At 69.5% G+C, this 56626-nt stretch carries 54 protein-coding genes and 1 pseudogene (2 of these 55 cut by a window edge); 31 read left to right on the forward strand and 24 right to left on the reverse strand.

Going from position 1 to position 56626, the window contains the following annotated elements:
• Both QNO09_RS17655 and QNO09_RS17660 read right to left on the reverse strand, forming a co-directional pair.
• Window positions 1-533: the start of a right-handed parallel beta-helix repeat-containing protein gene (locus tag QNO09_RS17655; RefSeq protein WP_283971144.1), read on the reverse strand. It extends 817 nt beyond the left edge of the window; only the first 533 of its 1350 coding nucleotides appear in the window; its start codon is at window positions 531-533; the stop codon falls past the left edge of the window.
• A gap of 4 nt (window positions 534-537) precedes the next feature.
• The gene (locus QNO09_RS17660) at window positions 538-2391 is read right to left on the reverse strand and encodes a rhamnogalacturonan lyase family protein (protein WP_283971145.1); all 1854 of its coding nucleotides are present in this window, start codon (window positions 2389-2391) and stop codon (window positions 538-540) included.
• Window positions 2392-3193: 802 nt separating this feature from the next.
• On the opposite strand from QNO09_RS17660, the gene QNO09_RS17670 reads away from it, so the two are divergent.
• The 3 genes and pseudogenes from QNO09_RS17670 to QNO09_RS17680 all read left to right on the forward strand — a co-directional run bounded on the left by QNO09_RS17670 (window position 3194) and on the right by QNO09_RS17680 (window position 6242).
• Window positions 3194-4087: a rhamnogalacturonan acetylesterase gene (locus QNO09_RS17670; protein ID WP_283971146.1), complete on the forward strand. Its 894-nt coding sequence runs from the start codon at window positions 3194-3196 to the stop codon at window positions 4085-4087.
• Between the two features lie 59 nt (window positions 4088-4146).
• Window positions 4147-4602 (forward strand): annotated as a pseudogene (locus tag QNO09_RS17675) (hypothetical protein); the annotation flags it as partial.
• Window positions 4603-4673: 71 nt separating this feature from the next.
• Window positions 4674-6242, forward strand: coding sequence for a CocE/NonD family hydrolase (locus QNO09_RS17680; RefSeq protein ID WP_283971147.1), 1569 nt, complete (start codon window positions 4674-4676; stop codon window positions 6240-6242).
• A 222-nt stretch (window positions 6243-6464) separates the two neighbouring features.
• Here the strand turns inward: QNO09_RS17680 and QNO09_RS17685 are convergent, their stop codons facing one another.
• Together QNO09_RS17685 and QNO09_RS17690 are read right to left on the reverse strand one after the other, a co-directional pair.
• Complete coding sequence (locus QNO09_RS17685) at window positions 6465-7208, reverse strand: amino acid ABC transporter ATP-binding protein (protein WP_283971148.1); 744 nt, start codon at window positions 7206-7208, stop codon at window positions 6465-6467.
• A gap of 140 nt (window positions 7209-7348) precedes the next feature.
• Window positions 7349-7756, reverse strand: coding sequence for a DUF6278 family protein (locus QNO09_RS17690; protein ID WP_283971149.1), 408 nt, complete (start codon window positions 7754-7756; stop codon window positions 7349-7351).
• Window positions 7757-7975: 219 nt separating this feature from the next.
• Between QNO09_RS17690 and QNO09_RS17695 the strand changes: the two genes are divergently transcribed.
• Window positions 7976-9742 carry an SGNH/GDSL hydrolase family protein gene (locus QNO09_RS17695; RefSeq protein ID WP_283971150.1) on the forward strand — a complete coding sequence of 589 codons (1767 nt, stop codon included), beginning with the start codon at window positions 7976-7978 and terminating at the stop codon, window positions 9740-9742.
• Here QNO09_RS17695 and QNO09_RS17700 read toward each other — a convergent pair.
• From QNO09_RS17700 to QNO09_RS17715, 4 genes are all read right to left on the reverse strand, one after another.
• Window positions 9739-10524 (reverse strand): exodeoxyribonuclease III, encoded by a 786-nt coding sequence (locus QNO09_RS17700; protein ID WP_283971151.1) that lies wholly within the window; start codon window positions 10522-10524, stop codon window positions 9739-9741. The two genes, QNO09_RS17695 and QNO09_RS17700, sit on opposite strands and share 4 nt — an antisense overlap.
• Before the next feature lie 51 nt (window positions 10525-10575).
• On the reverse strand, window positions 10576-11211 hold the full coding sequence (locus QNO09_RS17705; RefSeq protein WP_283971152.1) for an MBL fold metallo-hydrolase: 636 nt from the start codon (window positions 11209-11211) through the stop codon (window positions 10576-10578).
• A 34-nt stretch (window positions 11212-11245) separates the two neighbouring features.
• Window positions 11246-12553, reverse strand: a complete 1308-nt coding sequence (gene pcaDC / locus QNO09_RS17710) for a bifunctional 3-oxoadipate enol-lactonase/4-carboxymuconolactone decarboxylase PcaDC (protein ID WP_283971153.1) — start codon at window positions 12551-12553, stop codon at window positions 11246-11248.
• Window positions 12554-13010: 457 nt separating this feature from the next.
• Window positions 13011-14216, reverse strand: coding sequence for a site-specific integrase (locus QNO09_RS17715; protein WP_283971154.1), 1206 nt, complete (start codon window positions 14214-14216; stop codon window positions 13011-13013).
• 882 nt (window positions 14217-15098) lie between these two features.
• Here QNO09_RS17715 and cutA point away from each other — a divergent pair.
• On the forward strand, window positions 15099-15419 hold the full coding sequence (cutA, locus tag QNO09_RS17720; protein ID WP_283971155.1) for a divalent-cation tolerance protein CutA: 321 nt from the start codon (window positions 15099-15101) through the stop codon (window positions 15417-15419).
• A 69-nt stretch (window positions 15420-15488) separates the two neighbouring features.
• Here cutA and QNO09_RS17725 read toward each other — a convergent pair whose 3' ends face one another.
• Window positions 15489-16730 carry a helix-turn-helix transcriptional regulator gene (locus tag QNO09_RS17725; RefSeq protein WP_283971156.1) on the reverse strand — a complete coding sequence of 414 codons (1242 nt, stop codon included), beginning with the start codon at window positions 16728-16730 and terminating at the stop codon, window positions 15489-15491.
• A 131-nt stretch (window positions 16731-16861) separates the two neighbouring features.
• Between QNO09_RS17725 and QNO09_RS17730 the strand changes: the two genes are divergently transcribed.
• Window positions 16862-17371, forward strand: a complete 510-nt coding sequence (locus QNO09_RS17730) for an ATP-binding protein (protein WP_283971157.1) — start codon at window positions 16862-16864, stop codon at window positions 17369-17371.
• 62 nt (window positions 17372-17433) lie between these two features.
• Here QNO09_RS17730 and QNO09_RS17735 read toward each other — a convergent pair whose 3' ends face one another.
• Together QNO09_RS17735 and QNO09_RS17740 are read right to left on the reverse strand one after the other, a co-directional pair.
• Window positions 17434-17934 (reverse strand): SAM-dependent methyltransferase, encoded by a 501-nt coding sequence (locus tag QNO09_RS17735; protein WP_175435692.1) that lies wholly within the window; start codon window positions 17932-17934, stop codon window positions 17434-17436.
• A 72-nt stretch (window positions 17935-18006) separates the two neighbouring features.
• Window positions 18007-19395: an NsdA family TPR-like regulatory protein gene (locus tag QNO09_RS17740; RefSeq protein WP_283971158.1), complete on the reverse strand. Its 1389-nt coding sequence runs from the start codon at window positions 19393-19395 to the stop codon at window positions 18007-18009.
• A 291-nt stretch (window positions 19396-19686) separates the two neighbouring features.
• Here QNO09_RS17740 and QNO09_RS17745 point away from each other — a divergent pair, with 291 nt between their 5' ends.
• The 19 genes from QNO09_RS17745 (at window position 19687) to fxlM (QNO09_RS17830) (ending at window position 39493) form a co-directional block, all read left to right on the forward strand.
• Entirely contained in the window at window positions 19687-20082 is a 396-nt protein-coding gene (locus QNO09_RS17745) for a DUF6415 family natural product biosynthesis protein (RefSeq protein WP_283971159.1), read from the forward strand.
• A 232-nt stretch (window positions 20083-20314) separates the two neighbouring features.
• Complete coding sequence (locus tag QNO09_RS17750) at window positions 20315-22210, forward strand: glycoside hydrolase family 15 protein (protein ID WP_283971160.1); 1896 nt, start codon at window positions 20315-20317, stop codon at window positions 22208-22210.
• Window positions 22211-22237: 27 nt separating this feature from the next.
• On the forward strand, window positions 22238-23752 hold the full coding sequence (locus QNO09_RS17755) for a sensor histidine kinase (protein WP_283971161.1): 1515 nt from the start codon (window positions 22238-22240) through the stop codon (window positions 23750-23752).
• Window positions 23753-23819: 67 nt separating this feature from the next.
• Window positions 23820-24335, forward strand: a complete 516-nt coding sequence (locus tag QNO09_RS17760; RefSeq protein ID WP_283971162.1) for a roadblock/LC7 domain-containing protein — start codon at window positions 23820-23822, stop codon at window positions 24333-24335.
• A complete protein-coding gene (locus QNO09_RS17765; protein WP_283971163.1) occupies window positions 24332-24739 on the forward strand; it encodes a DUF742 domain-containing protein in 408 nt (135 codons plus the stop codon). The genes QNO09_RS17760 and QNO09_RS17765 overlap by 4 nt, the downstream gene beginning before the upstream one ends.
• A 55-nt stretch (window positions 24740-24794) precedes the next feature.
• The gene (locus QNO09_RS17770) at window positions 24795-25382 is read left to right on the forward strand and encodes a GTP-binding protein (RefSeq protein WP_283971208.1); all 588 of its coding nucleotides are present in this window, start codon (window positions 24795-24797) and stop codon (window positions 25380-25382) included.
• Window positions 25382-26023: a GAF domain-containing protein gene (locus QNO09_RS17775; protein ID WP_283971164.1), complete on the forward strand. Its 642-nt coding sequence runs from the start codon at window positions 25382-25384 to the stop codon at window positions 26021-26023. The genes QNO09_RS17770 and QNO09_RS17775 overlap by 1 nt, the downstream gene beginning before the upstream one ends.
• An 86-nt stretch (window positions 26024-26109) precedes the next feature.
• The gene (locus QNO09_RS17780) at window positions 26110-27363 is read left to right on the forward strand and encodes an acyl-CoA dehydrogenase family protein (protein WP_283971165.1); all 1254 of its coding nucleotides are present in this window, start codon (window positions 26110-26112) and stop codon (window positions 27361-27363) included.
• 128 nt (window positions 27364-27491) lie between these two features.
• Window positions 27492-27974 (forward strand): LuxR C-terminal-related transcriptional regulator, encoded by a 483-nt coding sequence (locus QNO09_RS17785; RefSeq protein ID WP_283971166.1) that lies wholly within the window; start codon window positions 27492-27494, stop codon window positions 27972-27974.
• A 59-nt stretch (window positions 27975-28033) separates the two neighbouring features.
• Complete coding sequence (locus tag QNO09_RS17790) at window positions 28034-28615, forward strand: hypothetical protein (RefSeq protein ID WP_283971167.1); 582 nt, start codon at window positions 28034-28036, stop codon at window positions 28613-28615.
• Window positions 28612-29187 (forward strand): DUF6624 domain-containing protein, encoded by a 576-nt coding sequence (locus tag QNO09_RS17795; RefSeq protein ID WP_283971168.1) that lies wholly within the window; start codon window positions 28612-28614, stop codon window positions 29185-29187. Before QNO09_RS17790 ends, QNO09_RS17795 begins: the two co-directional genes overlap by 4 nt.
• 74 nt (window positions 29188-29261) lie before the next feature.
• The gene (locus QNO09_RS17800) at window positions 29262-29729 is read left to right on the forward strand and encodes a DUF6082 family protein (protein ID WP_283971169.1); all 468 of its coding nucleotides are present in this window, start codon (window positions 29262-29264) and stop codon (window positions 29727-29729) included.
• A 164-nt stretch (window positions 29730-29893) separates the two neighbouring features.
• The gene (locus QNO09_RS39975) at window positions 29894-30103 is read left to right on the forward strand and encodes an FxLD family lanthipeptide (protein WP_502962311.1); all 210 of its coding nucleotides are present in this window, start codon (window positions 29894-29896) and stop codon (window positions 30101-30103) included.
• Window positions 30104-30209: 106 nt separating this feature from the next.
• A complete protein-coding gene (locus QNO09_RS17805; RefSeq protein ID WP_283971170.1) occupies window positions 30210-30341 on the forward strand; it encodes an FxLD family lanthipeptide in 132 nt (43 codons plus the stop codon).
• An 88-nt stretch (window positions 30342-30429) separates the two neighbouring features.
• On the forward strand, window positions 30430-33528 hold the full coding sequence (locus QNO09_RS17810) for a lantibiotic dehydratase (protein WP_283971171.1): 3099 nt from the start codon (window positions 30430-30432) through the stop codon (window positions 33526-33528).
• Entirely contained in the window at window positions 33515-34774 is a 1260-nt protein-coding gene (locus tag QNO09_RS17815; protein WP_283971172.1) for a lanthionine synthetase C family protein, read from the forward strand. The genes QNO09_RS17810 and QNO09_RS17815 overlap by 14 nt, the downstream gene beginning before the upstream one ends.
• Before the next feature lie 18 nt (window positions 34775-34792).
• Window positions 34793-36883 (forward strand): methyltransferase, FxLD system, encoded by a 2091-nt coding sequence (gene fxlM / locus QNO09_RS17820; protein WP_283971173.1) that lies wholly within the window; start codon window positions 34793-34795, stop codon window positions 36881-36883.
• 1 nt (window position 36884) lies between these two features.
• Window positions 36885-37985: a hypothetical protein gene (locus QNO09_RS17825; RefSeq protein WP_283971174.1), complete on the forward strand. Its 1101-nt coding sequence runs from the start codon at window positions 36885-36887 to the stop codon at window positions 37983-37985.
• A 281-nt stretch (window positions 37986-38266) separates the two neighbouring features.
• The gene (fxlM, locus tag QNO09_RS17830; RefSeq protein ID WP_283971175.1) at window positions 38267-39493 is read left to right on the forward strand and encodes a methyltransferase, FxLD system; all 1227 of its coding nucleotides are present in this window, start codon (window positions 38267-38269) and stop codon (window positions 39491-39493) included.
• Between the two features lie 1388 nt (window positions 39494-40881).
• On the opposite strand, the gene QNO09_RS17835 is transcribed toward fxlM (QNO09_RS17830), so the two are convergent.
• The 6 genes from QNO09_RS17835 to QNO09_RS17860 form a co-directional block, all read right to left on the reverse strand.
• Window positions 40882-41148: a GlsB/YeaQ/YmgE family stress response membrane protein gene (locus QNO09_RS17835; protein WP_283971176.1), complete on the reverse strand. Its 267-nt coding sequence runs from the start codon at window positions 41146-41148 to the stop codon at window positions 40882-40884.
• Window positions 41149-41242: 94 nt separating this feature from the next.
• Window positions 41243-41512 (reverse strand): Sec-independent protein translocase subunit TatA, encoded by a 270-nt coding sequence (gene tatA / locus QNO09_RS17840; protein ID WP_283971177.1) that lies wholly within the window; start codon window positions 41510-41512, stop codon window positions 41243-41245.
• A gap of 39 nt (window positions 41513-41551) precedes the next feature.
• Window positions 41552-42136 carry a TerD family protein gene (locus QNO09_RS17845; protein WP_283971178.1) on the reverse strand — a complete coding sequence of 195 codons (585 nt, stop codon included), beginning with the start codon at window positions 42134-42136 and terminating at the stop codon, window positions 41552-41554.
• Window positions 42137-42302: 166 nt separating this feature from the next.
• The gene (locus QNO09_RS17850) at window positions 42303-43013 is read right to left on the reverse strand and encodes a hypothetical protein (protein WP_283971179.1); all 711 of its coding nucleotides are present in this window, start codon (window positions 43011-43013) and stop codon (window positions 42303-42305) included.
• Window positions 43014-43162: 149 nt separating this feature from the next.
• Window positions 43163-43738 carry a TerD family protein gene (locus QNO09_RS17855; protein ID WP_283971180.1) on the reverse strand — a complete coding sequence of 192 codons (576 nt, stop codon included), beginning with the start codon at window positions 43736-43738 and terminating at the stop codon, window positions 43163-43165.
• Window positions 43739-43890: 152 nt separating this feature from the next.
• Window positions 43891-45294, reverse strand: coding sequence for an LCP family protein (locus tag QNO09_RS17860; protein ID WP_502962310.1), 1404 nt, complete (start codon window positions 45292-45294; stop codon window positions 43891-43893).
• Between the two features lie 200 nt (window positions 45295-45494).
• Between QNO09_RS17860 and QNO09_RS17865 the strand changes: the two genes are divergently transcribed.
• From QNO09_RS17865 to QNO09_RS17875, 3 genes are all read left to right on the forward strand, one after another.
• Window positions 45495-45902, forward strand: coding sequence for a BlaI/MecI/CopY family transcriptional regulator (locus QNO09_RS17865; RefSeq protein WP_283971181.1), 408 nt, complete (start codon window positions 45495-45497; stop codon window positions 45900-45902).
• 139 nt (window positions 45903-46041) lie between these two features.
• The gene (locus QNO09_RS17870) at window positions 46042-46446 is read left to right on the forward strand and encodes a BlaI/MecI/CopY family transcriptional regulator (protein WP_283971182.1); all 405 of its coding nucleotides are present in this window, start codon (window positions 46042-46044) and stop codon (window positions 46444-46446) included.
• A gap of 5 nt (window positions 46447-46451) precedes the next feature.
• A complete protein-coding gene (locus QNO09_RS17875; RefSeq protein ID WP_283971183.1) occupies window positions 46452-47381 on the forward strand; it encodes a M56 family metallopeptidase in 930 nt (309 codons plus the stop codon).
• Between the two features lie 74 nt (window positions 47382-47455).
• On the opposite strand, the gene QNO09_RS17880 is transcribed toward QNO09_RS17875, so the two are convergent.
• The 4 genes from QNO09_RS17880 to QNO09_RS17895 all read right to left on the reverse strand — a co-directional run bounded on the left by QNO09_RS17880 (window position 47456) and on the right by QNO09_RS17895 (window position 49710).
• Window positions 47456-47719, reverse strand: coding sequence for a GlsB/YeaQ/YmgE family stress response membrane protein (locus QNO09_RS17880; protein ID WP_283971184.1), 264 nt, complete (start codon window positions 47717-47719; stop codon window positions 47456-47458).
• Window positions 47720-47749: 30 nt separating this feature from the next.
• On the reverse strand, window positions 47750-48205 hold the full coding sequence (locus QNO09_RS17885) for a tellurite resistance TerB family protein (protein ID WP_283971185.1): 456 nt from the start codon (window positions 48203-48205) through the stop codon (window positions 47750-47752).
• Window positions 48206-48318: 113 nt separating this feature from the next.
• Window positions 48319-49392 (reverse strand): sporulation protein, encoded by a 1074-nt coding sequence (locus QNO09_RS17890; RefSeq protein WP_283971210.1) that lies wholly within the window; start codon window positions 49390-49392, stop codon window positions 48319-48321.
• Between the two features lie 96 nt (window positions 49393-49488).
• Window positions 49489-49710: a hypothetical protein gene (locus tag QNO09_RS17895; RefSeq protein WP_283971186.1), complete on the reverse strand. Its 222-nt coding sequence runs from the start codon at window positions 49708-49710 to the stop codon at window positions 49489-49491.
• Between the two features lie 453 nt (window positions 49711-50163).
• Here QNO09_RS17895 and QNO09_RS17900 point away from each other — a divergent pair, with 453 nt between their 5' ends.
• Both QNO09_RS17900 and QNO09_RS17905 read left to right on the forward strand, forming a co-directional pair.
• Entirely contained in the window at window positions 50164-51498 is a 1335-nt protein-coding gene (locus QNO09_RS17900; protein WP_283971187.1) for a hemolysin family protein, read from the forward strand.
• A complete protein-coding gene (locus QNO09_RS17905) occupies window positions 51495-52535 on the forward strand; it encodes a hemolysin family protein (RefSeq protein ID WP_283971188.1) in 1041 nt (346 codons plus the stop codon). Before QNO09_RS17900 ends, QNO09_RS17905 begins: the two co-directional genes overlap by 4 nt.
• Window positions 52536-52828: 293 nt before the next feature.
• Here QNO09_RS17905 and QNO09_RS17910 read toward each other — a convergent pair whose 3' ends face one another.
• Window positions 52829-54307 carry a SulP family inorganic anion transporter gene (locus QNO09_RS17910; protein WP_283971189.1) on the reverse strand — a complete coding sequence of 493 codons (1479 nt, stop codon included), beginning with the start codon at window positions 54305-54307 and terminating at the stop codon, window positions 52829-52831.
• 14 nt (window positions 54308-54321) lie between these two features.
• Complete coding sequence (locus QNO09_RS17915; protein ID WP_283971190.1) at window positions 54322-54903, reverse strand: carbonic anhydrase; 582 nt, start codon at window positions 54901-54903, stop codon at window positions 54322-54324.
• 704 nt (window positions 54904-55607) lie between these two features.
• On the opposite strand from QNO09_RS17915, the gene QNO09_RS17920 reads away from it, so the two are divergent.
• Window positions 55608-55736 (forward strand): hypothetical protein, encoded by a 129-nt coding sequence (locus QNO09_RS17920; protein ID WP_283971191.1) that lies wholly within the window; start codon window positions 55608-55610, stop codon window positions 55734-55736.
• A 128-nt stretch (window positions 55737-55864) separates the two neighbouring features.
• On the opposite strand, the gene QNO09_RS17925 is transcribed toward QNO09_RS17920, so the two are convergent.
• On the reverse strand, window positions 55865-56626 hold the 3' portion of the coding sequence (locus QNO09_RS17925; RefSeq protein WP_349636977.1) for a cation-translocating P-type ATPase. Its footprint extends 1857 nt past the window's final position; the window shows 762 of its 2619 coding nt (coding positions 1858-2619); its start codon lies off the right edge, out of view; the stop codon is at window positions 55865-55867.

Genomic DNA, 56626 nt, shown 5'->3' on the forward strand with positions numbered 1-56626 from the left:
TGCTCGAAGATGTTGTTGCTGCCGGAGATCCAGATGCCCCAGGACTCGGCGTTCCGGTTGTTGTTCTGCGGAACGCCCTTGACTTCCAGTCCTTTGAGGTGGATCCAGCTGCCGGTGACGTTGAAGCCCTTGATGCGGCAGTTGTCCGTCATCCGCGAGAAGTCGAAGACCGGCTTCTCGCCCGGCTGGGCCCAGTACCGGATCGGGTCGCCCGAGCTGCCGCTCTTGTTCAGGGTGATCGCGTCGACTCTGGCGGACTGGCCGGAGCAGGCGCTGTTCGCTCGGGTGTAGGCGTAGGTGCCGCCCCGGAGATAGACCGTGTCACCCGCCTTGGCGACGGACTGCGCACGGGCGATCGATGCCCACGGAGCGTTCTGCGTGCCCGCTGCGCCGTCGTTCCCGTTCGGGGCGAGGTAGTAGGTGTTTCCGGCCGCCTCGTCGCTCGCGGACGCCGAGCCGGGGGCCATCGTGAGGGAACTCGCCGTGACGACCGAGAGCAGGAGGACAGAAGTGACGAACTTCGCGGTTCTCACAGCGTCACCTCCCTGAGTAGGTGATGTTCGGCCGGGGCGGCCGGGTCATGCCGGCACCGAGGAAGTAGTCCACGTGGTGGGACTGCATGTATCCCTTGAGCGTCATGGCGTTGCGGTAGGCGGGGTTGTGGGCGAGCGTGTACAGCCGTGTGCTCGTCGGGTGGTCGGTGGTGAAGATGATCAGCTGGTTGTGGCTCGCGTTGGTGTACACGGCTTCCTCGCGCCAGTCGCCGAGGATGTCGCCGTAGAAGGTGGGCTGGACGTTCTGGCTGGCGTCGACCGCTCCGTAGCGCGAGGTGGTGAGCAGTCGTGCCAGGCTGTTGGTGGGCTTGGGGTTGTTCGGGTCCCACTTCTCGAACTTGCCGTCGTTGAGCAGTTCCATCGTGATGTCGCCGTCCCACCACAGACCCAGCTGCGGCCAGGGACGCAGCGAGGTGTTCGGTTCGGTGAGACGGTTGGCAGGTGCGTTGTAGAGGCCTGAGAAGGACCAGACCTCCATGCCGGGGAACCGCGGGTCGATGTCGCCGGCCATGCCGCGTCCCACGTCGGCGGTGCCGGACGCGGAGTGCCGCCAGATCATGGAGCCGTTGGTGGCGTCGTAGTAGTACTCGCGCAGACCGCTGGGGTTGTTCTGCTGGACGCCGTAGCCCTGCAGGCCCGGGCGGTCGGGGTCCATCTTGGCGATGTGGAAGCGGTCGCCGTGGACGACGCCCGCGGGGCCCAGGGAGTACCGCAGGGTGCCGTCGCCGTTGAGCACGAACCCGATCTCGGCGACCTCGTCGGTCCCGTCGCCGTTGACGTCGATGACGCGGGTGTTGTGCCCGTCGGGTGTGTTCTGGTTGCCGCGCAGCCACTTCCACTGCTGGGTCAGGGACCGGCCGGTGAACTGCCAGGCGCCCATCATGAGGTTGAACGCCCCGTTGCCCCTGCGGTTCTTCATGAACGCGACCAGACTGGGCCGGGAACCGTCGAGGTGGCCCACACCGAACCGGGCGTACATCGGGCCGTCCGCCAGATAGTCCGTCGGCACGGGAGCGGTCGCGCGGGGCGCCCCGGTCATGCCGTCGAGAATCGCGATGAACTGGCGGTTGTTGTCGCCGTGGGTGAAGGTGGTGCCGTTGCCGAAGCGGACACCGTTGGCGATCCGCACGGCGACCTCGGCGCGGCCGTCGCTGTCGAAGTCGTAGACGGTCACGCCGTCGTTGTGGCCGACGTCGATGGTGGACGATCCGCCTTCGATGTTGTTCTGGTTGGTGCTGTTCGGCCCCATGTCGACCGACCAGAGGAGCTGCCCGTCGCGCCGGTAGGCCTCGAGCGTCTGCGGCGATGTCTGGCGATCCAGGACGAAGTCGTACTCACCGTCGCCGTCGAGGTCGCCGACCCAGACGAACTTCACCGGGCCACCGGCGCGCAGCGGTACGCGGACGGCCGGCTCGACGGCGTGGTTGGCGGTCAGGGTGAAGGCGCCGCTCGGGGGCTGCTCGGCGCCGTTGATCACGGGCCGTACCCGGTAGCTGTTCGACCGGGTCAAGTCGGCCGTCGAGTCGGTGAAGTTGGTGCCTCCGGTCAGGACCGCGGAGTTGATCTTGACCTCCTGGCCCGAGGCGGTGGATCGGTACACGTTGAACCCGATGCCGTCCGGATCGAGTCCCAGCAGTCGCCAGGAGACGAGAACACTGGTGTTGCTCGACCGCACGGCCACGACGCCGCGACCGAGGTTCTCCATCGGCCTGGCGGCCGCCGCCGCGACGCCGTCCGTGGGCGTCGCGGCACCCGCGTCGACTGCGAGCGTCGTAGCCGCGACGGACAGGAGTACGGCTGTGGTTCCGGCTAACGAGACCTTGATGGAACGTTTCATGGATCCTCCCGTGCAGTGCGGTGCAGGGCAGGGCAGTTGACCACCATCGGCCGCGATTGCGCCGGTACGGCCGTCTGGCCCGTCGGAGCGGTGGGGGGAGCGACGGGAAGGTTCGGGCATCGGAGCCCTCCACCCAAGACGGTGTTGAAAACGTTTACTATCCTGATGGCATGATCGTGTCAAGACTCGCCGTCGTTCTCCGTTGTCAGCACTGGTATTGCTCGTGCTGCGACGCGGCCATAAGCTCCAGCCATCGGTGCAAACGCTTTAACCGATGCTCCCCGGTCGGCGGATTGCCGTCTCCCTGCACGGGGTGGCCCAGGCGCCCCGGGAAGCGGGGAAGGCTGGTGGTGGACGATGGCGCGACGGGCGAGTGAGCCCGGAGGCGGCCGACCGCGGCCCACGATCCGCGAGGTGGCGGACCGGGCCGGCGTGTCGTCGCCACCGTCTCCCGCATCCTGACCGGCGACCACCCGGCCTCACCCGCCACTCGCAGGCGCGTCATGCACGCCGTCGAGGAACTGGACTACGTGGCGAATGCCCACGCCCGCGCCCTCGCGGGCACATTCGCCAAGAGCACGGGCATCTCCCCGGTCAAGGATGGGAAGTGATTGAAGTGCGCATGACATTATGTCGCGGAGGGCATCGGGTCAGGCTGGCAGCCGCGGGTCTCCTGACCCTGGCGACGCTGGCCGGCACCGGTGCGGCGCATGCCGATGCGGCCACGCCGGCTCTGCCGGCCGGTTGTTCCGGCACTGCGCCGGTCAAGTGTCACTACGCGGTCTCACCCGGCAACTACGACGTGACGATCTCCATCGGTGGCGGCACCTCCGACGGGCAGACCGAGATGTGGGTGGAGGCCCGGCGGCTGATGCTTCCGGCTACGAGGACGGCGGCTGGAGCCGTCGCCTCCTACTCGTTCACGGTCAACGTACGGCAGCCGGAGGGGCAGCCGACCGGCCAGGGCGGCACCGGAAACCCTGGTCTGGACATCCGGTTCGCGGGGTCCAACCCCCAGGTGTCGGCCGTCTCGGTGAAGCCGGCGACCCAGCCGATGGTCGCCTACCTGGCCGGTGACTCAACCGTGTGCGACCAGCTGATCGCCCCGTACGCCGGCTGGGGCCAGATGATCACGCCTGCGGTGCGTCCCGGCGCGGCCGTCGCCAACTACGCCGACTCCGGAGAGAGTTCGGGCAGCTTCCGGAGCAACTCGGCGCTCTTCCCGGCCCTGCTGTCGAAGGTCAGGGCGAACGACGCGGTCTTCATCCAATTCGGCCACAACGATAAGCAGACCAGCGCGTCCGCCTTCCGGAGCAACCTCACGTCCATGATCACGCAGGTCCGTGCGAAGGGCGGCGTCCCGGTCCTGGTGACCCCGCCGGTCCGCCGGCACTTCAACGGCAACCGGCTCACGCCAACGGCGCTGCATGTCAACGGTGTGGGCGTGAACCTGCCCGCCGAGATGCGCTCGCTCGGCGCGGCGCACAACGTGCCGGTGGTCGACCTGACCACCAAGAGCAAGACGCTGGTGGAGTCCCTCGGCCCGTCCGCCTCCGCGCAGCTCTTCCTCCGCTCCTCCGTCGACGGCGTCACGGACAACACCCACTTCTCGCAGTACGGTGCTACCCAGTTCGGCGGGCTGGTGCTCCAGAGCATCCGGGAGCAACGCCTGCCCCTGGCCACGTACCTGCGCTGACTGACGCGCGGCGGCGCCCGTCTCCGGGAGAGACCCCATGCAGCAATTCCGGACCCTGATACATGTCGGCCATGCTGCCCGGAGTGCGTCACCATCGACGCCGAACCGGGGCCGGACCGGGGTGCGCGGACAGGCGACGAGCGCCACCGCATGGACCCCGGCATCACGGAGTACGTGCTGCCGGCCCGGCTCACCGCGGGTGACCGCCGCGACGCCCGCCCCGTGTTCCTCTTCTGCGGTCAGCGGGCCGTCACCAACCAGGCGGCCACCCGCTACCTCGCGCGCCGCCACGAGCGCCTGTCCCGCACGTACGGCAGGGGGGAGTTCGTGCGGCTGCTCAAGGTGATCAGCTCTCAGGCGTACGGCCCCGGACGTCGTCGAAACCGGTGGAGGACGTGACGCGAGCGGCGCGGACCCCGCCGCCCGTCGCGGCGACGACGGCTCCACGCAATACACACCGCGCCTCCCGACGTGCTCCACTGCTCAACAATCGTTACTGGCACGTAACTTACTGACGGGTTACCCCTGGTAAGCCACCGAGGTTACCGTTCGGTCACTTTGCACTGACACGAGTGAGGAGTGACCCGTGGGACCCCACCGCAAGGCCCTGCGCACCACCGCCGTAGGCGCCGTCTCGGCGACCCTGGTCGCCGGCACCGCCCTCGGATTCGCCCCCACCGCCCAGGCGGCACCGCACCCCGTCCGCTTCGTCGACATCGCCGGCGACGGCGGCACCGTCCTCAAGGCCAACGTCGTCACCCCCGCCGGCGCTCGTGACGGCAACCGCTACCCGCTGCTCGTGATGCCCACGAGCTGGGGACTGCCCCAGATCGAATACCTGGCCCAGGCCCAGAAGCTCGCCGACTCCGGGTACGTCGTGGTCACCTACAACGTGCGCGGCTTCTGGCAGTCGGGCGGCGAGATAGAAGTGGCCGGCCCACCCGACGTGGCCGACGCGTCGAAGGTGATCGACTGGGCGCTCGCCCACACCCCCGCGGACGCCGGGCACATCGGCATGGCGGGGGTGTCCTACGGCGCGGGCATCAGCCTGCTCACCGCCGCGCACGACCGGCGGGTCAGGGCGGTCGCCTCGCTCAGCGGCTGGGCCGACCTGATCGGGTCGATCTACGCCGGGCGCACCCAGCACGTCCAGGGCGCCGCCCTGCTGGACGGCGCGAGCGTGGTGACGGGCCGCCAGAGCGCCGAACTGCGGCAGACTTTCGACGACTTCTACAGCTCCAACCTGGCGAAGGAACCCGAGCTCATCGCCTGGGGGAAGAAACGTTCCGCTGCGACCTACGTCGACCGGATCAACCGGAACGGCGCGGCGATCATGCTCGCCAACGCCTGGGGCGACAGCGTCTTCCCACCCAACCAGTACGCCGACTTCTACGAGAAGCTGACCGGCCCGAAGCGGCTGGAGATGCGGCCCGGTGACCACGCCACCGCCGAGCTGACCGGTCTGTTCGGGCTGCCCAACGACGTGTGGAAGAACACCGAGCGCTGGTTCGACCACTACCTCCGGGGCGAGGACAACGGCATCGACCGTGAACAGCCCGTCCAGCTCAAGTCCCGCTCCACGGACGGCTACGAGGGCTACCCGGACTGGAAGTCGCCCGGCGCCGACCACCGAAAGATCGCCCTCGCGGGCACGACCACGATCCGGGCCAACGTGAACTCGGGTGCGGACGGCGGGGTCGTCTTCCTGTCCAGCATCCTCGACCAGGTGGCGAAGGTGCCGCCGATGGCCTCGATCCCGCTGATCCCCCGCCGCTGGGCGGCCGTCTGGCAGTCCGAGAGGTACACCTCGGCCCAACGGGTGCGCGGCACGGCCAGGTTGCACACGACCCTCACCCCGACCAAGGAGAGCGGCACCCTCGTCGCCTACCTGTACGACGTGGGGCCGCTCGGCCTCGGCAAGCTGGTCACCAACGCGCCGTACACCTTCCACGGGCGCACCCCCGGAAAGCCGTTCGGCGTCGACCTGGAGCTGTACTCCACGGCCTACGACGTCCCGGCCGGGCATCGCCTCGCCCTGGTCGTCGACACGGTCGACCCGCTCTACATCGAGCACAACCCGTCCGGCGCGCAGCTGACCTTCTCCTCACCGGCGAACGACCCGTCGTACGTGTCGGTTCCGCTGCGCGAGCAGTGATCTCCGGCTGCCGCCGGACGGGCCTGGCCTATGTGAACCGCCGCCCCCATGGCCTTCGGGCCGTGGGGGCCGCACCCGGTGGGAATGTCCCGCGGACCGGGCGGGCGGTCTGCTCACCCCTGGCGGGATCGGCGGCCTTCGGTGAAGTCCCCCTCTCCGACAGGGATGAAGGGCACATCGTAGTCGAGGTCCGATCCGATGAGCCGTCCGGTGCCCGCTCCTTCAGTGCTTGAGGATCTTGGAGAGGAAGTCCTTGGCGCGGTCGCTGCTGGGGTCGGTGAAGAACTCGTCGGGGGTGCGGTCCTCGACGATCCGGCCGTCGGCCATGAAGACGACGCGGTTGGCGGCCGAGCGGGCGAAGCCCATCTCGTGCGTGACGACGACCATGGTCATGCCGTCGCGGGCTAGTTGCTTCATGACCTCCAGCACCTCGTTGATCATCTCCGGGTCGAGGGCCGAGGTCGGCTCGTCGAAGAGCATCGCCTTGGGCTCCATGGCCAGGGCGCGGGCGATCGCCACGCGCTGCTGCTGGCCGCCGGAGAGCTGCGCCGGGTACTTGTCCGCCTGGTCGGCGACACCGACCCGCTCCAGGAGTTCCCGGGAGCGCTTGTCGGCCTCCTCCTTTTTGCGCCCGCGCACCTTGACCTGCCCCAGCGAGAGGTTCTCCAGGACCGTCTTGTGGGCGAAGAGGTTGAACGCCTGGAAGACCATGCCGACGTCGGCGCGCAGCCGGGCCAGGGGCTTGCCCTCCTCCGGCAGCGGTTGCCCGTCGAGGACGATCTCCCCGGACTCGATGGTCTCCAGACGGTTGATCGCCCTGCAGAGGGTCGACTTCCCCGAGCCGGACGGGCCGATGACCACGACCACCTCCCCTCGGCCGACGGTGAGGTTGATGTCTTGAAGGACATGCAGGTCCCCGAAGTGCTTGTTGACGTCACGCAGCTCGATCAGCGGCTCGACGGCCATGCTCAGCCCTACTCACTCTCAGCTGTGTGGTGGTTGCCGCAACGTATCCAGGCAAGATCGCGGTTGTCGGGCGACACGCACTTTTCGATCATTAGCCGTATTTACGTCGAACGTTGGGCCAACGGGTGCCGTCATGAGGCTCACGACTCCGCGACTTCGGCGTACAGCTGCGACAGCTCGGGGACCCCGTTGACGGCCCACTCGTGCCCGGAGTCCACCACGTCGAACTCCCGGCCGGAGGTCAGTCGTACGACCGGCTGCCCGTCGGACCGGATCTCCCAGGCGGCCCCCGGCACGGTGCGCACGATGACGGTGCCGAGGTAGAGCCCGGCGTCGTTGCCGAGCCAGTGCAGGGTCTCCTCGTCGTCCCGCCAGCGCGGCACGAGCTGGTCCAGCGCTTCGAGGGAGGCCGCCGAGTCGTCCAGCCGGACACCCTCCCGGTACGCCTGGGAGCGGAGCAGTTCGCACTCGGCGAGGAGTTCCGCGATGCCTGCGGGATCGGGGAATCCGATCTTCTGGCGCCGGTTGCCCAGGAAAGGGATGTTCATACGTCCAGCGTGTCATTCGTACGGCCGTATGCACCACAGGGCGCGCGGGCCCGCCGACCCGGGTCGTTCAGGCCGAGTTCACGCGGCGCGCGTTGACGCGCCCCTGGGGTCTCCCTGACTTCACCGTGCGTCTTGCGTCCCGGCCCTCGTTACCTCTGCGGTTTCGTCCCTGCGTTTCGTGTTGCCGCGTCGTGTGTCGCTGAGCGGGAGGAGTCGGCCGTGCGCCGATGTGTCCGAAGCATCTCGGTCGTCCTGGCCCTGTGCGGGTCGTCGGTCCCGGCGGTCTCCGCGCAGGCCGCCGAGGAGGGGCGGGCCGCACCGGCACCGCTGGAACGATTGTTCGACAACGTGGCCGTCAGCGACGACAGCCGTCCCGGTGAGGCCGACTTCGACGGGTCCGGCACCTCCCTGTCGGCGCGGGACCTCACGGCCGCGGGCTGGACGCCCGGTCGCGTCCTGACCGTGCAGGGTGCCCGGCTGACCTGGCCCGACCGGCGGCCCGGCCGGCCGGACAACGTCCGCGCCGCCGGGCAGGACGTCCGGATCACGGGGCGCGGGGACGCCCTCGCCTTCCTGGTGGCGGGCACCGCCGGTACGGAGGTGGGCGGCCGGGGCACGGTCACGTACGCGAACGGCTCCCGCTCCGGCTACCGGCTGACCGCACCCGACTGGCGCACCGGCCCGCTCGCGACCAAGGCGGTGGCCCTGCCGCACCTGAACACGCCGGCCGGCCAACTCACCCGGCAGGCCCGCCTGTACGCCGTGACGGTGCCGCTGGTCCCGGGGCGTCCGGTCGCCTCCGTCCGGCTGCCGAACGCGGCCGGGCTGCACGTCTTCGCGGTGTCGGTACGGACCGCCACCCGGGGCTGGACGGGCAGCTGGACGGCCGCCACGGGCGGTTACGCCACTGTGGGGCCCTGGACGGACCGGACGCTGCGGCTGGTCGTGCACACGTCGGCCGGCGGGTCCCGTGTGCGGGTGCGGTTCGACAACACCTTCGCGGCGGCCCCGGTACGGATCGGCAGCGCGACGGTGGCGGTCCGGGCGTCGGGCGCGGCCTCGCGCGGCACCCCGGCGGCGTTGGCCTTCGGCGGTGCGGCGGGCGTGACGATCCCGGCCGGGGGCCAGGCGTTCAGCGATCCGCTCGGCTTCTCCGTACCGGCGGACGCCGATCTGCTGGTGAGCTTCCATCTGCCCGGCACGGTGGCCGCGGCGCCCGTGCACGGGCTGGCCCAGCAGCGCTCCTACGTCAGCGAGCCCGGCGACCACGCGGCGGACGGCGCCCCCGGGGCGTACACCTCGGTGATCACCCGCTGGCCGCTGCTCGCCGGGGTCGACGTCGGCGGCGGGCCCGGATCCGTGGTCCTGCTCGGGGACTCGATCACCGACGGCGACAAGTCCACCGTGGACGCGAACCGGCGCTGGCCGAACGTCCTGGCCGGCCGGCTCCTCGGGCAGGACACCGTCCCGCGCTACGGCGTGCTGAACCTCGGCGTCTCGGGCAACCGCGTGGTCACCGACCGCTACCCCGGCGACGGGGTGTCCACGGACACGGCGGGGGTGAGCGCCCTGCACCGCTTCGACCGGGACGTCCTCGCCCGGCCGACGGCACGCACCGCCGTCGTCTTCGAGGGCGTCAACGACCTGCGGTGGGGCACCTCGGCGGAGCAGGTGATCGATGGGCTGCGCGACCTCGCGGCGCGCGGGCACGCCCGCGGGCTGCGGATGCTCGCGGCGACGATCCTGCCCTGCGAGGGCGAGGCGCGGTGCACGCCCGCCGTCGACACCGAGCGGGTCGCGGTGAACGAGTGGATCCGCACCAGCGGGGTCTTCGACGGGGTGCTCGACTTCGATGCGGTGGTGCGTGACCCGCGGCGGCCCTCCCGGATGCTGCCCGCCCACGACAGCGGGGACCATCTGCATCCGGGCGACGCGGGGCTGGCGGCCCTGGCGGACTCGGTCGACCTGCGGCTGCTGCGGCCCTAGACGTCCAGATCCAGGTCCACGACCACGGGCGCGTGGTCCGAGGCGCCCTTGCCCTTGCGCTCCTCGCGGTCCACGTACGCGTCGCTGACCGCCTTCGCGAAGGGTGCGTTGGCGTACACCAGGTCGATGCGCATGCCGCGGTTCTTCGGGAAGCAGAGCTGGCGGTAGTCCCAGTAGGTGAACGGGTGCTCGTACTTCAGGGGCCGCGGGACCACGTCCGACAGGCCGGCCTCGCGCAGGGAGGCCAGGGCGGCGCGCTCGGCGGGGGTGACGTGGGTGGAGCCCTCGAAGAAGGCGGGGTCGAAGACGTCGTCGTCCGTCGGCGCCACGTTGTAGTCGCCCATCACCGCGAAGGGACGGCTGCCCGCCGCGTCACCGGCGACGGCGGCCTTGAGGGCCTCGAACCACTGGAGCTTGTAGGCGTAGTGCGGGTGGTCCACCTCACGGCCGTTCGGCACGTAGACCGACCAGACGCGGAGCGGGCCGCAGGTCGCCGAGAGGGCGCGGGGCTCCACCGAGCCGTCGAACCCGGGGTCGCCGGGCAGGCCCTTGACGACGTCCTCGAGGCCGACGCGGGAGAGCACCGCCACGCCGTTCCACCGGCCGGTGGCGTGGACGGCCGACTCGTAGCCCAGCTCGCGCAGTTGCTCCGCCGGGAACTGCTCCTCGGCGACCTTGGCCTCCTGGAGGCACAGCACGTCCGTGCCGCTGCTCTCCAGCCAGGCCAGGAGCCTCGGCAGGCGGGCGGTGATCGAGTTCACGTTCCAGGTCGCGATGCGCATGTCCCACAACCTACCCGGAGGGTCCGACAACGCGGCCGGCCCCGTGACGGCCTAGACCTCCGCGGAGTCTCCGGGCGTCAGCCGCAGGTGCTCCGAACCGCCGAGCTGCCCGATCTGGCGGTCGTAGATCGGGCGGGCCAGGTCGGTGAGGAGGGCGTCGTGGACGTCGTAGGCGCGCTGCGGCCCCACCTCGCGCACGTAGTCGATGACCTCGGAGATCTTGCTCCAGGGGGCCATCACGGGGAGCATCAGCGTCTCGACCGGGTGATCGGGGACGGTGAGGGCGTCGCCGGGGTGGAAGACCCTGCCGCCGTCGACGAGGTAGCCGACGTTGGTGACGCGCGGGATGTCCGGGTGGATCACCGCGTGGAGTTCGCCGTGGACCTGGACGTCGAAGCCCGCGGCATCGAAGGTGTCGCCGTGGCCGACGGTGTGGACGCGGCCGGGGAAGGCGGAGGAGATCTTCTCCGCGACGGCCTTCAGGGTCCAGATCTCGGCGGCCGGATTGTTCTCCATCGCGGCCCGCAGCCGGAACTCGTCGAAGTGGTCGGGGTGCTCGTGGGTGACGAGGATCGCGTCGGCGCCGAGCGCGGCGTCCTCCTCGCTGAAGGCACCGGGGTCCAGGACGAGGGCCCGGCCGTCCTTCTCGAGGCGGACGCAGGCGTGCGACATCTTCGTGAGCTTCATGACTCCATCCTGCCTCCGTGCCCCGGCGCGGGGCTCACTCCTGGGGCGTGGTCTCCTCGCGGATGACCTGCTGGGCCACCTTGAAGGCGCTGTTCGCGGCCGGTACACCGCAGTAGACGGCCGCCTGGAGCAGCACTTCCTTGATCTCGCCGGGGGTGAGGCCGTTGCGCAGGGCGGCTCTGGTGTGGAAGGCCAGCTCGTCCAGGTGACCGCCGGCGACCAGGGCGGTGAGGGTGACACAGCTGCGGGTACGGCGGTCCAGTCCGGGACGGTCCCAGATCTCGCCCCAGGCGTAGCGGGTGATGAACTCCTGGAAGTCCCCGGAGAACTCGTCGGCCTGGGCCAGCGCCCGGTCCACGTGCGCGTCGCCCAGCACCTCGCGGCGGACCTTGATCCCCGCGTCGTACGGGTCGGGCCGGCCCTGGGCCTGCTGCGGTACGGCGACCGGGGCGATCTCGGCGACGGGCCCGGTCTGCGGGGGCTGCGGCGAGGCGGGAGACAGGACCGGTCTGAGGGCGGCCGGGGGCAGGGCGGTCAGGCCGGTGGAGGTCTCGAAGGCGGGCTGCCAGGCGGTGGAGAAATGCCGCACCAGCAGGTCGGTGACCGCGGTGGGCTGCTCAACCGGGACCAGGTGGGAGGCGCCGGGGACGACGGCGAGACGTGCGTCCGGGATGCCGGCGACCAGCGTCCGGGCCTCGGCGGGGCCGGTGACCTGGTCGTCCGACCCGACCAGGACCAGGGTCGGTACGCCGACCCGCCCGAGCTCGGGACGGACGTCGAACGAGGCGAGCGCCTCGCAGGAGGCGATGTAGCAGCCGGGGTCGGTGGTGCGCACCATCTGCACGGCCCACTCGGTGATCGCGGGCTGCGCGGCGGCGAACCCGCCGGTGAACCAGCGCTCGGGCGCGGTACGGGCGATCGGGTCGAGGCCGTTGGTGCGGACGATCACACCTCGCTGCCGGAACTCGTCGGCCGTGCCGAAGCGGGGGGAGGCCGCGATCAGCGCGAGCGAGGCGAGCCGCTCCGGGTGGCGCAGGGCCAGCTCGATGCCGACGGCACCGCCGAGCGCGCAGCCCGCATAGCCGAAGCGCTGCACACCGAGCCCTTCGAGGGTGGCCAGCAGTCGCGTGGCGAGATCGGCGACCGACCCGGCCGGGTACGCGGGTGCGCCGCCGTGACCGGGCAGATCGAACCGGAAGACCCGCCAGTGCTTGATCAGCTCGGGAATCTGGCGGTCCCACATGTGCCATGTGGTACCCAGTGAGGGACCCAGGATCAGGACCGGGGCCTCTTCTGGCCCGTCAAAGCGGTATTGCAGGGTGTTCGGTGGTGTCTCGCTCACCCGTCTGAGCCTCTCATCTGTCACGAGATGTCACATCGCCGGGGTGGACCTAGCGGGCCTTGCCCCGCTCCGGTCCTGCCAACGAGATCCCAGGTATACATTCTCCGGCATGTACTCGTGGCCGTGTCGGCAGTGGGCCCTCCGGGCGCGTGCCCTCCTTCAGCCGCTACGAGCAACGCTTTCCTCTTTGATCACGGCCTCCAGGCGGTTCAGGAAGCAGCATCGAGTGTGGTGGCACGAACGAGGCTCGGCGCGATCCACCTGGAAACCTTCCGAAACCCCGCCCAACAGCAACTTAAACGCCACACGGTGAACGCTTGGTAGAAGGCTTGGCCGTAGCCGGATGCTCTCAGTTACAGCCACCGGTCCAAAACCAGCAAGCGGACTCCGAAGCCCCCTCGCCCCAATCCTGCAGGCCATACGGCGCGCAAGTTGCTCGGCTCATAGTCCGCGTGGCTCACTCTTGCCCCTCTGCCGTAGCCCCGTGCAGGCCATCCCAAGTGGTGGCGGCTCCGCGAAGATCTTCTACATCCGGCTTGACGTACCACCGCTTGGTCGTCTTTACGTTCGTATGTCCGGCCCATCGCGCGAGGATGTGGTCCGGGACGCCGTTGTTGGCCAGGAAGGTGAAGCACGACGAGCGTGCGTCGTAGAGCCTGACGCGACGGAGCCCGAGAAGCTCCATAAGCCGGTACGCGCGTCGGCGAAGTTGCTTGATCGTGAAGGCGTCGCCCGTCTCATGCGCCAGCACGTAGCCCGACACCGTGTACGCCTCCCCCAAAGCGAGCCTCTCCTCGGCTTGGAGAGCCCGGAATGCCTTGAGGGCTCCCAGCACAAGCGCCGGCAGCGGCAGGTCCCGCTCACCCGCAAGAGACTTGGTGTCCTTCTCCACCACGTACCGGTTGCCCATCATCGTGCGCGTGTTGGCAATGACGATCGTGGCGTTCTCCAAGTCAACGTCTTCCCACCGGAGGCCGCAGACTTCAGCTGGGCGAAGCCCCATCAGCGAAAGAAGAAGCGCAGCATAGAGACGCTCGCCCCTAATTCCATGGATGAATTTCTGAACCTCCTGGACGTTCCAGGGCGGCACCTCCTCTTTAGTCTTCCGTTCTTCCTTGCGCGCTCTCCGGGGAATGGTCACGTGCGCAGCGACATTGACGTACACCAACCGCCGGGTAACGGCTCTCCCCAGCGCTTCCTTCAGCCGAGCGAGGCTCATATCCACACTCGTGACACTGAGTGGCGTCCCGGCCCTTTTACCACGCACGCGGCCATGCGCCAGCGCCCAGTCTCTCCACTCTTCCACGTGCTCTTCAGTAAGGTCCTGGAGACGGATATTGCCGAGCCTCCCCCGAACTCGGTCCAGGGTAATCCCGTAGTTGTAGATGGTGGTTTCTTCGAGATCCTCCGCTTTCATGGCCAGCCATCGGTCGAGCCACTCATTCACGGTGATCTTGTTGGGCGGCACAAGCGACCCATCATGCCGCCGGTTAGTTATGTTTGCGTACTCAGCCCTAGCTTCCTTCAACGAGTCGAAGGTGCGCCTCAACTGCTTACGCTTACCAGTTTCGGGGTCGATTCCTGCGTCGACAACAAACCGGTATCGAACCTTCCCCTTCGAGTTCGGTGGAAGTTTCTTGATGGGATCGGACAGAGTACTCACTCTCCTTGAGGGTGTGGAAACTGCACGCGGGCGGAGGGGCCACTGCGCTTCAGCGAAGGGTGCCGCGGGTATCACCGCTGCGGTAGCCGATGCTCCTCCTCTCCCTCCCCGGTGGGTTTGGGGAGCGCTGCCTTCTTCTGTGTCCGCTACGGCTCCACTGTCAAGTACAGCCAAATGCGGACCTGCTCAATGGTCGCGAAGATCGCCGGTTTGGCTAACCGGCAATCTTGGTCTATGTTGCGCTCGCGCTCCGAAAAGAGGCTCGCCCCGACTGCCAGCCTCGACGCCAATCGATCCGCCCCCGTATGTGGATCCGGCATGAACGGTCCACCGTGTATCGCACAAAGAGTAAGCGGACAGGGGCGGCCGGCCGGACTGATCGGAGGACGCGCATCGGCGGAAATACTCCTCATCGGATCTCCAGGCGGGTCGCTTACCGACCTCGCACTTCCGAGGTGTTGTACGTTGACATACACCCGGAGAGGGTTCCAGTCCTTCGAGCCCCTTTCTCGTCTGCCATGGGCGAAATGCCGAGTCAGCCTGAGGAAACAGAAAGAATTCGCCCTATCGGCCGACCTCGTCCGGGCCGCCGCTCGCTCTCCGCTAGGCACCCGCCGACGCGCTGTCGCCCCCGGAAGTCAGGGGCTCGCCGGCCTGCCTTGCGGTCAGTACGAAGCCCAACGGACGACACAACACCCCGGTGAGGTCACGCATCTATGCGGTCCACGCGTTCAGGTCGCCAAGCGTTTGAATGGCCTGCTGCCTGTCTCAGTGGTCCAGGTCGCTGGTTGAGTCCCGCCCGCCCACACCGGTAGCTACCGACTTCGATGCGCGCTGAACGGCTGGGTAGGGTCGCGGTACCCGAGCTGGAGAGGTAGTTGCATGGCCAACGAGATTGTGATCGCGCAGACGACCAGCGACAACGAGGATCAGGCGAAGGCGCTGGCCTGGGGCGCTGTCGAGAGCAAGCTGGCAGCGGGCGTCCACATCGATGCGCCGATCACCGCCTTCTACTGGTGGAAAGGGAAGGTTGAGACGGCGCAGGAGTGGCGGATCTCGTACATGACTACGACGGACCGTCTCCCGGCACTGGAGGCGTGGATGCACGAGAAACACCCGTACGACGTCCCCCAGTGGATCACATTGCCCGTGACCGGCGGTTCGGAGGCGTACCTGTCCTGGGTAGTCGCGGAGACGGCATAGGTCTGCGGAGCGACGGACCGGCCGTACGACTGTTCGCGTCCTGGGCTTGTCCGCGTGCCGCGCAGGGACTCAGGATGCGAACTGCCGCAGATGGCGGCTGAGTTCCTGCTCGCTGTCCGGGAGCGACGCTGCGATAGTCGATGCGCGCTCCTTGCCCATCGTGTTGGGTTTGGCCTGTGCCGCTGCGGCGAACTGGCGTGACACGTAGACCCCTTGGTCGACGTCACCTCCACGCAGCAGGGCCGACGCGAGATCACCGAGGACCACGACGCCTCCGTCCGGTAGTTCGTCTCCGAGTCGGTCGACTGCGGTGTCTGCTGTAGCGGTGAGTTCGGGACGCCCCAACTGCCCGTATACAGAGAGGGCCAGCGAATCCATGCGGTACGGGGTCACGAACCGGACCCACGCCTGCTCGTTGGTGTGATCCGCGAAGTCGTAAGCGAAGCGCGCTCGCTCCAACGCCCGGAGCGCCCCCATCTCGTCGCCGGCCGCCGCAGCCTCCTCCGCGTGCCTGCCGAGGACCCAGGCGGCAGCAGTAGCGTTGCCGTGGCCTCGCACATCGCTGGCCGCCTGGGAAAGGAACTCCAACTTCGCCTTCGGCGTCGAGGCGCCGTAGCTGCTGTAGGTCAAGGCCAGGGCTCGGAGCGGAGGGTGCCCGGCGGTCGTCGCGCACTGCGACGTGACCTTGTAGTAGGCGTCGGCTTTGTCGTGCTCACCCAGGTCCCAGGCGACCCAACCCGCCAGGGCGGCGGTTTCTCCAGCGGCGATAGTGAGAGCCCGCTCGTGCTCGCCGGCACGAGGCAGAGCCGCGGTGATCGCGTCAAGATGCGACTCGACCGTCCCTTGTAGCCGCCGGGCGCTGAGATTGAGTTCCTGGACGTGTAGTTCAGCGGCCCGGTCGATGAGCGCGACGGCGGAGGGCGAATCGATCTTGGACCCCTTACTGAGGGCGAAGGCGAGGCGCCCCCAGGGCTCGGCAGCCGCGCTCACGCCGACAGCGGCGCCACCCAGCAGCGTGCGACGCTTCACGGCGTCCTGGTCCTCCTCTGCACTGGCATGCCCCTTTCTCTTCCGAGCGCGGGCAGCCTTGGCCTCCCGCTGAAGCTCCTCGAAGGGCACACCGCAGGCCGCCGCGATGTGGGCGATTGTGTGATTGGTAGGGACGTTCTCGAAGTTCTCATAGCGGCTGATCTCTCGGCGGGTCATGGTGTCCCGGCCGGAGACAGCGTTGATCGCGTCTGCCTGCTCCTCCTGCGTCCTGCCCGCCTCCTGCCGGAGCCGGAGGAGCAGGTCGGCGAACGGATCTGGCATGAGTGTGACCTCTGTTGGTGGGCGGAATCCAATCATGGCCTCAATTCCCCCTCCGACTTTCCCCCTTGACAGATATTTCCCCCTCTGGATTCCCCTGGTCGACGGCGTCGCCACGCGGTGCGATAGCCCCCATGACCAGGCTCCAAGAGGAGACCCCGCCCGGCGGGGGCATCCGTAGCTTTGCCGACGTGGCAGGCGTGTCATGCGCGAGGTCGGTTCACGAAGACCGGCACAGCACATCGGCGAGGGCAGGCATACCGGCGGCATCCCATGGCTGTCAGGCGGCCTTTCTCCCTGATCTCGCGAAGGTTGGGGAGATGCGGCAGACAGCCGGGGCGTTCCTGCGGCGGTGCCGTGTTTCGGACCCGGTGGCGGGGGTCGTCGTACTGGCCGTCTCGGAGCTGGCCACCAACGCCGTGATTCACGGTGAGGGAGAAGTCGTGCTCCGGATCACGGTGGCCGTCGACGTGGTGCGTGTCTCGGTCACCGATCACAATCCGGCCCCAGCTGTACTCAAGGAAGCCGGACCCGACGGTGAATCCGGTCGCGGGATCCGGCTTGTCGATGCGATCTCAGACGCGTGGGAGAGCAGCGGCAAGGAGACGTGGTGTGAGTTCCGGTACGCGAGGGCTGAGGGTTGAGCCAGACTTCCAAATGGTTCCCGGCCATGCGGTTGACGAGTCGGGCAGCTCAGTCAATTCCCCTACAGGGGACGCTCGGAGGGCCGTTCGCTTGCCTTCGCCCAGTAGTTCGGTTCAAGCATCTCGCCAGGCCATGCGGGCTGACGGATCGGGCCCTGAGGCCCCATCTGTTCGAAGTACGGTGCCAGGTCGATCACGGGCGTCCCGTCGACGGCGTCGAGATCGGTGACCAGGAGGTCCCTGCCTTCGACCTTGAGCAACCGCGGGTAACTGACCGCCAGTTGGTTGGGGCGCCGGTGGTTGCGGTGGACGAACGTACCGGTCGCCGGCCAGTTCTGGTTTCCCCTTGGACTGCGTGCGTGGAGCTGGACGTCTTCAGGTCGGGCCAGATGGAAGCGCCAGGTCACGGTCAGGTGGGAGAACTCCTCGATTCCTTGCAGCGTTTCAAGGGGATACGCGTCGTCGAGCCGGATGATCGATTCGACCCCGCCTTGGTAGTCGTCCTGTACGCGAGTGTGGCCGCCGACGACCGTGGCGATCGACTTGACCTCGTAGGTCGGCATCAGCGCTCGTTCCTCTCCCTGGGCGTAGCGTGCGCGGCGGCCTCCGGTCAGCGCCGCGAAACCGTTCTGTGGTCAGCCTATGGCGCGCAACAAGCCTCGCGCGCGACGGTCCAGTTCGGCGACGTGGCGACCACCGCGCTGCCGGACGGGCGAGATGTCGCTCTGCATGCGGACGATGACGTCGCGGGCTCGCCCGGACTGGATACCGGCCATGGCGTCGAGTGCTTCGTTCCAGGTTGCGCATGCCTCGTCAAGGCGTCCCTGCTGGACTTGGACGGCGCCGAGGTAACCGAGCGTCACGCCGTGGGTACGGGCGAACTGCTGGCGTTGGCGCGTGGCCACGCTGCGCTTGAAGTGGATCTCCGCATCCCGAGGCTGGCCCATGTCACGCAGAGCGCAGGCCGTCTCGTGGGCGAGGGAGGCTTCCTGAAAAAAGCCGACGCGCGCCGGCGCCTCGTTGGTGTCGGCGCGGGCGAGGTCCCGCTCCGCGCGGCTGATGGCCGCGAGAGAACCGGCCCGGTCGCCGTCGGCCGCGAGTGCGCGAGCGTGGACGATCGCCAGAAGTGCCTTTTCACGATGGCTGGCTTGGCCGTAGCGGTCGCGGGACATCGAGGCGTCGGCCAGGGCGAGCGCCCTGCGTGGATGCCCGAGGTCCACAGCCTGGTGGGCGAGGGCGCGCAGGACATGACCACCGAGCGGTCCGTCTCCAGCTTCCGCCGCGATGCGGGCGGCAATGGTGAGGTAGCGCTGGGCAGTGCGGTGTTCACTGGCGTCGAACGCCATCCAACCGGCGAGGTAAGTCATCTCCGCCACGGCGGAGTACGTGTCGCGGCGGAGCTGATCTGTACGGAATCGGCCGCCAAGCAGCGGTACCGCACCGTCGAGCAGGTGGCTGGCGAGGGCCTTGCGGCCGGAAGCGCCGCCTCGCTGCTGGTCGCGCGCGGAGTAGTAGACCGTGAGGTCGCGGACGTCGTCGATGTCTGTCTGGGTCACCGGGCGCGGGGATGCCGGTCGGCGCTTCGCCGCTGCGGCGGGGGCGGCTGCCCACCACGAGGCTGTGGGCAGGGCGAGGCCGGCCGCAGAGTAGGCGGCGGTGGACAGCAGCTTGCGTCGGTGCATGTCGAGATCGTCGCTTCCCAACTCGGCCAGTGCGGTCAGAGGGTCGACGCTCCAGTCGGATCCGGTGTCGGTCGTGCCTGTTGGCTCTTCTTCCAGCCCGAGGTCGGCCACGGTGAGGTGGCGGCCGAGTCTGCGGGACAGCGTCTCGCGCAGGATATGCGGCGCTCTGCCACTCGGCTTCGTGCCGAGCACCCACATGGAGATGTGCGAGCGGGAGATCACCTCCAGCTCACGCACTCCACTCTCCGCGGCCACTCGAGCAACGGCAGCGGCTGCTTGTGGCTGGGACCAGCCTGCTTCGCGCAGGAGTGCGGCGAGGGCGACGTTTCGTTCACGGGCCATGGACTGCCCCTCGGGTCCGAAATGATCTTTGGCGCCTTTGGCGGCCTTCCGGTCCGCACAGGCATACCCCTCAGACGGGATTCACGGTTCGCTCAACGTAGCTGCCAGATCACTCACTTCGCACGCCAGCCGTCGATGCCAACCGGCGATTTCGGCTCACTTTGGCTTGATCCCAACAGGAGTTGTGTCATGCGCCTTTCGCTGGTCCCTCGCGGAGGAGACATCCAGAGCGTGGGCGGGAGCGGAGAGCGAGGGTCCGTCACCGTGAAGCGGGCGCCGCAGCGTGATCACGTGGTGACCGCGTCGGAGACGGTGACGCTCGTGCTGGGCGAGGATTCACCGCTACCCGAGAGCGCTGCTGATGTGGAGAACCTCGTTCGCCGTCTGCGCGGTCACGTTGCCCAGTTGGGCGCACGAACCGCTTCGGGCACCCCCGTCCTGCTGCGCGCGCAGCGGCTCTCCTCGGACAGCGTCCCCGAGGGCTACATGCCCAGCCGGGTGTACCTGGTCGAGCTCGCCGAAGCGACGCAGGAACCCGTCACGCATGTGGAGCGCGGCGATCCCGGGTCGATGCGCCCGGAGCGCAGGCGGCGTTCGTGGAAGCCCCGGATCAACATGCTGCGCGGGGCGGTTTTCGCAGTCGCCCTCGCCTGTTTGGTCTGGGCCGCTTCGGTGCCACGGACGTGACAGTAACCGAGGTCGTCGTCATCGGGCTGATTCTCGGGCCGATGGCCTGGCTGGTCCTCCGCGGCGAGCGCACAGCCAGTCCTGTCGCGGCCGACGAGGACTCCCCGCCGACCCTGAACGACCCGACCTCACCCCGGTGTGACCACAGGTGCCCCTCCTTCTCAGTGTTCCCGGCCGCCGTAGCGGCCCCCGATACCCCCCGGCCTGCGGGGTCAATGGAGATTCACAAGCGATGGAACGTCTTCCGCGTATCGAGCAGTACGGCCTGATCGGCGACATGCAGACCAGTGCCCACGTCTGCGACGACGGTTCGATCGACTGGCTGTGCCTGCCCCGCTTCGACTCGCCGGCCGTTTTCGCCGGCCTGCTCGGGACACAGAAACACGGCACCTGGCAGATCGCTCCGGCCTCGCCGCCTCCTGGCCGGTCCGGCTCCGAAGCGGAAGCCAAACGCCGGTACTGCGGTGACTCACTCGTCCTCGAATCGGTGTGGCGCATCCCGACCGGTTCGGTCCGCGTCCTGGATTTCATGCCGCCACGCGACGGGGCACCTCAGGTGATCCGGATCGTAGAGGGTCTCACCGGCGAAGTGCCGATGATCTCGGCCATGCGTCCGCGGCCGGGATACGGCAGCGTCAGCCCGTGGATCCACGAGGTCGGGGGCCGCATGGTCGCGGAGGCCGGCGCGGACGCTCTGTGGCTCGACACCTGCGTCCAGCAGGTGGAGAAGGAAGGTGCCATCGTCAGCGCCTTCGCCGTCGCCGCCGGTCAGAGCGTGGCTTTCGCGCTCAGTTGGTGCCCATCCCATGCAGCCGCGCCTGACGTTCCCGACCCGGAGGTCGCGCTCACCGAGACACTCAGCTTCTGGCAGGACTGGACGCAGGAATGCACCTACGACGGGCCTTACCGCGAGCCCGTGGTTCGTTCCTCGATTGCGCTGAAGGCGATGACGTACGGGCCGAGCGGCGGGATCGTCGCGGCGCCGACCACGTCGCTGCCCGAGGAGATCGGCGGCGGACGGAACTGGGACTACCGCTTCACCTGGTTACGTGACGCCTCCACGACGCTCGCCGCGCTGCTGGGGACCGGGTACCGGCAGGAGGCGCAGGCATGGCGGCGATGGCTCTTGCGTGCCGTGGCCGGCGACCCGGAGAACCTGCAGATCATGTACGGAATTACCGGGGAGCGCGATATGCGGGAACGGGAGCTGGCCTGGCTTCCCGGGTACGAGGGCTCAACCCCGGTGCGGGTCGGAAACGGAGCGGCGAACCAGCTCCAGCTCGACGTGTACGGCGAGGTGATCGAGACGCTGTACTTCGCGCACGAGAGCGGTGTCGCCCACTGCGCCGACACCGCGGTCCTGCACCAGCGGCTCGTCGAGCACCTGGCGCAGCGCTGGCAGGAGCCTGACGAGGGGATCTGGGAGATCCGCGGGGCACGCCGGCACTTCGTCCACTCCAAGGTGATGGCCTGGGTCGCGGTCGACCGCACCATCCGCCTGGCGGAAGTCGGTGCCCTCGACGTGGACCTGCCCCCCTTGGTCGAGTTGCGGGCCACGATCCACCATGAGGTCTGCACCAAGGGCTTCGACCCGGCGCGCAACACCTTCACCCAGTCCTACGGCTCCCAGGACCTGGACGCCGCCACGCTGCTCATCCCCTGCGTCGGCTTCCTGCCGCCGCACGACCCGCGCGTCATCGGCACCGTGGATGCGGTACGTCGTGAACTCTCCACACCGGACGGGCTCGTGTACCGGTACCCGACTCGCGGCGAGCGCACCGGAGTGGACGGCCTGGCGGGCGATGAGGGCGCCTTCCTCCTGTGCAGTTTCTGGCTCGTCGACGGTCTGGCCCTGACCGGCCGCCTCGACGAAGCCCGCTGCCTCTTCGAGCGCCTCCTGGCGTTGCGCAACGACCTCGGGCTCCTGGCGGAGGAGTACGACCCCGTCCAGCAGCGCCAGCTCGGCAACTTCCCGCAGGCGTTCAGCCACATGGGCCTGATCCAGAGCGCCCTGCTCCTTCAGTCCCTGACGGCGGGACCCTCCCGCCACGGCGCGGTCGCGGTTCCGGCGCCCCGCTCGACCTTCCGCAGCATGCGCCAAAGCGCCGCAGACCTGACGCACGCATAGCAACCCCACCCCCTGACGAGGATTCCCATGCCTGACAGCGCCTTCCCGGCACGGCCGGCCTCTACCGGCCACCGCAGACGGCGGCCCCCGGTCGACGCGAACACGCAGCACCTCGCCCGCCGCGCGGTAGCACTGCCCCTGGTGCTCCTTGCCGCGCTGCTGGTCGCCGCGTTCGCTCTCGGTTCGGTGTCCGCAGTAGGCCCCGGCTGGGTCCTGGCCGGCCTGGTCTGCGCACTGGCGGGGGTCGCCGTGGTGGCGGCACGCTCAGCGCGCACCGTCGCCGGCGCCGTGCAGTCGGCCGTGGAGGATTCCCAGGCTGCGGCGCTGAAAGCGGTCACAGGGGCAGCGGCGGCCGTCGAGAAGTCGGTGCTGTGGTCGGCGGACGAGCTGTGTCGCGGAAAACGTCCACCGTTGCCAGACCCGCAGACCGCGCAGTCGCCCACTCCGATCGCCGGGATCGGCAACTCGCTGAGTGCCCTCCAGGCGCAGGCCATCGCGTCGCTGATCCGCGTGCACGACGAGTCCCAGTCGGTCGTCCTCCTGGAAGTGCTTCGCCGCCTGGCCATGCGCGAGCACGCCCTGGTCAGCAAGGCACTTGAGGCACTGAGCCGGCTGGAGATGCTGACCGACGACCCGGAGCTGCTGGCCAAGATCTTCGAGATCGATCACCTCGTGACGCGGATGCGCCGTCAGGTCGAGAGCACGGCGGTGCTGGGCGGGCAGTCCCTGCGCAGCGTGCGCCGGCCCGTTCCTGTCACGACGGCGCTGCGCGGCGCCGTCTCCGAGGTCGTGCAGTATCCACGGGTGGCCGTCGCGGCCGGGTCCGTGGGCGCCGAGCTGGGTCTGCCCGGCCATGTGGGTCCGGACCTGACGCACCTGCTGGCCGAGCTGATCGAGAACGCCTGCGAGTGCTCCGATCCGGCGACGCGGGTGATGGTGCGGGCGCAGCGGGTGCCACACGGGCTGGCCATCGAGGTCGAGGATCGAGCCATCCCCATGCACCCGCAGACGCGGGCACAGATGAACCATCTGCTCAAAGCCCCGGACGAGGTCGACGTCAGCGGCCAAGTCCGGGCCGGACAGCTCGGCTTGCTGGTCGCCGCGAAGATCGCACAGTCGCACGGACTGTCCGTCCTCCTGCAGGAGAACGTGACGGGGGGCACCACTGCCCTGGTCGTCATACCCGCACGGCTCCTGGTAGCGATTCCATCGGTTGAGAATGCGAGCGCACTGCCGCCCGAGGAGGCTCGCGTCTCCGGGCGGCAACCGCAGCAGGTGGCCGCGGCTCCTGCCGCCCCGGGGGTGGGCCAGGTCGCACGCCCCGGCGCCGCTGGGGCGCCGACCACAGCGGGCCATTCGGCCGACGCGCCCGCTCTGCCCACGCGCACACGCCGGACCGAACCTTTCCGTCCACCACACGAGCGGGAGCAAGCCCCCATGTCCGCGGCAACGCCCGGGCTCGCAGCCGCCTTCCGCAACGGCCTCCAGGCCGGCGGCACCGCCAGTCCCCTTCCCGCCTCAACAGAACACCCCACCCCCTGACCCGTCCTTCCGCGTTCCCGGTGGCCCGGTACACCCACTGGCCCTTCCCCCTACTGGAGCGATCTCCATGAGCACCCACCCCGCGATGAACAACGTGACCGACGGCACGCCCGCATCCACCACGACGACAAGCGGACAGCGGGACAGCATGGTCTGGCTGCTGCATCAGTTCGCCTCCGAGACGCCGGGCGTCACGCACGCCGTCCTGCTCTCGCGCGACGGACTGCGGCTGCTGGACAGTGACGTCGACAAGGACTGGGCGGACGAACTGTCGGCCGCGCTCAGCGGAGTGGCCTCCCTCGCGGCGAACATCACCGGCCCCAGCCACAAGAAGAGGCCGGCCCAGCAGGTCATCATCGAGCGAGACGACTGCCTGTTCTTCGTCCAGAGCGCCGGGCGCAGCGCAGCCTTCGACAACCACCCCGGTGCCGAACGCGGTGAGGTGGACACGATCCTCGCCGTCATCGCTACCCGGGACTCCGACGCGGGCACCGTCGGCTTCGAGATGGGTCGGCTCGTGGCGAAGTTCGCCCCTTACATGGTGATCCCCGTCCGTGTCGGCACGGGCGGAGAGGTGCGGTGACCGCATACGGCCGCGCGGCCGAGGAGTCGGCGTTCGTGCGGACCTACACCCTCACGCGCGGGCGCACCAAGCCGCGGCACCTGCTCGCTCTGGAAACCGTGTTGGAGGCGGGACCGGGAAGGCCCGGCCCGGCTCAGGCCGAGGAGTGTGGCGAGATCCTCGCGCTGTGCCGGGAGCGCCGACGGCCGGTGGTCGAACTGGCGGGCCGCCTCGGCCGGCCCGTGACCGCCGTCAAGATCCTCGTCTCCGACCTCTTGGACGCCGACGCTCTCGTCGTCCCCCTGCCCCAGTCCTATGCCGATACGGGCGAGGAATCCGGTCCGTCTCCCCAACTGCTGGCAGCCCTTTCCGTGGGCTTGAAGAGGAAGTGGCCTAATGCCGTCGCCTACCCCCAGGCCGGATGACCCGGCCGCGGTGCCGCGTAATTCGCCGCACCCGCGTGCCGGCGCCGCGCCGACCGTGCTGAAGGTCGTGATCGCCGGGGGCTTCGGTGCGGGCAAGACCACCGCCGTGGGCGCCGTCAGTGAGATCACGCCGCTGAGCACGGAGGAGTACCTGACCGAGGCGAGCGCAGACGTGGACAGCCTGGCGGGCATCGAGGCGAAGCAGACCACCACCGTCGCCTTCGACTTCGGCCGCCTGAGCCTGCCCGACGCGCCCGTGCCCCTGGAGCTGTTTCTGTTCGGCACGCCCGGCCAGGACCGGTTCGTCGACCTCTGGTACGACCTCTCCCGCGGAGCCGTCGGCGCGGTCGTCCTGGTCGACACCCGCCGTCTGGAGAGCAGCTTCACCCCCATCAGCTTCTTCGAAGACATCGGTCTGCCCTTCGTCGTCGCCGTCAACCAGTTCGACGGGGCGCACCGCTACCACCCCGAGCAGGTCCGCACCGCCCTCGAACTACCCGCCTCCGTACCGGTGGTCACCTGCGACGCCCGCAACTCGGACCACGTCGCCGGCGTTCTGCTGGCCCTCGTCGACCACGCCGTGAACAACGCCGCCACCAGCCGCGCTGGTCACGCCCCATCCACCACCCTTCAGGACGCCTGATGTCACAGCACCCCAGCGACCCCTACCGCACGCCGCAGGCCACCCCGCCCGCACGGTCCTTGCCGCGACGCGACGCGCGGGACGCCATCCGCGGCCCGTTCACCCCGCCCGCCGCCGCCCCCACCAGCCAGCCGCCCCAGCAGTCGCTGGAGCTGGCGCAGCGTTACGAGCTGCTCAACCGCTTGGGTGTGCCCCCGGTGGCCAACGAGGACTTCGACGACCTGGCCCGCGACATGGCCACACAGGCCGGGTTTCTGTACGGGTTCGTCAATCTGTTCCTGCAGGAGCAGACCTTCGTCGGGCTGCACCAGCCGCCGGCGGACAGCGGGTACGTCATCGTCGGCCGCACCATGAGCCGCGACCACGGCTGGTGCCCGGAGGTCATCGCCCGCAAGAAGGCCCTGCCACTGCACGACGTGCACGCCAGCCCTCGCTTCAGCGGCAACGCGGTCGTCGACGCGGTCGGGATCCGCTCCTACTTCGGCGCACCGCTCATCCACGACAGCGGCACCGTGCTGGGCACGGTGTGCGTCATCGACCCCGAGAAGCGGCCCCTGAACGAGGCCCGCCGTCTGCGGGACATCGTCATCAACGCCAGTGCACAGGTGATGGACCACATCACCCGCGCCCCCGTCCGCTAAGCCGTTCCACCACCCCCACCCGGGAGCCGCAGGCGATCCCCGGCCGCTCCACTGTGCGACCTTCCCCCAGGGAGAGGGAGACGACCATGCCCGCCACACCCACCGCTCCGCCACCGGCGCTGCGTCCCTACCTCACTGCCCGCCACGAACTGCTGTGGGACGAGGCGGACGCCTTCGCGGAAGAGCACATCGCGCCGCGTGCTGCACGTATGGAGGCCGCTCCGGGCAGGGTGGAGCGCAAGGTCGCCGATCTGATGGCCGCACGCGGCTGGTTCGCCGTCACCGTCCCGGCCGCCTTCGGCGGTCTTGGCGCCGGCCATGTGGCCAAGACGGTCCTGGTCCACCGCGTCGCCTGCATGTCGGCGGCTGCCGCGGCCATCCTGCAGGCCACCCTCATCCCCGTCGGCGCCCTGCTGCACTTCGCCACCTATGAGCAGAAGGGCTACTGGCTGCCCCGCGTCGCAGACGGTTCCCTGCTGCTGTCGATCGCCGTGACCGAACCGCAAGCCGGCGGACACATCGGCGGCATCGAAACCACCGCCGAACGCGCCGGCAACCAGTGGGTGCTCACCGGCAGCAAGATCCACATCGGCAACAGCCACCTCGCCGGAGCCCACCTCGTCATCGCCCGCACCGCCGAAGCGGGCGTGAGCACCTCTCAGGCACTGACCGCGTTCATGGTCGAAGCCGACCGACCCGGGCTCTCCGTCTCCGACCACCGCCCCGGCCTCGGCCTGCACGGCTTCTCCGCCGGCCGCCTCGACCTCGACCACGTCCGCGTCCCCGAGGACCACCAGGTCGGAGAGATCGGCCAAGGGCTGGCCGTCGCCCAGAGCAGCAGCATCCTCTACGGCCGACCCAACCTGGCCGCAGTCAGCCTCGGCATCCACGAAGCGGTCGTGGACACCACCACTACTCGTCTCAAGACCCGTCCCCGCTACCGAGGCACCCTGTCCGACCTGCCCGTACTGAGGGACCGCATCGGCGGCATGGAGGCACGCCTGCGCGCCGGACGAATCCTGGCCTACCAGTCCGTGCACCTCCTCGACCAGGGCCTGCCCTGCGACGCCGACCTGATCAACGCCAAGTACCTCGGCCACCAGTGGGCCATGCAGTCCACCCAGGACGCCATGGAACTGCACGGCGCCCACGCCCTCGACCGCGACTACGTCCTCCAACGCCTGTGGCGCGACATCCAGCACACCTACCCACCGGCCGGAACCGGCGAAGTCCAGCGCATACGCCTCGCCGACGCCGCCTTCGACGAGGACCACATCCAGTGGTCCGAACGCCTCGCCGCCGAAGCCGCCTGGGCACGACCCGACCCCACCGCCGCATAAGCCCCCGTGCGCGGCACCCCGTGAATCCCAACCGCCGCGCACGGGCCCGTGCCGCCGGCCCCCGTCCCCCGCGGGGACCGGCGGCACCTCCCCCAGTGACCGTCCATCCCAGCCGAGAAAGAGACACCGTGACCCCGCCCGTAACGACCAGCGCACCGATCACACCCCTGACGCCGACCCTGCAGCGCGTCGCCCAGCACCTCGCCAACGGCCTCACGCCCCAAGAGATCGCCACGCAGACCGGACTGTCACCCGTGACCGTCCGCCTGTACATCCACGACATCCGTGAGAGCCTCCACTGCCCGCCCCGCTGCAAGCCCCCAGTGATCGTGCACCGCCTGTTCGCAGTTCAGCAGGTGGCCCCTCCCACGGCGGACCAGCCGGCGCCACAGCTCAACCCGGAGCAGCTGCTGCTGCTTCGAGCCGTCGCTGAGCACAGCGGCGCCCGCGACATCGCCGTCGCCGCCAACCTCGCCCCCGCCGACCTGCGCGCCGCGCTCGACCAGCTCCTCGCTGACACAGGCGCACAGGACACCACCCAGCTGGTGATCCTGGCGCACGGCTGGAACCTGCTGACGGCCGAGCCGACGCGGAGCGGAGCGGGCCAGTGAACCGGCCCCCGGCCGCCGGGGGAAAACGGCTGACTGCGGCACCGTTCAACCCGGCGCCCGTGGCCGCCGTATACGAGGTGCGCACGTTACGCACGGACGCCGAGCGTGAGGAGGCCGCCGCCCTCGTCCAGGACCGCCAGCGCTGGCTCGTCCTTCGCGGTCTTCCGGTGCCCGCTCAAGCCGACGTCCCGGCCCTCTTCCGCGACCCGCAGACGAAGCCGGCAGGGCTGTTTGAGGACGGGAAACTGCTGGCCTGCATGATCCCCGAGCACGGCCCGGGCCTCGGCTGGGGCGAGGGCCCCTGCCTCTTCCTCGGCTGCGTCCACACTCTGCCCGGCCAGCCCGACGACATCACCCGGCTGGTCACCCTGTGGGCGTCCGACTTCGCCGCCCGGCAGGGCCTCCCCGTCGTACGGGCCGAGGCCCTGGCCCGCCATCCTCTGGACGCCGACCCCATCGCCGCTCTTCTGCGTCGGCTCACCGACATGGGCTGGAGCATCCAGGGTTCCGGCACAGGACGAGAGGGTGACCGAGTCGCCCGCCTCGAACTCGCCGCCGAGCACCGGTCCGGGCTGAGCACCCTCATCGGCTGCCGCGTCCACGCGCCTGAGACGACCCCGGAAGATCGGGGCAGCGCGTGACGACCGCCGCACCACAGCGACCCGACCTCGCCCGCGAGCTGATCGCCCGAGCGGAGGCGTCGGCCGCGCACCGGGCCCAACACATGCGCAATCAGCTCGATGCCATCGAACTCGGACAGGGCCGTCACGCCGATCACGCCAACGCCAAGGTGCTGCGCCGCATCCTGGCCGATCACGACTGGCCCGGCCATCGTCTCGTCGGTCCCGACGGGGCCCGCGCCGCCTGGAGTATCGCCCTGCACAGCGACGACGACCCGGCCTTCCAGCGCGCCGCCACCACTTTGCTGGGACGTGCGGTCCAGGCCGGCGACGCGCTGGTCCAGCACTGGGCGCACCTGCACGACCGCGCCCTCATCACCAGCGGGCGCGACCAGGAGTACGGCACCCAGCTCCTGCTGAGCGCCGACGGCATCGAGCTGTGCCCCCTGAGCGCGCCGGCGTCTGTCGACGCGCGCAGGGCCACCGTGGGTCTGCCGCCGATTGCTGTCGCTCTCCAGGCGGTGCGTCGCCGCTACACGCTGGACAGCTCCGCCGACGAAGCCCCGACCGTCGTCCTCACGGGGGCCGCGTGAACAAGCGGAACCCCGGGTTCTCCACCAGTCGGCCTCCAGGCCGCAACTCTTCCCTGCGAAAGGATCGTTGACCGATGAAGCTCACCACAGCCGTCCTCGCTGCCGGTGCTGCCCTCTCCCTCACCACCGCCGTGGTCGGAGCCACCCGGCTCAGGCAGGACGCGCGACACCAGGCCGAGCGCAACGAGGCGTTCCTCACCCGCAACCAGCTCGACTGGTTGGCGCAGATGTCCACCAACCCCGACCTCGCCCAGCTCTGGACACCCGAGGACATGGACGTCAAGGAGTACATGCAGCTGCTCAAGGCCAACCAGCTCATCTGCATCCTCAGCGTTCGCGACCGCCTCGGCTTCGTCCGTGACGGACAACTCCCTTTCTACGCCGCGAAGCTGATGGAGAGCGACGTCTGCCGGCGCTACTGGAAGCGGTTCGGCGGCCTCCGAGCCGAGGAGGCCGAGGGCGACGAGCAGGCCGAGCACTTCACCCGGGTGCTCGACCAGGCCGCGAGGAAGCACTCGCAGGTCCAGCCCACAGCAGTCTGACGGGCGCTCCTCGGGCACGGCACCTTTCAGGCTCCGTGTCCGTCACCGACTCCTCTTGCGGACACCGACTTCCGTGTCTGAAGAGGTGGCCGAGGACAGCTCGACCGGCGTAGCCACACAGCTACCGTCCGGCGGGCTTAACCGGCCGCACAGCAACACCTCGAATCGAACAGTTCCGCCCCACTGACCAGGAGGATTCCCATGACTCCCAGGGTGACCGACCAGCGCGCGCCACCCCGGCCTCTGCCGCGCAGGACCCGTTCAACCTCGACATCAGCGTCACCGAGTCCGGCGGCACCGTCGAGGCCGGTATCGCCTCCGACGGTGGCTGCGGCTCGACGTGCGGCACCGTCTGCGTTTCCAGCGGCTCCTGACCGCACCAGACCACCGGCACGGCGCCTACGGCGTGCCGGCGCCGCCCTCGCGGCACACACCCCGCGGCTCGATGGGAGCCGCACTCAACGATGGAGGAAGCAACACGTGGAGCACGACGAGTTCGACCTCGACATCAGCGTCCTGGAGTCCGGCGACGGCTCCGCCTCGGTGATCAACCTGACGGACGACGGCTGCAAGCCGAGCTGCAAGGGGTCCTGCGCCACCAACGTGGCGTGACCCCAAGCACGCCGAAGTGCCAGCCCGCGCGGTCTTCCGCCGCGCGGGCTGGCACCCCCGACACTCCACGAACCAGGGAAGGTGCTGCGTGGACACCAGGAAGGTCGGACCGCTGTACCGGTGCGCGGACACAGCGCTCGTGCGCGCCGCCCGCTACTCAAGGCTGCCGTTCCCCGTGTGGCCGGCCCTCGCCGACGCCACTCCGGCCCGAGAGATTCGGTGGCAGGCGTGGCTGCGCGACATCTGGTCGATGACCGAGGTCGCCGACACCATTGAGCAGGCCAGCCCTCTGCTCGCGCGGCAGGTCGAGAGCCTGTGCTCAACGGCTCGACCTGAAACACGTCAGCTACGCCGCACTGTGGTGTCCGTCATGCGGTACGTGCTGCGGATGACGGGCCGGGCGACGCCCAACGGACTGTTCGCCGGCGTCGCTCCTGCCTCCTTCGGAGCGCGGCTGGGATGGACCTGGGGCGAAGGGCACCGCGCCGTGGTCCGTGCCGATGGCGACTGGATCGCTGACCAGATCGCCCGCCTGGAAGCAAACCCCGAACTCCTTCGGCACCTGAACGTGATGGCCAACAACACCGCCTACGTACGCGGCGACCGGCTGATCGTGCCCTATCCGCCCCGCTCACGCCGCACCGAGGACAGCCCTGCGGCGGAAGTGTCCCTCCGGTACACCGACGCCGTACGTATCGCCGTCGACGCCGCCGCCTCGCCCGTCCCCGTCCATGCGGTCGTCGAACTGATGAGCACCGAGTTCCCCGACGTTCCCGCTGACCGGGTGGAAGGGCTCGTCAGCAGCCTGGTCGAACGCGGTGTGCTCATCAGCAGCCTGCACGCGCCCTCTGCCACCCTCGATGCCCTGGACCACCTGGTCGACCAGGCCGAAGCCGCCGACGCGCCATCGGCCGCGGACCTCGTGGCCGACCTGCGGGCGGTCCGCGACGCCATCGTCCAGCACAACCAGGTCCTGGCCCCGGTGGACGGCCAGCGCCTGCGTACCGCCTTACGTCAGAAGATGACCGCCTTGAGTACCGTCAAGGCTCAGCCGCTCACGCTGGACCTGCGCATGGACTGCTCCCTCACTCTGCCCCCACAGGTTGCCCGCGAGGCGGAGCAGGCCGCCACGGTGCTGGCCCGGCTGAGTGCGTACCCCTTCGGCACTCCGGCGTGGAAGGACTTCCACAACCGGTTCTTCGAGCGGTACGGCATCAACTCGCTCGTCCCGGTCCGGGACCTGGTGGACCCGGACGTCGGCCTCGGGTTCCCGGTCGGATACCGCGGTGCGGAACCTGAACAGGGTGAGGCCCTGACCTCCCGTGAACAGCGGCTGCTCTCCCTCGCCCAGGCGGCCGTCCTCGACGGCCGCGAGGAGATCAGCCTGGACGAGGACTTGATCCGCACATTGACGGTCGGAGACCGAGGCGCCCCGCAAGTACCGGCCCACACGGAGCTGCGCTTCCAAATCCGTGCCACTTCGCAAGAGGCTCTGGAGAGTGGAGACTTCGTCCTTCACGGCATCACCCCTTCCCGCGGGATCGGCACCACGATCGGCCGCAGCCTGGGGCTGCTCGCACCAGACGATCAGGCCCGCGTGGCCGTCATGCTGGAGGAGCTGCCGGTCAACGCGACCGGCGCGGTGCCCACGCAGGTCTCCTTCGCCCCACTCGACCGGGGCGACACCAACGTCACCCGCGTTGCCGAACTCCTGCCGGCCGTCATCAGCCTGGCGGAGCACCGTGAGGTGGATGCGCGCACGATCACGCTCGACGACCTCGCCGTGGGCTGCGACCGCCGCAGGCTCTACCTCGTCTCCCTCTCCCGGGCGTGCCTACTGGACCCCATGACGCTGCACGCGCTGGACCTGCGAGGCCACACGCCGCCGCTCGCGCGCTTCCTCACCGAGATCAGCCGTTCCCAGACCGCTGTCCTGACCATGTTCCCTTGGGCGTCCGCCACCGCCCTGCCGTACCTGCCGCGTGTGCGCTACGGCCGCGCGATCCTCTCTCCGGCGCGGTGGCGACTGGACCGGTCGGAGCTGCCCGACCGCCGCGCCTCCTGGGAGGAGTGGCACAAGGCGGCCGACGGGTGGCGCGCACGCCGCCGAGTTCCGGACGAAGTCGCGCTGGCCGAGGGCGACCAGCTCCTGCCGCTGGACCTCTCCGAGCGCGCGCACCTCACGCTGCTGCGCGCCCACCTGGACACCCATGAATCGGCGATCTTGACTGAAGCGGAATTCGACGGAGGCTGGTTCGACGGACGGGCCCACGAGATCATCGCCCCGATGACGGCCGTCCGCCCGCCGAAGTGGCCGGCCGTCCCTCCCGTCACCGCCGACCAGCTCGTCACCCGCGACCACGGTCACCTTCCGGGCACCGCCTCCTGGCTGCTGGTCAAGCTGTACGGGCACTTCGAACGGCAGCCCGAGATCCTTGCCGCCCATCTTCCCGCGCTGCTCGGCCAGTGGGACGAGCCGCCGACCTGGTGGTACATGCGCTACCGCGACCCTCGCTGGCACCTGCGGCTGCGCATCGCGGTCCCCAGCGAGCAGGACTTCGCGGTCACCGCGCAGCGCGTGAGTGCCTGGGCGAACGGACTGCGCCGTACCGGGCTCCTCACCGACATGCAGTTCGCGACCTCCTACCCGGAGACCGGCCGGTGGGGCCCCGGGCCGCTGATGAGCCTGGCCGAGGACGTCTTCGCCGCTGACTCCCGAGCCCTGGCCGTTCAGTTCGCCCAGAGCACCCGTCCGCACCGACAGGTACTCGCCGCCGCGAACTTCGTCTCCGTCGCTGCCGCCTTCACCGGCAGCACCGCGGCCGGCATGGACTGGCTGATCGCCCACGGCCGGATCACCGACCCGCGCCCGATGGACCGGACCGTGCGCGGTCAGGCGGTGCGCCTGGCCGATCCGGCCGACGGCTGGGCGGCCCTGCGCGCGGCTCCCGGCGGCGCGGCCATCGCCAGCGCCTGGAGCGAGCGCGACGCGGCCCTGGCCCGCTACCGGCACAAGCTGGACGCGTCCGGCGGCATAGGCCCGGACCTCGTTCTCGACTCGTTGCTGCACGCCCACCACATCCGCGCCGTCGGCATCGACAAGGACGACGAGCGGATGTGCGTGCGGCTGGCCCACGCCGCCGCGATGGCCTGGACTCACCGAGGAGATCACCATGAACCTGCGTGAAAGCGCGCGGGCCGCCGCCGACACGATCGCCGAGCGGCTCGCCTCGCCGCAGGACGTACGGGGGCTGCATCACCGCCAGGGCTGGTGGCCGCAGTCGCTCGCGCACGGCGCGGCTGGTGTCGCGCTGCTGCACATCGAGCGGGCCCGCACCGACCAGGGGCCGTGGCAACGCGCCCACGACTGGCTCGCCTGCGCCGCAGCCGAACCCGCCGTCGGCGGACCGGACAGCCACCTCTACTACGGGGCGCCCGCGCTCGCCTTCGCCCTGCACGCCGCCGCCGACCGTCCCGGACGCTACGCCCGCGCCCTGGACACCCTCGACCGGTACATCACGGCGGCGATCCGGGACCGGCTCGCGGACGCCCATGCACGCATGGACCGCGGCGAGATGCCCGCACTGGCGGAGTTCGACGCGATCCGCGGCCTGAGCGGGATGGGCGGTCTCTTGCTGCGCCGCGACGTCCATACCGACGTCCTCCGCGAGATTCTGACCTACCTGGTCCGCCTGACCGAGCCGGTCAAGCACGACGGGGAACTCCTGCCCGGCTGGTGGAGCCACCTCGCCCCCTCCGGCACGACCTCCCCGGACTATCCGGAAGGGCACGCCAACAACGGCGTCGCCCACGGAATCGGCGGCCCCCTCGCCGTGCTCTCCCTCGCAGCCCGCCGCAGCGTCACCGTCGACGGCCACCTCGACGCGATCACCCGCATCCTGGCCTGGCTCGACCACTGGCAGCAAGACGGCCCCGCCGGCCCGTGGTGGCCGTACTGGATCACCCGCGAGCAGCTACGCTCCGGCACGACCGGCCCCGGACCCTCCCGGCCGTCCTGGTGCTACGGCACCGCCGGATTCGCCCGCGCACAGCAGCTCGCCGCCCTCGCTCTCAAGGCCCCGGCGCGCCAACACGCCGCCGAATTCGCCCTCCTGCGCGCCATGACCGACCCCGGACAACTCGACGCGACCGTGGACGTCTCCCTGTGCCACGGCTTCGCGGGTCTGGCGCACATCACGCAACTCGCTGCCGACGACGCCCGCACTCCCGGCCTCACCGAATGCCTGCCCCGGCTCCTGGCCCCGATCACCGACACCCCGCCCGGCACCCTGGCGGACTCCCTGATCAACCCTCCCGGCGGCGGCGACATCGGGCTCCTCGAAGGTGCCGCTGGCACCGCCCTCGCCCTGCACTCCTTCCACACCGGAACGCCGTCCGCGTCCGGGTGGGACACCTGCTTCCTGACCAACTAGACGAAGAGAAGAGGAAACATGGCTGCGGACGAATGGCCGCAACGCCTCATCCGGTTCACCGATTGGAGCCGCGCGGAGGCCACCGCCGTGGAGCATCTGCTCCCGGTGCTGACCGCCCAGGAATCGGAACTGGCCCAGTGGTCCTTCCTGCGGAAGTACCCCTGGTGGCGGCTGCGGTACCGGGCCGCAGGCCCGGACTCGGCGAAGGCCCTGGACGCTGCCCTGGACGAGCTGGTCGACGCCGGCGTCCTCGCCTCCTGGACGGCCGGCATCTACGAACCTGAGGAAGCCGCCTTCGGCGGACCGGCTGCCATGAGAATCGCGCACACCCTGTTCCACTACGACAGCCGTCACCTGCTGGATGAGGCAGCCCGCCAGCAGGCAGTCAGCGGCCCCCAGCTCGGCCGCCGCGAGCTGGCGGTCCTCCTGCTCAGCGTGGCGATGCGCGCGGCGGGACTCGACTGGTACGAGCAGGGCGACGTCTGGGCGAAGATCGCGGCCGAGCGCCCCGGCGACGAGGTCCGTAGTCCGCAACGGCACCGGGCCGCTGTCCACCGGTTGATGACCGTCGACGTCAGCACCACCAGCCGCAGCGTCACCCAGGGCCGACTCGCGCCGCTGGCCGAATGGATAGCCACCTTCGAGTGGTTCGGCCAGCAGCTCGCAGACCTCAACCGCCAGGGCCGCCTGGAACGAGGGCTGCGGGCCGTGATCGCCCACCACGGCATCTTCCACTTCAACCGCCTGGGCCTCCCCGCGGAGGACCAGCACACCTTGTCAACACTCGCGAAAGAGGTAGTCATGGGAACGAGCGACAACGCCGCGTCCACCCGAGCTGAGGGGGCGCCGGGCACTACGGTCAACGGGGTGAACAGTGACACCATCGAAGCCCCTTCCGCCGACCGTCTGCGCGCCCAGTTGATCGACCATCTGGTCGAGACCGGGTGCGTGCGCACGCTTCGGGTGGAGGAGGCCATGCGGACCGTACCCCGCCACCTCTTCGTCCCGAACGCCCCCCTGGAGAAGGCGTACGGCAACGCACCCGTGGACACGAAGTTCGACGGATCCGGGCGCTCCATCAGCTGCGCCTCCCAGCCCGACATCGTCGCCATGATGCTGGAACAGCTCGACGTCGAGCCCGGCCAGAAGATCCTGGAGCTGGGGGCCGGCACCGGCTTCAACGCCGGACTCCTCGGCTACCTCGTCGGCGAGACGGGACACGTCACCACGATCGACGTGGACGAGGACATCGTGGCCGGAGCGCGCGGCGGACTGGCCGCCGCCGACATCCACAACGTGGAAGTGATCCTCGGAGACGGAGCAGTCGGCCATGCCCCCAACGCGCCGTACGACCGGATCGAAGCCACCGTCGGCGCCCACGGCGTTCCGCACGCCTGGCTCGACCAGCTCGCCCCCGGCGGACGGCTCCTCACGCCGCTGCGCCTGCGCGGCAGCGTCTCCCGCTCGATCGCCTTCGAGAACCAGGACGGAGCCTGGCGCAGCGTCGGCAGCCAGATGAACACGTTCATGCCTCTGCGCCGCGGGATCGCCGATGACCCGCGCGTTTTCGTTCCCCTGGACCCCGATAACACCGTCACCCTCGTCACCAACGGGGACCAGATGGTCGACGCGGACGCCCTGAGCGACATCTTCCGCCAGCCGCGCGCTGAGGTGTGGACGGACGTCACCTTCCGAGGGCCGGAGTCGGCTGAGTACCTGGAGCTATGGCTCGCCTGCGGCATGCCCAACGGCCTGAGCCGGATGCCCGCAAAGGCCGAGGCCATCGAGAAGGGCCTGGTCACCGCGCCCTACCCGTCCTCGACCGCCGTCTTCGAGGCCGACACGCTCACCTACCTCACCCGGCGCCCGTACGCGAAGAAGGCCCCCGACGGCGCCACCCTGTACGAATTCGGGGTCATCGGCCACGGTCCCGACGCCGAAGCCCTCGCTTCGGACGTCGCCGACCAGATCCGCACCTGGGACCAGGACTTCCGAGCCCTCGACGTCGAGTTCGAGATCCGGCCGCTCGACGCGACCCCGCTCGCGCCGAAGCCCGGCCGCTTCGCCTTCGACAACCCGCTGAACCGCATCGTCATCGAATGGCAGTGACATGGACGTCAGCCAGATAGCGAAGCGGTTCCCGCTCGTTGCCCGGCCACGTCCAGCGTGCCCGCCCCTCGCTGAACGGGTCCGCGAGATCACCGACCTCGCTGCCGCCGCCGAGCGCGACGACAATGTGACCTCCGCAACCGTCGCCCTGAACAAGGCGGCACTGATCGCAAGCGACTGCGGCATGCCGGACCTGGCACGCGCTCTGTGCTGGCGTCACGCCGAGACCGTCCTGCGCGCCCAACCCCTGGGCGCGCAGGAAGCCCGGCACGCCCTAGAGCCCCTGGTCAACCTGGCCCGACTGCGCATCCGCGACGGCGATGGGCCCGGCGCATACGACCTCCTCGACTCCTTGAACCGAGCGGTGAAATCGCAGAACGAAGCGGTCATCGACGGCCGCACCACATCCTTCCGGCACCTCACGACGTCGCCAGCCGACCATCAACAGGTGTGCCAATGGCTGTGGACCGTCCTCCTCGGCGACGGAACCCGTGCCCTTGTCGCAGCGGGTGAATGGGACCGCGCACGGGCACACAGCAAGCAGCACCGGGGCATAGGCCAGCGCCTCTTCGACGGGCGTCAAGTGGAAGTACTCGTCCGTTGCCTCGGCGAGCAACCCAGTGATGCACTGCAGTTCCTGCACGAAAGCACCCTGGTGGAGCCATGGGAGCACTCCGTCGCGGCAGCCCTCACCGTCCTCTGCCACAGGGCAGCCGACGACCAACCGGTTGAGCCGATCGACAAGATGGTGCAGCGCTATTTGGCCCTCGACTGGGCCCCCGAACTTGCCGTCTTCCGCTCCCGTGTGGGACTAGTCGTGCTCGACCTCTCCCCAGAAATCCGACAGGCCGAAGCATTGCACCGCCTCACCTGGGAAGCGACGACGCATCCAGACGGGTACATCGCACGAGACGTCCTGGCCCACCCTGTGTGCCGCGAAGGGCTGAGCCAGGACGAGCGCAGAACACTCTCCGCTGCCGTCGCCTCCGCCGCCCTCGGACGGGGCAACATCCCCGACCCTCTGGCTCAGGCCATTCGGGACGCTTCAACAGTCGCAGCCGATGTCTGGCAACGCCACGCCAGCCGCCGAGCTAACACCTAATCGTCACCGCCACCGAGAAACGAAGCATCGACTTCGCCGGGGTAGCGCTGACCGGCTGTCCCCAACTCGCCCTCGCGCAGTGGGGATCGCGCGGCTGCCGCGTCGACTCTGGCCACCGCCGACCACTTAGAAGGATCACTTCCGGGCGCCATCGCTCCTCGCGCAGCCGCCGGGACGAGCCGCAACTTGACCGTGATTCGCGCCTAGCGCACCAGAAGTACCAGACGTGTCTACCCGCAGTCCGACGCAGCGGACCATAGCCTCCGCGAATGGAGACCACCGTGACAGCCAGAACCGCCCCCACCAACCCGACCAAGGCTCTGGCCCAGCGGCTCGTCGACAGCGGCCACCTGCGCAGCAAGGCCGCTATCCACGCCTTCCGCACCACCGACCGGCACGCCTTCCTGCCCGGCGTCGACCTGGAGAGCGCGTACAAGGAGGACGCGGTCCCGATCAAGCACGACGAGCACGGGGAGATGGTCTCCTGCATCTCCGCTCCGTCCATCGTCGCCACCCAGCTCGAACAGCTCGGCGCCCAGCCCGGCCACAAGGTCCTGGAAGCCGGAGCCGCCACCGGCTACAACGCCGCCCTCCTCGGCAAGATCGTCTCCCCCGGCGGGCAGGTGTGGACCCTCGACGTCGACCAGGACCTCGTCGCCGGCGCGAGCCAGCACCTCGCCGAGGCCGGCGTCGACAACGCCACCGCGGTGATGGCCGACGGCGCGGCCGGGCTGCCCGAGCACGCCCCCTACGACCGAATCATCTTCACCGTCGGCGCCGACGACGTGCCCGTGAAGATCCTCGACCAGCTCGCCCCCGGCGGGCGCCTGGTCCTGCCGATGCGCATCCGCGGCAGCATCTCCCGCTCCTTCGCCTTCGAACGCGACGGCGACACGTGGAAGACCGTCTCCTGCGAGATGGCCACATTCATCCCGCTGCGCAAGGGCGTCTGCGACGACGTGTACACCCTCGTGCCGATGGCCGGCGAGGGCAACGTACGCCTGGAGACGTTCAGCGAGCAGGACGTCGACCGCGATGCCCTGCGCAATGTCCTCGACGAGCAGCAGACCAAGATCTACACCGGGGTCAAGTTCCGGCAGGGATCGGCGTGGGAGTGGCTGTACCTGTACCTGGCCTGCGTGCTGCCCAACGGCCTCTCCCGCCTGCCGGGCCAGCGCCCCGGGTTCACCCCGCACTTCGGGTGGGGCTCCATGGCCGCCCTCGACGGCGGATCGCTCGCATACCTAACCATCAGCGAAGGCGAAGACGAGAAGGGCCGGTACTGGGAGGTCGGCGTGATCGGCCACGGCGAGGCCGGCGCCGACCTCGCCGAACGCGTCGTGAGCGAGATCCGCGCCTGGGACGCCAGCGGCGGCAACGACGCCCCCGAGCCGAGCTTCCGGATGGCCGTCGCGGACTCGCGTGACCGGCTGACGGCGGACGACCCGCGCTTCGTAGTCGACAAGCCCTACAGCCGACTGGTCGTCGACTGGGCACGCAAGAGCTGAGCCGATGATCCCCGCGATAGCCAGTGCGATTGACGCCTCTAGTTGACACATAACACCGACATCTGTCACCAAGATCGTCGACCCCGATACTGGCCGATTTTGCTTCCGACGCTGGGACATCATCGATACTTCCTGGTCACCGACGCTTCCTTCCCTCTGCGGTATGCAGGGCGTGTTCAGCCGCGTCGCGCGAGCCTCGGCCTCGATGCTGCGTCCACGGGCGCGGTGCAGTAGGGCGTTGATGCTGAAGCCAGTGCTGCGGACCGCGGCCGCGGCCGCGGCCGTGACCGGGTGGCCGGTGCGGGCGGTGAGGTCGGCCGCGTAACCGGCCACGGCCTGGTCGGCGCGGGAGCCGGTGAACAGGGGGCCAGGACGCTGCAGTCGGCGCGCCAGGAGGAGGGGGTAGACGTGTACCCGCGGTGGGGCCGGAGAGGAGGCGGCCGGCTGCCGTACTCGGGTTGTGGTCATGGTGTGTCCTTGTCGGACGTGCCGCGCCGAGCAGTGGGCTGGTGGGGGGTCGGGGCCGTCTCGCCGCCGCTGGCGGCACGGGTATCGGTCTCGGTCGACTCCTCGTCGGTGTCGGGGGCTGGTTGCGTGTGACGATCAGCGACCAGGAGATGGAGACGGTGATGGTGACGGTGATGACGCCGAGGATGACGGGGGATGGGGAGCTTGCCGACAGCAGGGCTCGGACAGGGTGAGCTTGACGGTCCCAGGACATGCCGCTCGTCATCGCGACCTGCGCCGACGGGCAGGTCTGTTATGAGCCTGCGGACTTGACCCAGACCGTGCTGGCTGCTGCGGCGCCGCCCGGTCCGCGGTATCGAGCGCTTCCTAGACGCGACGCCCGCCGAGTCAGGGGTATCAAGCCGCCCTTGTCCGTTCCCCGAGAAGATTCCGGGCTTCACCATGGCGCCGTCGTCACCACGTAAGTACACGGTTGGTTCGGTGCTAACGCCGCGCGGACGCGCACTCTTACACCAAGCGCGAGAACGATAACGACGGAAACGGGCATATCAGTTACCACTGAACGCCGCCACCTTCGTCAATCCTGTCCGTAGGAGGAATGCGCCCTCAGCGTGACCACGCTGCACCCCAAGCTCGGCAGCACGATCGTCCGGACAGACGCGGGCGGTGACTCCGGCGCCTCGAGGAACACCGTGTTCAGGTTGACGGTCTTGTTGCCAGCTGACGATGTCGTCAGCGGCTGGCAAGCTCCTCCAACCGCGCAGGCAGACGGTTGCGGACGGCGTCCGCAGAACCTCGGCGGGCGGGCTCTGAGGCTGCTACGTCCACGACTTCATGGAACCTCACCGGGGCAGATCCAGTTGCGGTCATACGTCAAAGCGCCGGACCGCTTCACCGTCCAGGAGACCCCCGGCCGCGCGTCAGTCGCGGGAATTACCGAACAGGAGGCGGTAGGCGATCAGCAGGACCAAAGAGCCGCCGATGGCCGCGCCCCAGGTGGCGAGGTCGAAGAACTGGTTCTGTATGGGCCGGTCGAGGAACTTGGCGGAGAGCCAGCCGCCGGTGAAGGCGCCAGCGATGCCTATGAGGGTGGTGCCGACGAGGCCGCCCGGGTCGCGTCCGGGCAGGAGGATCTTGGCGATGGCTCCGGCGAGAAGTCCGAGGATGATCCAGCTGATGATGCCCATGATGTGACGCTGCATTCCGATTCGGCGGCCGGTGGCAGTCCGGCGGGTCTGTACGGGGAGAGACGTGCCCGGGGCGGGTGGGGTTGCGGGCTGGTCAGTTCCGCGGTGTGTCGTTGCCTGGCTGATCTGCGGGACGGCCGGCGGTGTCGCCGGGTGCGGCCCGGATGATGCGCGGGGCTGTGGCCTCGGGCGGTGCCGCCTCCGCTGTGGTCGGCGGCGTCTGGTCGGACTTCATTGCCTTGGCCTCGCTTTTGAGGATGCGGGCCGACTTGCCCATGGAGCGGGCGAGTTCGGGGAGCTTCTTGGCGCCGAAGATCAATATGACGACGATGAGGATGATGGCGAGTTCGCTGATGCCGAACATGGGTGTCCGTCTTCTCCCCGGTGGCGGGCGGCAGGGTGGCTAGAGGTGGCTGGCGATGGCGGGCATCAGGTCCTGGAAGGTGCGGCCGTTGGCCGGCTCCCCGAGGGCGGACATGTGCCATCCACCGCTGGAGCGGTGGACCTTGGCCATGATCTGAGCGGTGTAGTGGCCGCCCCCGGAGAGGGTGTAGCGGGCCAGTTCCTGGCCGGTGTTCTCGTCGATGAGGCGGCAGAAGGCGTTCTGGACCTCGGCGAAAGTCTGCCCGGTGAAGGAGTTGACGGTGAAGACGATCTGGTCGACGTGCGCGGGCAGGCGCAGCAGGTCCACGAGGATCGACTCGTCGTCGCCACCCTGGCCGGCGCCGCCGGTGAGGTTGTCGCCGGTGTGGCGAACCGAGCCGTCGTCGCTGACCAGGTGCTGGAAGAAGACGACGTCGACCGGCTCGTTGCCGGCGACGAGCACCGCGGAGGCGTCGAGGTCGATCTCGCGTGGGCCGGTGAGCTTGGCCAGGAAGCCCTTACGCGGCGCCGCCTGCCAGCCCAGTCCCATCCGTACGACGCTGAGCGGCTGCCCGCCGGTCTTCTCCAGGCTGATCTGCTGGCCCTTGGTCAGCGTGATTCCCACCGGTTTCCTCCTGGCGCTTGGGGATCGGGCTTCGCTGCCCGGGCTGTGCATGGGGCAGCACGCCTGAATCTACAGCACTGTAGAAGCGTCGGGCAGGGGCGCGCCTGACCTTGGCGAGTATGGCGTGGCGGCACCTGTTCGGTCTGCGTGCCCCCGTCGGGGGGCGTCAGTCCCGCGACGGGAGGGAGGGGCCGGTGAAGTCCGGACTGCTGTAGCCGGGGCTCGTGGTGTGCTGCTCGAAAGGCGGGGCGGGGCTGCGGCGCGGGGGTGCGGGCGGCTGGTGCAGCTCGCGGCGCAGGAACGGGAGCAGTCCGCGCTCCAGCAGGGCCTGGCGCCACGCCGCGTGGGCCTGGGCGAGGGAGGCGGTGTCGGGCTGCGGGGGGCGGGGCGTGGCGCGGTGCCGGGCTGCGGTGACCATGAGCGCGGTGCCCGCTGCCGCGGCGGCGAGCACCGCCACGGCCCCGGCGACCCACCCGGCCCGGATCAGCGCGGTGGCGAGGAGCTGCTGGGCGCCAGCCAGCTGGAGCCCGTAGCCGAGGAGAAGGAATATGGCCGCTGCCGCGGCGGACAGAACGGGAGTGAGTACGGCCAGTGCCGCCGCCAGTCCCTTCCCGGCGGTCGCGGGCGCGGGCTGGCGGGGCCGGCCGGCGGGGTCCGGGTCGGCCACACGCAGTCGCCGTAGGGCGGTGTACTCGGTGGCGGCTTCGGCGGCGATGGTGTCGGCCGCCGCAAGCGCCCGGGCGCGCAGCTGCTCCGCGGTGACCTGCGCGGTCGGCTGTTGCAAGGCCTCGCGGATGTCAGGGTCGCCCAGCGCGGCGTGCAGCGCGTGTTCGAAGTCTGCTTGGTCGACGGCTTCGAGGCGGCCAGGCTCGTTCATGACGATCCCCCCCCCGATCGTGTAGTGCGGGCCGGTGCCGGCGTTTGGGCGGCGCGGCCCGCTGGCGGGCATGTGGCAGTGGACGTGCTTGTCGCGGGCGGGCCCGGACGTACTACGCGGGTCCGGCCCGCCCGCAGACGTGTGCTGGGTCAGACGTTGACGCCGAAGTCGGCGGCGATGCCCGCCAGGCCGGAGGCGTAGCCCTGGCCGACGGCGCGGAACTTCCACTCCGCGCCGTTGCGGTACAGCTCGCCGAAGACCATCGCGGTTTCGGTGGCGGCGTCCTCGGAGAGGTCGTAGCGGGCGATCTCGGCGCCGCCGGACTGGTTGACGACGCGGATGTAGGCGCCTCGGACCTGGCCGAAGCTCTGGCCTCGGTTTTCGGCGTCGTGGATGGAGACGGGGAAGACGATCCGGGCGACGTCGGCGGGGACGGTGGTCAGGTTGACCTTGATGACCTCGTCGTCACCCTCGCCTTCACCGGTGAGGTTGTCGCCGGTGTGCTCCACCGACCCGTCGGGGCTTTTAAGGTTGTTGAAGAAGACGAAGTGCTGGTCGGAAAGCACCTTGCCGGACTCGTTGACCAGCAGCGCGGAGGCGTCGAGGTCGTAGTCGGTGCCCGTGGTCGTGCGGACGTCCCAGCCGAGGCCGACCAGGACGGCCGTCAGGCCCGGCGCCTCCTTGCTCAGCGAGACATTGCCGCCCTTGGCGAGGCTCACACCCATGTCGCATCCCTTTCCGTATCCGAGGGCCGGACGTAGGGTCCCGGCCGCTGAATGACTCAACTCAAAATCTACAGCACTGTAGAAGTTGTTGAGGGTTGTCAGGGCCGCCCATGCCGCAATCGGATATGGAGCGCGGTGATGCAGGCCCCGGGTCAGCCGCGCAGTCCGGGGTAGCCGGGGCCGACGGTGAGGGTCACCGCTCCCGGTGCGGCCTGCGGGTCCTGCCTGGGGGTGGCGGGGGTCCGCAGGCGGGCGGCCAGGGCCTTCGCCTGCTCTTGGAGGCCGGACGGATAGGTCACGGTGGTTTCCTTCGCCGGCACGGGGGCGTTGCCGGTGCCGGTGACGGTGTAGCCAGCCGCGCGCAGTTCCTTGGCGGCGGTGGCGGCTTGTCCAGGCGTGCCGGTGCCGTTGAGGACTTGGACGGTGATCGTGCGGGCCGGGACCGGCTCGGCGGCGGTCAACTCGTCCTTGTCGACTTCCCTGTCCTTGGCGAGGGAGGTGAAGAGGGTGTGTGCCTGTGGGTACTGCCAGGAGATGTTGGCCTTGTCGGTGGGGACGTCCAGTTCGCGCGGATAGTTGGGGACGGTCAGGAAGATCAGCCGGTCCTCGGGTATGTCCTTGAGGCTGGAGGCGAGGCTGGTGAGGGATTTGATCCCGGCGAGGGTCTCATCGGTGGTCAGGGATTTGGTCGCCGAGTCCAAGAAGGAGTACAGGTCGCCGGGGCTGGTCAGTTTGTCCTGGGCTTTGGCGGCCAGGGCCTGCATGAATTCCTGCTGGCGTCCGATGCGTCCGATGTCGGAGCCGTCGCCGACGCTGTAGCGGGTGCGGACATAGCCGAGAGCCTGCTCGCCCTTGACGGTCTGGCAGCCGGCCTCCAGGTCCAGGTGGGCCTTGGTGTCGTGGATCGCCTGCTTGGGGCAGACCTCTATGCCGTCCAGGGCGTCGACCATGCCCTTGAAGCCCTGGAAGTCGACCGAGAGGAAGTGGTCGATGCGCAGCCCGGTGTTCTGCTCGATGGTCTTGATGGTGCAGGCCGCTGCCGAGCCGATGTCGCCCGTGGTGCCGCCGATCGCGAACGCCTCATTGATCTTGAAGTGGTGCGGCGCGGAGGTGGTGCCGTTACCGCGGTCGCAGGCGGGTATCTGCAGCCAGGAGTCCCGGGGCAGAGAGACCACTGCGGCCCATTCCCGGTTCGCGGCGATGTGCAACACCATCAGGGTGTCCGACTGCATAGTGGTCAGGCCCTTGCCGTACTTCGCGTTGTCGCCGTCGCGGCTGTCCGAGCCGACCACCAGAATGTTCTTCGCGCCCGGGCTGAGGTTGGCCGAACGACCTTCGCCGATCTTGCTGTCGATACCGGCGGCCTGGATGTTGTTGTCGAGGCGCTGGTACAGCCAGTAGCCCCCTGCGCCCGCGACGACGAGCAGTACGGCCAGGGCGGCACCGGTGCGGACCAGAATCCTCCCGCGCCGGGTCAGCCGGGTCTTGGTACGCCGATGCCCTCGTGACCGGACCGGCCCGCGGCGTTCGCAGGATGTACCAAGCTGCCTGTCCACGTGTCCGCCTCCCTGTGCCGCCCGGTATGGCGGTTCGCTGTGCTGTGTCGTGATCCCGCCCGGCGGCCCCTACTTCCGTGCCGACGGAGTCAAAAATCTACAACGGCGTAGAAGATAGTGAGGCAGAGGGCTTCGTGAGCATGTGCGAGGGGCGTGCTTGTGCCCCCTCGTGTCCGGCAGCGACGGAAAGGGAGTGGCAGGTGGATGACAGGCATGGTGGACCGCCGCTGCGTGGGCGCCCCCGCAGAGGGCCGGGCGAACTGGAGGCCCGCGTGCTGGCCGCCCTCGGCAGCGCGCCGGGGCCGGTGCCGGCCGGCTGGGTGCGCGAGCAGATCGATCCCTCGCTCGCCTATACCACCGTGGTGACCACGCTGACGCGGCTGCACGGCAAGCAGGCCGTGGTGCGCCGCCGCGACGGGCGCTCCTATGTCTGGAGGGCCGTTGCCGACGCAGCGGGGATGGCCGCCCGGCGCATGCACCAGATCCTCGACCAGGAGAAGGACCGGGGCGCCGTGCTCAGCCGGTTCATCGCTGAACTCCCCCCTGACGACGAACGGCTGCTGCAGCTGGGACTCGACACCACCACCAGCGCCGGAACGGACAGCTGATGACGCCCGCTGGGCCAGGGGCCCCCAGCTCGCGAAAGTGGACATCGTGGAAACAGCACCGGGCGGGCAGACGGCGACTCAGTACGATGAACCGCCCCCGCAGCGGCAGGCGGGGCGAGAAGGCGGGGAGGCTCACGGTATGACGGACCAGAACAGGGGCGGTGCCGAACAGTCCCGGCGCCGGCGCGGCCAAGGGGAGCTGGAGACGCAGGTGCTTGCCGCGCTGCACCAGGCCCCCGGAGCGGTTCCTGCGGCCTGGGTCCAAGACCGCCTCGGTGGCAGCCTCGCCTACACCACGGTGATGACCATCCTGATCCGGCTGCACGCCAAGGGTGCGGTCGCCCGCGAGCGGGCGGGCCGCTCGTTCGAGTGGACCGCGATCGCCGACGCGGCTGGGCTGGCCGCCTTGCGGATGCGGAAGGTTTTGGACGCCGAGAGCGACCGGGAAGCGGTCCTGGCCCGCTTCCTGACCAGCCTGACGCCGGGGGATGAACAGGTGCTGCGCGATCTGCTGGCCCCGGGCCCCGGCGAGGGGGAAGACTAGCCGTCATGGGGGTCTTCGTCTTCCTGCCGCTGGTGCTGCCGTTAACGGCCTGGCCCATCGCCCGCCTTGCCGAACAGCACCTGCACCCCAGGGCGGCGACCTGGCTGCTGTCGGCTGTCGCCGGGGCACTCGCGGTGTGCAGCACCCTGTGCCTGGCCTTGTTGATGGTGGTCGGCACCGCGCAGCTGCCCGGCAATCCGCTGCCCGACGGCTGGTCGGACCCGGAGGTCCGCGAGGCCGTCCCCTACGACGAGGTCGCGGGCAAGGCCGCCATTCCCGCCCTGATCGCGGTGCTCGCCGCCTGTACCCGGACCGCGTGGCGCCACCACCGCGTACGCCGCCGGGCCGAGCGCGCCCTTGCCGGCCTGCCGGCCACGCCGGTGGCGGTATTGCCCGATGCGCTGCCGTACGCCTACGCGCTGCCCGGCAGACGGAACCGGATCGTGGTCACCACCGGGATGCTGGCCGGGCTCAGCTCGGCCGAGCGGCGGGCGCTGTTCGCCCACGAGCGCGTCCATCTGGCCCGCCGCCACCACCGGTTCCTGCTCACCGTGCAGCTCGCCGCACGGGCCAACCCGTTCCTGCGCCCGCTGCGGACCGCCGTCATGTACTGCGCCGAGCGGTGGGCGGACGAGGAGGCGGCCACCGCTGTGGGCAGCCGGCGCACCGTGGCGCTGGCGATCGGCAAGTCCGCGCTGACCTCCCGGGGCGCGCCCATCGCCACGCTCGCGCACTTCGCGGCCCCCGGTCCGGTGCCGCGCCGGGTCGCCGCCCTGCTGGCACCGGCTCCTGCCATCCGGATCTGGCCGCCGGTGTTCACCACGGTGGGCCTGGCCGCCTGGACAGCCGCCGCGGGCACCACCGTCTCGGCACTGTCCTCGGCGAACTCGGCCGTCACGCTGTTCCTCATCCTGCATGCGGCCACCCCGATGTAGCCCGGCCCTCGCCGGGCACGCCGGATGGGGTGCTGACGCCGGGTGGCGTCAGCACCCCATCCGGCTGGCACAGGTCAGGTGCGGGCCTTGAAGCGTTCGAGTGCGGCCACGCCCGCGGCGGCGAGAGCGATCTGGATGAGCCATTCGATCCAGTCGACGCCCTTGGTGTCCGCAACCCCCAGGCCCGCAGCGATACCGGTCCCGACGAAGGCTGCGGCGATACCGACGCCGATCGTCCACAGCACGCCGATGCGCTGACGGCCCGGCAGCACCAGCCGTCCCAGCGTGCCGATGAGGACGCCGATCACGATGGCACTGATGACCCCGGAGATCTCCATAGCCGTCCCTTCCCGTACGTCGTGTGGAACTCAGAGGTCGAACTCGTGGGGCGGCAGGTCGAGGGCGTAGCAGGCGTCGCGCACGATCTGCTGCTCGTCCTTGTCGAAGTCGCCGTCAGCACCGCCGATGACGATGCCGATCTGGATCACCGCGCGCGCCTCGGCGGGCTTCTTCTTGGCCTTGGCGACCTCCTGCAGCACGCTGACCTTGCCGAAGTCGAAGTCGGCGGCCAGCTTGTTGCAGTTGTCGTCGAAGCGGCGCTGCAGGTCCTCGGCGGGGAAGTTCTGCAGCACCTCGTTGGTGGCGATGAGCTGGGCCACCTTGCGGCGCTCGGACGGGTCGATGGTGCCGTCGGCCGCGGCGACCAGCGCGCACATCGCCATGCTGGCGTCGCGGAAGGCACCGGACTTGAGGTCGTTCTTCTTCGCCATGAGCTGGGTCTGCATCGTCGATGCGGACTCCTTGAGGCGGTCCCACAGGGCCATGCCAACTCCATACGTCTCAGGGGCCATCCAGGCCGAAGGGGGGACGGCCCGGACCACCACATCTTCTACATTAATGTAGAAGCTACCAGGGACGGCAAGAGCACGCTGGCTCCTCAGTCCTCGCCGCCCTCTTCCTCCTCGTCGCCTTCGAAGAAGTCCCCGACTTCGTCGACGACTTCGGCCGCGACCATGCCGCCGACCACACCGACGGCGAGCCCCGCCGCGCCGGCCGCGACCACGGTGCCCATGCCGGGCCCGGAGCGGTGACCGTGACCGTCGCCGTGATGGTGGCCGCCATGGCCGTGGTCGTCCTTGTGGGGGTGGCTGCCGTGCGCGGCGTGGGGGTCGCCGTGGCCGTAGTGGCCGCTGTGATGCGGAGCGCCGTGCCCGTACGAGGAGTGAGAGCCGTGGGAGGCGCGGTGCTCGATCATCTGACGGATCCAGCCGTCGACTTCGGCGCTCCAGTTGATCTGCTCGACGCCGTGGTGGCTGACGGTGAAACGGGACACCGCGTCGTGGCCGGCGGAGTAGAGGCCGCCGCGCTTGTCGGCCTCCAGGACCACCTCCATGCCGCCCGGGTTGGCCAGGAAGGTCACCTCGATCTCGTTGACCTGGTGCGTGTACTGTGGCGCCGGGGCGAGTTCGATCTCCTGGTAGAAGGGCAGCTGCTGGCCGGTGCCGCCGATGCGCCCCAGCTCCAGGTCCGCGGACTTGAAGCCGAAGCCGAGCTGGCCGAGTGCCTCCAGGATCGCTTCCTGGGCGGGCAGCGGGCGCACCGCGAGCTGGTCGAGGTCGCCCTTGTCTTTCGCTCCCGCCACCGCCAGCTCGGTGCGCACCCCGAGCACGATGCCCAGGCCCTGCCCGTACAGCTCGGTGATGGGGGTCTCCCACGGCAGCATCACGCTGAAGGGCACGCTGTGCAGTTCGCCGGCGGCGAGGCGGAAGCTGCCGCCGACGGTGAACCGGTCGAAGACGACCGCGCCCTCGGACTCGCTGCCGTCATGCTCGGCCTCGACGCGGGCCATCAGCTCCAGGGTGATGTGCTCGATCGTGAAGTCGGCATCTCCGCCCTTGAGGTGGACCTGCCCGCCGAGGTGCCCGCCGGGCAGTACCGCGCCCGGCTCAAGGACCGTGTCCACCGTGGGTCCGCCCACGCCGAGCGAGCCGAGCAGCCGTTTGAACACCATCGTGGCGTTCACTCCTTCATGTGTACGTACGGTTCGTGCTTCCGCCGGGCGGCGGACCCTGAAGGGGAGGGGGGCCGCCGCCCGGCGGAAGAGGATCTATTTGGCGGAGGTGTCGAGTGCGGCCAGGGCCTGCGCCCAGCGCGCGTACTTCAGCTCGGCCAGATCAGCGACCGTCTTGACGCCGAACGCCTCCTGAAGGAGCTCACCGTCTTTGTCCGAGACCCCCTTCAGCGCGGAGACCGGCGCGGCGAGGATCTCCGGCAGACTCTTGTCCGCCCACGCCTTGTCCAGCACCTTGTCCAGGTCGATCGAAGCCACGACAGCCCTCCCAGGGGAAAACACCGATGGATAATCCGGACGACGCGCCGTCGGGGCGGCCGTGACCGGCGGATATGGTCCTGCTCAAACCGGTGCGCGTCCCTCCCGTCCCTGCCCGTCGCCCACCGGGCAGCCGGGAACATCCGGGCCACCCCTCGCGTTATCTACACGCATGTAGAAGCATAAGGGGGAGGCGCCCCGCGGGTACGGCATCCCGGCGGAACGTCTGAAAACCACCCGTGCGGACGGTGGAAGCCGCCCCCGCAAGGCGACTTTGCCGCCCCTTTACCATGGGGTCTGGCCGTAGTCGCAGATGCCTTACCGAATCACGCCAGGATCCGCCCGATCCGATGAGCCAAGAAGGAGCAGCAGACCCGCCATGGGTGAACCTCCCAGTCCCAGCCGTGCCATTGCCAGCCCGTCGTGCATATGTGAGGGATCGGGGGTGGCACGGTGACCGAAGTACTGCTGCTGCTTCTGGCCCTGGCTCTGACCTTGGCGTGTGCGGTGTTCGTCGCGGCCGAGTTCTCCCTGACCACGATCGAGCGCGGTGAGCTGGAGCGCGCCGCCGCGGCCGGTGAGCGTGGCGCCGACGGCGCCTTGAAGGCCGTACGCACCCTGACGTTCCAGCTCTCCGGCGCCCAGCTGGGCATCACGGTGACCTCGCTGGTGATCGGCATGCTCGCCGAGCCGTCGCTCGCCGCCCTGCTGCGCGGCCCGCTCCAGGCGGTCGGCCTGCCGGCCGGCGCCGTCTCCACCGTCGCGACCCTGCTGGGCGTCACGATCGCCACAGTGGTGCTGATGGTGGTCGGTGAGCTGGTCCCGAAAAACTGGGCGATCTCCAGCCCGCTGGCCGTCGCCAAGGCGGTGGCCGGCCCGCAGCGCGGCTTCACCGCCGCGTTCGCCCCACTGATCCGCCACCTGAACAACACCGCGAACCGACTGGTACGCCGCTTCGGCCTGGAACCACAGGAAGAGCTCGCCTCCGCCCGAACCCCGGAGGAACTGGTCGCACTCGCCCAGCACTCCGCCCGCCAGGGGGCGATCGAGGCAGATGCGGCCGAGCTGTTCGTGCGCACCCTGCACCTGAGCGAGCTGACCGCCGAGAACGTCATGACCCCCCGCGTGGACGTGCAGGCCCTGGAGGCACACGCCACCGCGACGGACGCGGCGAACCTCACGCTGGCCACCGGCCTGTCCCGCTTCCCCGTCTACCGCGACAGCCTGGACGAGGTCATCGGGACCGTCCACATCCGCGACGTCCTCGCCCTTCAGGAGGACAAGCGGGCCGTCACGGCGGTCACCGGCTTGGCCACCGAGCCGCTGCTGGTGCCCCACTCGCTGCCGGTCGACAAGCTGCTGGGCCGGCTGCGCGTGTCCCGCACCATGGCCGTGATCATCGACGAGTACGGCGGCACCGCGGGCGTCGCCACGGTCGAGGACATCGTCGAGGAGGTCGTCGGCGAGGTCCGTGACGAGCATGACCCGCACGAGCAGCCCGACCTGATGGCCGTCGCCCCCTCCCCGGACGGCCGGCCGGTGTGGGAGGCCGACGGCAGCGTCCGCCTGGACGAGCTCAAGGAAATCGGCTTCGCGGCCCCGGAAGGTCCGTACGAGACCCTGGCCGGCCTGCTCGCGACCCGTCTGGAGCGCATCCCGGCCCTGACCGACCGCATCGACGTGAACGGCTGGCAGCTGGCTGTTCTGGACATCGAGCACCACCGGGCCGACCGGGTCCGTATCACCGCCCCGGCCGCCGCCCAGCACAGCACGGAGGATGCCCGATGACCACGATCCAACTGCTGATCGGCGCGCTCACTCTGATCACCAACGCGTTCTTCGTCGGCGCCGAGTTCGCCCTGATCTCGGTACGGCGCAGCCAGATAGAACCGGCCGCGCTCAAGGGCAACCGGCGGGCAAAGAGCACCCTGTGGGGCATCGAGCACCTGTCCGCGCTGATGGCCACCGCCCAGCTCGGCATCACCGTCTCCTCCCTGGTGCTGGGCGCGGTCGCCGAACCCGCCATCGCCCACCTGCTGGAACCGCCCTTCCACGCGATCGGTGTGCCCGAGGCGCTGATCCACCCGATCGCCTTCGTCATCGCGCTCACCGCGGCGACGTATCTGCACATGCTCATCGGCGAGATGGTGCCGAAGAACATCGCACTCGCCGCACCCGCGCCGACCGCGCTGCTGCTCGGCCCTCCCCTGGTTGCCCTCACCCGTGCCCTCAAGCCGGTCATCTTCGGCATCAACGCCTTCGCCAACACCCTGCTGCGGCTTTTGAAGGTCGAGCCGAAGGACGAGGTCGCCTCCGTCTTCACCGACGACGAACTCGCCCGTCTGGTCAAGGACTCCAGCGAGGCCGGACTACTGGACCCCGCCGACGTCGAACGCCTCCAGGACGCACTCGAACTGGGCACCCGCCCGGTTGGAGAGGTGATGGTGCCGCTGAACAAGACGGTCACCGTGGGCCACGAGACCACTCCGCAGCAACTGGAACGCGCCGCCGCGGCTGCCGGCTTCTCCCGTCTGCCGGTCACCGGCCCAGCCGACGAGGTGCTGGGCTATCTCCACATCAAGGACGCCCTCGGCGCCACCGAGCGCACCCGGCCCTTCCCGCGCAGCGCGCTGCACCCGGTCATCCAGGTCGAGATCGACACCCCGCTCGACGACACCATGACCGCCATGCGCGCCGCCGGCACCCACCTGGCCGCCGTCACCGGCAAGAAGGGCACCGTCATCGGCTTCGTCACCATGGAAGACGTCCTGGAGGAACTGGTCGGCCCTGGCCCCTCGGGGCCGTCTGAGCTGTCCGCCAGCTGAGGCGGACAGCCTGCCGGGCAGGACCGCTGTGGCATCGGCGGACCTAACCGGGGGCGCGGCTACGCAGGGCCGCGCCCGCTCTTCGCCGAGAAGGGGGCGCCCTGGTGACCATGCCCCTGGACCTTTGTGGTCTGCCCGTTGTCCAGGACCGGGCGTAGCGGGTCGGCAGGGACCTCAACGCTGTGGCCGGCGCGCTGCGTGCGGTGGTCTGGTCGGTCCTCGTTCGTGCTGCCGCGACGAGCCGCTCGGCCGGGGGCTCGGGTCGAGCATCCGGCCGGGCGGCAGATCCCTCCTTACGGCGCCGTAGCCCTCACCGGTTCCGCGGTCTTGACCTTCACCGGTTCGGTGTCGGGTGCGCTGTGCCGCTGGGCCCAGTTGTCCAGGGCCGTGCGGCAGGCATGGTCGAGGTGGTACAGCCCGGACACGTCTACCTCGATCGGTCGGTCCTGCGGCAGGGCCTCCAGGCTGTCGAGTATCTTCGGCAGCCGCAAGAACGTCGCGTTGCCCGACAGGTGTACCTGGATCGGCCCGGCGCCCTTGTCTATGACCTCCGTCTTCAGGTGCGATGCCTCCCAGGCGGTCTTGATCACCGCCAGGGCCAGACCGATGAGTACCCCTTCGAACATGTTCACGGCGACGATCGACACGGCCGTGACCACCAGGATCAGCGCCTCGCCCTTGTGGCCCCGCCACAGACCGGCGAGCTGGCGGAAGGGGATCAGCTTCCAGCCGGCGTGCACGAGGATGCCGGCGAGCGCGGGCAGCGGGATCAGCGCCAGCGCGGAGGGCAACGCGACGGCGAACAGCAGCAGCCACACGCCGTGCAGTACACGCGACGCCTTGGTCTTCGCGCCCGCCTGGACGTTGGCGGAGCTGCGCACGATCACCGCTGTCATTGGCAGCGCACCGAGCAGACCACACACGGTGTTGCCCGCACCCTGGGCGAGCATCTCCTTGTCGTACTGGGTGCGGGGACCGTCGTGCAGCCTGTCCACCGCGGCCGCGCTGAACAGCGACTCGGCGGAAGCGATCAGTGCGAACGCGATGATCGTGCCCCAGATGGCCGGACCGGCGAGCTCCCCGAAGGCGTCGGCGCCGGGCGGCTGGATGACGCCGAGCAGACCCTCCACCTCGACGGTGGCGACCGGCAGGCTGAAGGCGGCGGTGGCGACCGTGGCCAGCAGCACCGCGGCGAGGGCGCCGGGCACGGCCTGCGCCTTCTTCGGCATCTTCTTCCACAGCACGATGACGGCGATGGTGCCCGCGCCGATCGCGAGGGAGGTCAGGGCCTCGGTGTTGCCGAGTGCGTCGGCGAATGCCCCCGGCAGGCCCGTGATCTTGCCGATGCCGGTCTCCGGGGCCTTCAGGCCCGCCGCCGCGTAGATCTGCCCGGCGATGATCACCAAACCGATACCGCAGAGCATGCCCTCGACGACCGAGACGGATATCGCCCGGAACCAGCGGCCCACCCTGAACAAGCCCATTGCGAGCTGGAGCAGCCCGGCCATCAGCACGATCACGCCTAGTGCGGCCACTCCGAACTCGCTGACCGCCTCGAAGACCAGCACGGTCAGGCCCGCGGCGGGCCCGGACACCTGGAGGCTGCTGCCAGGCATGAGCCCGGTGACGAGGCCGCCGACGATACCGGTGACAAGGCCCAGCTCGGCGGGAACACCGGAGGCGACGGCCACGCCGACGCACAGCGGCACAGCGACCAGGAAGACAACGATGGAGGCGGCTAAGTCCTGCCGCAGATAAGGGAACTTCGACATCACGGTCAGCCCCCTCACAGCGCCTCGAACGTCTCGGTCTCCGCGCGGTATTCGCGCACGGCCCCGGTGTGCACCTCGTAGTACCAGCCATGCAGCCGGAGTTGGTCCGCCTGTAGGCGCTTTTCGATGCAGGGGTAGGAACGCAGCCGCAGCAGCTGCGTCAGAACGTGGTTCTGCACGGCCTCGGCGACCGTCGGATCGGTGGGGTCGGAGCACTTGGGCTCGTCGGCGGCGTGAGCGAGCCAGTCGCGCACAGCCGGTACGGCGTCGAGGTCGTCGCCGCGTACCATGGCGCCGACGGCACCGCAGTGGGAGTGGCCGCAGACCACGATGTCCCGGCAGCCGAGGACCTCGACGGCGTATTCGATGGTGGCCGCTTCGCTGGTGGGGTGTTCCGCGGCGTATGGCGGAACGATGTTGCCCGCGGTGCACAGCTCGAAGAGCTGGCCGGGTCGGGCGCCGGTGATCAGGGCCGGGACAACCCGGGAGTCGGCGCAGGTAATGAACAGGACCTCGGGCGACTGGCCTTTGGCGAGGCCGGCGAACTCCTCAGGGCGCTGTCCGAAGGTGCGGGCGTTGTCGATGAGGGGTTGCATGGTGTGGTAACTCCTCCTGGCGCGCCGTGGGGGCGCGTCGGGCTACAGGACAGGTGGGGGACTGCTCTGCTCAAGCGGAACACTTGACGTGCCGCCGGGGAGTGGGCTGGAGGATCTCGATGTGCGGTGGTTTGCGGTACGGGTGTTGCCCCGGTTCATCCGGCTGCCTCGAGGCGCCCTCCCTCAGGTGTCAGTCGGGTGTGGAGGCTGCCGTAGTGCGGTACCGATCGCAGGTGCGCAGATAGCCGATCGGGTCCCCGCGGTGGCTGGCCTCCCGACAGATGACACTCTCGTCGCGCAGCACCTTCCCGGAGAGCATGAATCCGGAATGACCCTTGGCCAGGACGTGACGGACTGCGTGCGCGGCTGCAAAGGATACGGGGGTGCGAAGAGAAGGGATCAAGCAGGGTGATGGCGAGGACCGACAACACAGTCCCGGCCCTCGTATCTCGGAACATGGGCCTCCCCCCCGGGCGATTCGCAGCCTCTAGAGCATCCCAATACTTAGTCAACAATTGACCAAGAAACACAATAACCCTGCAAAATAATTTGCAGGGCCACCTTTGCGTTTCGGCACTGAAAAGAGTCTCAAAGCAGATCATGGGTGACGTGAACTGGCCCTCGATGCACTGAAGCTCGGCGCTTGCGGCCTGGCGACGAGCCCATGGGTGTCCCAGGTGCGCCGCGAGCGGGAGACTGCCCACATGCACCCTGAACCTGCGGACCTGCAGCAAGTCGACGGTCACCATGCCACCCAGTGCAACGACCTTCTCAGCACGGCCAAGGAAGTCGGCAGTGGCCTGAGCGCGAGTGTGAGCGCGGTCGGCTCCTGACGTATCGCGGGGTCCCGGCCTGGTCGGTTGCGGGTGGACGCAGCCGGACTGCGCTGGTGGCGTGGTAGGCGATGCCGGTGGCCGCCATCCTGCCCGTACAGGTCCGACGAGGTGCCGATGCCGCCTCCTTAAACCACGTGCCGTAGGGCGGCTTCCCTGGCTCGGGTGGCGCGCAGGATCCGTGTTGACTGGGTGAGGAGGAGAGGGAGGGTGGCGAGTGCGATGGCTGTGGTCCAGGAAGCGGCGCCGAGCGTGGTGAGACCGAGGAGGTCGCGGAGTCCGGGGACGGTGAGGGCGACGGCTTCCAGGGCGGTGGTGAGGGCGAGTGCCGCCCACAGATAGGGGTTGGCGGTCGCGCCGCGGAAGCCGGAGCCGGTGTCGGTGCGGGCGTTGAAGACGGCGAGAAGCTGTGCGGTGGTGAGGGTCACGAAGGTCATGGTTCTCGCGGTGTCCAGGTCGAGGTACATCGTAGTGGTGGCCAGGAAGTAGCTGGTCAGACCGACGCTCCCGACGAGGGCACCCTGCGTGAGGATCCGTCGCAGAGTGGCGGTGCCGAGGACGGGTTCGTTCTTCGGGCGGGGCGGGTGGCGCATGGCGTCGTCGTTGCTGGGTTCGAGCGCGAGAGCGAAGGACGGGATGACATCGATGATGATGTTGTTCCACAGGATCATGAGGCCGGCCAGGGGCGCGGGCCAGCCGAGCGCGATCGAGGCGGTCACGACAAGAACGACAGCCAGGTGCCAGGAGAACAGGTACTGCCCGAAGCGGCGGATGTTGTCGAAGACCCGGCGGCCTTCCACGACGGCATGCTCGATGGTGCCGAAGTCGTCCGTGGTGAGCACGATGTCGGCGGCTTCACGGGCGGCATCGGTGCCGGTGCGGCCCATGGC

The organism is Streptomyces sp. 378 (assembly GCF_030124145.1).
GTDB lineage: Bacteria > Actinomycetota > Actinomycetes > Streptomycetales > Streptomycetaceae > Streptomyces.

Excerpts from the sequence above, each read along its gene's own strand:
- QNO09_RS17760 (WP_283971162.1), top strand. The coding sequence starts at position 23,820 with ATGAGCACCCACCCCGCGATGAACAACGTGACCGACGGCACGCCCGCA.
- QNO09_RS17685 (WP_283971148.1), bottom strand. The coding sequence starts at position 7,208 with ATGGCCGTCGAGCCGCTGATCGAGCTGCGTGACGTCAACAAGCACTTC.
- QNO09_RS17750 (WP_283971160.1), top strand. The coding sequence starts at position 20,315 with ATGGAACGTCTTCCGCGTATCGAGCAGTACGGCCTGATCGGCGACATG.
- QNO09_RS17890 (WP_283971210.1), bottom strand. The coding sequence starts at position 49,392 with ATGGTGTTCAAACGGCTGCTCGGCTCGCTCGGCGTGGGCGGACCCACG.
- QNO09_RS17855 (WP_283971180.1), bottom strand. The coding sequence starts at position 43,738 with ATGGGTGTGAGCCTCGCCAAGGGCGGCAATGTCTCGCTGAGCAAGGAG.
- QNO09_RS17835 (WP_283971176.1), bottom strand. The coding sequence starts at position 41,148 with ATGGGCATCATCAGCTGGATCATCCTCGGACTTCTCGCCGGAGCCATC.
- fxlM (WP_283971173.1), top strand. The coding sequence starts at position 34,793 with ATGGCTGCGGACGAATGGCCGCAACGCCTCATCCGGTTCACCGATTGG.
- QNO09_RS17875 (WP_283971183.1), top strand. The coding sequence starts at position 46,452 with ATGGGGGTCTTCGTCTTCCTGCCGCTGGTGCTGCCGTTAACGGCCTGG.
- QNO09_RS17815 (WP_283971172.1), top strand. The coding sequence starts at position 33,515 with ATGAACCTGCGTGAAAGCGCGCGGGCCGCCGCCGACACGATCGCCGAG.
- cutA (WP_283971155.1), top strand. The coding sequence starts at position 15,099 with ATGGCCAACGAGATTGTGATCGCGCAGACGACCAGCGACAACGAGGAT.
- QNO09_RS17880 (WP_283971184.1), bottom strand. The coding sequence starts at position 47,719 with ATGGAGATCTCCGGGGTCATCAGTGCCATCGTGATCGGCGTCCTCATC.
- QNO09_RS17725 (WP_283971156.1), bottom strand. The coding sequence starts at position 16,730 with ATGCCAGATCCGTTCGCCGACCTGCTCCTCCGGCTCCGGCAGGAGGCG.
- QNO09_RS17850 (WP_283971179.1), bottom strand. The coding sequence starts at position 43,013 with ATGAACGAGCCTGGCCGCCTCGAAGCCGTCGACCAAGCAGACTTCGAA.
- QNO09_RS17700 (WP_283971151.1), bottom strand. The coding sequence starts at position 10,524 with ATGCGCATCGCGACCTGGAACGTGAACTCGATCACCGCCCGCCTGCCG.
- QNO09_RS17780 (WP_283971165.1), top strand. The coding sequence starts at position 26,110 with ATGCCCGCCACACCCACCGCTCCGCCACCGGCGCTGCGTCCCTACCTC.
- QNO09_RS17735 (WP_175435692.1), bottom strand. The coding sequence starts at position 17,934 with ATGCCGACCTACGAGGTCAAGTCGATCGCCACGGTCGTCGGCGGCCAC.
- QNO09_RS17915 (WP_283971190.1), bottom strand. The coding sequence starts at position 54,903 with ATGCAACCCCTCATCGACAACGCCCGCACCTTCGGACAGCGCCCTGAG.
- QNO09_RS17775 (WP_283971164.1), top strand. The coding sequence starts at position 25,382 with ATGTCACAGCACCCCAGCGACCCCTACCGCACGCCGCAGGCCACCCCG.
- QNO09_RS17705 (WP_283971152.1), bottom strand. The coding sequence starts at position 11,211 with ATGAAGCTCACGAAGATGTCGCACGCCTGCGTCCGCCTCGAGAAGGAC.
- QNO09_RS17825 (WP_283971174.1), top strand. The coding sequence starts at position 36,885 with ATGGACGTCAGCCAGATAGCGAAGCGGTTCCCGCTCGTTGCCCGGCCA.
- QNO09_RS17660 (WP_283971145.1), bottom strand. The coding sequence starts at position 2,391 with ATGAAACGTTCCATCAAGGTCTCGTTAGCCGGAACCACAGCCGTACTC.
- tatA (WP_283971177.1), bottom strand. The coding sequence starts at position 41,512 with ATGTTCGGCATCAGCGAACTCGCCATCATCCTCATCGTCGTCATATTG.
- QNO09_RS17905 (WP_283971188.1), top strand. The coding sequence starts at position 51,495 with ATGACCACGATCCAACTGCTGATCGGCGCGCTCACTCTGATCACCAAC.
- QNO09_RS17800 (WP_283971169.1), top strand. The coding sequence starts at position 29,262 with ATGAAGCTCACCACAGCCGTCCTCGCTGCCGGTGCTGCCCTCTCCCTC.
- QNO09_RS17755 (WP_283971161.1), top strand. The coding sequence starts at position 22,238 with ATGCCTGACAGCGCCTTCCCGGCACGGCCGGCCTCTACCGGCCACCGC.
- QNO09_RS17870 (WP_283971182.1), top strand. The coding sequence starts at position 46,042 with ATGACGGACCAGAACAGGGGCGGTGCCGAACAGTCCCGGCGCCGGCGC.
- QNO09_RS17730 (WP_283971157.1), top strand. The coding sequence starts at position 16,862 with ATGACCAGGCTCCAAGAGGAGACCCCGCCCGGCGGGGGCATCCGTAGC.
- QNO09_RS17910 (WP_283971189.1), bottom strand. The coding sequence starts at position 54,307 with ATGTCGAAGTTCCCTTATCTGCGGCAGGACTTAGCCGCCTCCATCGTT.
- QNO09_RS17920 (WP_283971191.1), top strand. The coding sequence starts at position 55,608 with ATGCACCCTGAACCTGCGGACCTGCAGCAAGTCGACGGTCACCATGCC.
- QNO09_RS17740 (WP_283971158.1), bottom strand. The coding sequence starts at position 19,395 with ATGGCCCGTGAACGAAACGTCGCCCTCGCCGCACTCCTGCGCGAAGCA.
- QNO09_RS17690 (WP_283971149.1), bottom strand. The coding sequence starts at position 7,756 with ATGAACATCCCTTTCCTGGGCAACCGGCGCCAGAAGATCGGATTCCCC.
- QNO09_RS17885 (WP_283971185.1), bottom strand. The coding sequence starts at position 48,205 with ATGGCCCTGTGGGACCGCCTCAAGGAGTCCGCATCGACGATGCAGACC.